The sequence below is a fragment of the Marinobacter sp. 2_MG-2023 genome, from assembly GCF_030546935.1.
In the GTDB taxonomy this organism is placed as follows: Bacteria; Pseudomonadota; Gammaproteobacteria; order Pseudomonadales; family Oleiphilaceae; genus Marinobacter.
Window position 1 is genome coordinate 230,687 of sequence record NZ_JAUOPH010000004.1, and the last position, 57,671, is coordinate 288,357.

Genomic DNA, 57,671 nt, shown 5'->3' on the forward strand with positions numbered 1-57,671 from the left:
CGATGCTCTTCATCACATGCCAGCTACTGCCACCAAGATCATAACCGGCTTCGATCAGGCTCTTATCCAGACTGTCGAGCGTTGTGACAAGAGGCACTACCATGAACAGCATGGAGGTGTATATCAGCCCCACCATAATGGCGACATCGTTGTAGAGCATTTCAACAGGCTGGTCGACCAGCCCCAACCACTGCAGCGCCCCGCTAACCAACCCGGTCTCTCGGAGCAGAATCATCCAGCCGTAAGTACGCACCAACTCGCTGACCCAGAACGGAATCAGGCACAGAATAAACAGCGCCATTTTCGGCTTGCCACTGAGAACTTTCGCAATATAAAACGAGACAGGAAAGGCAATAATTAACGTAAGTGCCGTGGCCACAATGGACATTACTGCGGTGCGAACAAAGGTATTCCAGTATAGCGGCTCAGTAAAAAATTCGGTGTAATTGCTGAAGCTGAACTCATACTGCCGGGATGCGACGCGTTCCCGCAGAGACACCAGCACCATATCGATATGTGGCAGAATAATCAGCAAACTGAGCCAGAGCACAATAGGCGCAAGTAACAGCCAAAAGCCAAGGCGATACTGCGTACGCTTTAAACTGCCAGGCTCTGCGCTCATCACACAGCCTCTGGCCGGGTTACCGGTGCGACCGGAAAGCAAAGGCACTGGTTGGCTTGCCAACTCACATACACAGAGCGGCCCGGCTCAAGGGCATGAAAGTCCGCGGTTTGGGGAAGCGCCACAGTAAGCACGGCACCTTCAGCCGTTTCCACTTGTAGCTGGCTGCGAGCGCCATCAAACAGCGTGCGCAGAACAGTTACCTGCAGGCAGTTATCCTGCTCAGCCTCCGGTTGACCCAGACTGATTTGCATCACTTCCGGCCGGATGAACACTGTGATGCGTGAGCCGGGCGGCGTCTCCTCGCTGCTTTGACTCAGCAACCGCACGCCGTGCTCGGTAACAACAGTGATGGTTTTACCCGACTGACCTTGCACCTTGCCTACATATTGATTGCTATCGCCGATAAAACTCGCCACAAAGGGTGTCTTTGGGTGATAGTAGAGTTCCTGTGGCGTGCCCACCTGCTCAAACCGCCCCTTATTCATCACTGCCACCTGGTCAGACATCACCAGTGCTTCTGATTGATCGTGGGTGATGTACACAAACGTGGTATTGAACTCACGCTGCAGGCGTTTGAGCTCAATTTTCATTTGTTCTCGCAGTTTCAGGTCCAGCGCACCCAAAGGCTCATCCAGTAATAACACTGCAGGGTTCAACACCAGACAGCGGGCGATCGCTACGCGCTGTTTCTGTCCGCCAGAGAGTTGATCAATCCGCTTTTTTCCATAATCGGGCAACTGAACCTTGGCCAGCACCGCGTCGATAAGGGTGGCGTGTTCACGCTTTGGAACACCTTTGCGCTTCAGTCCGTAGGCAATATTCTCTGCAACCGACATAGTGGGAAACAACGCCAGGTGCTGAAACACCATATTTACCGGGCGCTTGTTCGGGGGCGTATTCAGTACGGACTGGCCTTTAATAAGTATGTCGCCGGAATCGGGCTGCTGGAACCCGGCCAGCATACGCAACAGTGTTGTTTTACCGCAGCCGGAGGGCCCAAGGATGGAAAAAAAGGCCCCGCGAGGGATGCTGAATGACACTTCATCAACCGCGGCGAATTCACCAAAATGTTTGCTCAGCAGGGTGCAGGCAAGATCCTCCTGCACCCCAGCACCTGCATCCAAAGCGAATGCTTGATCCGACATAGACAACAACCTTAGTTAGCGGCTTTCACCCTATCAAGCACCTTGCCCTCCATCTCTTCCAGACCGGCTGGAACGGGCGGGTACCAGTTGATGTTGTCAAGATCTGCTTGCGGAAAGCTCTCTTTGAACTGAGCCTTCAGAGTGTCATTAACGAAATCATCACTGCCTTTGGAAGCCGTAAAGTTACCGGCAGACTCAGTAATACGTGCGGCGACGTCTGGCTGCATAACAAAGTTGATCCACTGGTATGCGGCATCTTCTGCTTTCGTTTTACGGGGAAGAACAAAGGTGTCGATCCAGCCCAAAGCGCCAGATTCAGGCGCCACAAAGGTAATATCCGGACTCTCCGCGTTAAGCTTCCAGCCACCGGCATCCCACGCCATTGCCGCAGACACCTCGCCGGAGCGCATCAGATTCAACAAGGCATCGCCACCTGACCAATAGGCTTTAACGTTACTTTTACAATCGATCAGTTTTTCTTCGACCTTATCCAGAATGGCCTGATATTTTTCCATATCGCCATAAGCTGCGAACGGGTCTTCACCCATAGCAAAAGCGAAACCAATCAATGTGGGACGTTTAAGGCGATACGATACAGAGCCGCTCAATGAATCATCACAAAGGTCGGTGTAGTCCTTTACTGTGGCTGCAGTCTTGCGGTTTACAATCAGCCCGCTGGTGCCCCAAACGTGAGGAACTCCGTATACCTCGCCGTCAAATTCAGTATTCTTTTTGGTCGCTTCCAGCATGGAGGGAATGATCTTTGCCGTCTCGATTTTGCTCAAATCCATCGGCTTATATATATCGAAATCGGCCTGGGCGCTCACGATCCGATCCTGGCTGGGCTGAGCGAGATCGAAGCCGGCACCGCGGGTAGCGCGCAATTTCGAGATCATATCTTCGTTATTGGAGAGGGTGACTTTGACTTCAATGCCGGTCTCTTTCTCAAACTGCTCAACTACATCCTGTGGTGCGTAGCCGCCCCAGGTCAGTAGCCGAAGTGTTTCAGCCTGAGCTGAAACCGAAAAGGCCGCAGTAGCGGCAGCAAACATTGTCACGTACTTGAATTGACGGAAAGATCTCATGATGGGGCCTGTCCTTGTGAGCAACGAGAAGCAATCTCGGGGGATTCATGACCTTAAATGTAGCGTGTTACAGATTTTTGACAAGCTACCAGCTAAACCACTACGAAGGTTCCCCGCCCTCGTTCTTTCGCAAGGTACAGCGCCTGATCAGCGGCTTGAATCATGCCTTCCAGAGACCCGAAATCCTCAGGCTGCCCATGACATACTCCGATTGAACAACTAAGAAGCTTTTCGCCCGGGCTCTCTTCGTTCGGCATTGCCGCATTCTTCCATTCAGCCAGAATCCGTGCCGCCTGCTGTTCGAGTTCAAGCTCCCCCTGGTTCTGGTTTGCAGTCACGACAATAAACTCTTCGCCACCATAACGGCCGATAATATCTGTTCCGCGTTTGAATACTTTTTTCAGGATATCGGCTTGATAGCGGATAGCACGATCACCTTCCTGATGACCATAACAGTCATTGAATTGCTTGAAGTGATCCAGATCGATCATGAACACCGCCAACGACTGGCCTGAACGCCGTTGCCAGGCGAACAAACGCTCCGATTCACTCATAAACGCCCTGCGATTCAGCAACTCTGTAAGTCCATCCGTGGTGCTTAGAGTAACTAACCGCTCATTCACTTTGTTAATTTCACCAACCAACTGATCAACCCTGTACCTGCCAATAGCACCAATAAACAGCGAGCCAACCACAAATCCAGCGCTCATGGCGGTGCGGTCGCCGTAAACAGGCTCCAGAAACATCAGCCAGACAAATCCAAACGAGCTCAAAAACATCAGCCATAACGCAAAACGGAACTTCATACCGAATACAAAGAAGCCGAAGAACGCGTACAACAATGTTCCCTCATAGGGAAAGCTGAACGCGACCCGCTCCCAGAGAGTATGAATCAGGTAGTAGTTGGCATAGGTGAGGCCAAGAATAGTCAGTAAAAAAGCTGACTGGGAAAATCGAAAGAAATGCCGATAAAAACTCAAAGCAAACAGAGCCAGCAGAATTGGAAGCTGAACAAAAACCCGGTTATTAAAATAAACACCCGCCACTTCTTCGGGTACGAGTTTAAGGTCGCCAATCATAAACAAAACGATCAACACGCCGCCCATCAAGATAGACAACCTGAGCATAAGTAGGTCGCGAGGGGACGTGTAATTGAGATCAACCGAAGCTTGCGGCATAAAAATGGTTCTCTTGGCCAACTATTAGCTCGGGGGTTAACTACCTTGTAATCCTGAACAGGGTAACTAAAAAGGCAAACTTGCGATACGCTCTACACTTAACCTAAAGGGCAAATGCGGCCGAGTAGCGATCCACAACCTGCCCTTGGAACCCATTCAAGATGCAAAAGGTGTAGCAATGGCGGATGCCAGTCCCAGGCAGAAGCTCCAGGAACTCAGAGGCAAGTACGTTGCCGGACTGCCCGACCGTTTGGCAGAGCTCAACGACTCCTGGAGTCACCTTCAGCATGTCAGCTGGAATCAAAAATCACTCACCTTCATGAGCCAATGCGCGCATAAGTTGAGCGGCAGCGGGGCCACCTTCGAATTTCCGGACATTACCAATACGGCGCGAGTGCTCGAAGAGCAGCTACAAACGGTCCTGACCAAACCTGACGCGGCACCAGCAGAACGCCAGGAAATAGATAGTGCACTCAAAGCACTTGAGCGCGCCATTGTGCGAGCTACTAACACCGATCTAAGGCATGAGCCGGACGGCTCGGAACTGCACGACACCCGGAAGAATAACAACCCGCACCGCATCGCCGTCATCGAAGATGATGCAAATCAAGCCGACCATCTCAAGAACTGGCTGGAGCTACGAGGCTATTACGCAGAAACTTTTGAGGACCCTGACACCTACAACCAACGGGCAGACAAACGCTTTCATGACCTGATTCTGCTGGATATCAGTTTTCCCCAAGGCGCTATGGAAGGTATTGCCTGGTTGGAGCGCCTGAAAACCCAGATGGGGACCAATGCTCCCGTGATCATGATGTCCGCGAGGAGCGATATGGTCGCCCGCATGCGGGCACTCCGGGCGGGCGCAGATATCTATCTGACCAAACCACTCAATATGGGCGTACTTGAGAAGCGCATCCACCAGTTACTTGAAAGCAACGCAACAAGCAGGCCAAAGGTGCTTTGGGTAGACGACGACGTTGAACTTCTCGCCCACTATGAAACCATGCTGGCCGCAGAAGGCTACGAGGTAGAAGGGCTGAGCCAGCCCGTTCGCGTTCTGGAGCGCATCGCCCAGTTCCAGCCGGATGCCATTGTACTGGACCATGACATGCCCGGCTGCCGGGGCATCGAACTGGCGAAGGTGCTCAGGCAGGATGCCAACTACATGACCATCCCTATCCTTTTTGTATCAGCCTCGTCAGAAGCCCTGGAACAGGTCGAACAACACAGCATTGCCGGCAACGAGTTTTTCCAGAAACCGCTGAATAACGAACAGTTCCTCACCTCCCTGCAGCGCCACTTGATGAACGCCCAGCTTATTGCGGCCCGCATCAACCTGATCAGCCAGCGCAAAGAACCCGAGGGACTGCAGAACCTGGACTACTTCCTGACTGAGCTAGGAGGTCTCCTCGCCACTATCGGTGGCAACCCGGAAGGTGAGTCGCATTATCTGGTTCAGGCCAGCATTGACCACCAGGAATATTTGCGAGCCCAGCATGGTGCTCGTGCCATGGCAAGCCTTGGCGCCCGAATGGAAAAACACTTCGCCAAACAGCTCAGGCCCGGGGATTCCGGTTGCGCCCTGGGGGGCGGTAGCTTTCTATTCCAATTGCATGAGTCCACCGCCAGTGACGACGGCGTATCAATCCTTCAGCGCTTCCAGCGAAACTTGAATACGCCCGCCTGGACCCTGACAGACGAACACACTCCTGTAACTCTCAGTCTGGGCGCACTGATGCTTAACGACGCTCTGGATGAAGACAAGGCTCTGATCGAAGTGGAACATGCTTGCAGCGAAGCCATGCTGAGTGGTGGCAATCGCATTCAGTGGCAACAGGCGCCGGAACGCTCTTCTGAACCCAAATTCAACGCCCGTATCAGGGAGTTGATCGCGGCTCAGCGATTTAACCTCTACTACCAACCGATCGTTAATATGGAAACCGGCGACACTTTGTTTGAGGCGTTGATACGACTGGTAGACGATGACAATGCCGTGTATTTGCCGAGCCAGTTCCTGCAGCAGCTGCCTGAGGGCATCCGGGGGCCATTCCATGAGCTGGACCGCTGGGTAATCCAGCACGCGGTAGAGGCCCTTTCCCACCTTAAAGGCAAAGATGCCGCCAGCCATTCGGTGAGCATAAAGCTTTCTTCCTCCATGGCTGTTGTAGAGAACCTTCTCCCTCTGCTGAGTTCAGCAATCAGGAACGCACGCCTCAAGGGCAAACGCAGAATCTATCTGGCATTATCCAGCCAGAATGTAATGAAAGATGTACCCGGCGCGATAAAGATAGCGCGACTGGTTCAGAACATGGACTGCGGGCTGATCATTGAACATATAGATACCTCAGCCGCCTCTGTCGACCTGATCAAAGAACTGAATTCGGTGGATGTTGTGAAACTGGCCCCCGCACTCGGCGCAGTTGCTCAACAAACCCCAGCTCTGGAACAGCTGTTGGATCAACTGAAAGCCACACTCAACTTCAACCGGAAGATAGTGGTCACCGGTGTCGAAGACGCCAAAGCGCTTTCCTGGTTCTGGGAGCGCGGCATTCGTAACTTCCAGGGGTACTTTATCCAGGAACCGAAAGGGGCCATGAGTTACGAGCTATAGCCTTTAGCCGGCAAGATTCATTATTCCAGGAGCAACGATGACAAATGGAAGTGCGCGCGCGCCAGGGGGACTGGCTCGCATAAAACAACTGACGATACGGCTCATATACTCCCGTCATGCTTTCTGGGGCCTGGGCCTCGCATCTTTTCTTGAATCCATCCTCATACCAATTCCGCTGGAGGCGCTGCTCATTCCCTTGATGCAGGCCCGGCGCAGCCAGATATTCATTCTCAGCACCATCGCTCTGCTCGGTTGTCTGGTGGGAGCCAGTGTTGGCTACTTTGTCGGCTACTTCGTGTTTGATGCGATTGGTCAGCAGCTCGTGGAAATGGTCTCCACACCCGAACAATTCGAAAGTGTGCGCGGGCGCATGGAGGAAGACGGCTTCTGGTTTATCCTGAGCGTGGGCGTTATCCCGGTTCCCTTTCAGATCGCCATGTTGGCTGCAGGTGCCACCAGCTATTCGTTCTTCCTGTTCATGCTCGCATCAGCCTTATCCCGGGCGCTGAGGTACTATGGCCTGGGGTTACTGGTTCTGATTGCAGGCAATCGGGCCCAGGCTATTTTCGAACGTCACAAAGTGTCTGCAGCTATAGTGATTACAGTAATGGTTCTGGTGATCTGGGGCGGATCTTTACTGGGCGGTTGATCGTCCAGTGCAACTGAACCTCTTTGTACGAAAGCGGAAGAATTCTGCGCGAGCGGGAGAAACACCATGAACAACCCTGCATATGAGCACAAAATGAAATGGTTTGCCCGCTTGGGGTACGGGGCTCGCGGGTTGATTTACACCATCGTCGGCGGGCTTTCTTTGCTGTCGGCGATCGGTGCGGGTGGCGACACAGTGGACAGCCGGGGCGCCATCCAGAAGGTGCTGCAACAACCGCTGGGCAACACAATGTTAGTCATCCTTGTGGCAGGTCTCTTGGGCTATGTCGGATGGCGTTTGATACAAGCAATTAAGGACACAGATAAGCACGGTACCTCCATAAAAGGACTCGCTGTCCGTGGGGGACTTTTTATCAGTGCCGCGACGCACGCAGTATTAGCGTATTACGCCACCACACTCCTGTTTGCCAGCGGCTCCTCAGGCGGAGGATCGGAGGCAGGGAAAAGCTTTATCGCCTCAACGCCAGGCCAGATATTCCTGATGCTGGCGGGCCTGGCAGTCATCGGTGCCGGGGCGGCCCATATCATCAAAGGCTTTAAAGCCAGGTTTGAAAAATATATGGAGATCCCCGCCAAACAAACGAGCTGGGTTCGACCTTTGTGCCAATTCGGTCTTATAGCTCGCGGAGCCGTCTGGTTACTGATCGGCTGGTTTATGATCCGGTCCGCCCTTTGGGCTCAGAGCGGAGACATTGCCGGCATGGGCGAAGCGCTCGATACGCTAGCGACCAGCCCCTATGGCACCTGGCTCCTCGGAATCGCGGCTGCAGGTCTGTTTGCTTTTGGGCTCTACAGTTTTCTGGAAGCCGCCTATAGAAGGATTAACGCTTAGTCCGGACTTCAAAAACAAGAACCTCTGCCACTGTCACCTAACCATAACAATCCATGGTTAGTATCAGGTCGATGATCATTTCATGACCAAGGATACGAACATGAAGAAGTTGGTGACACTAACGTGCGCAGCGCTGATGACCCCGATGCTGGCGCAAGCCGCATTCAAGCTCGACTCCAGATACACCGACCAGGATGGCGACCTGATTGCAGACATTCCGGCCAAATCCGAACAAGTCGATCCCTCTACGCTTATATTTGCCTACACGCCGGTAGAAGATCCTTCCGTGTATTCCGAAGCCTGGTCTGACTTTCTCGATCACCTGGCCAGGGAGACGGGCAAAAAAGTTCAGTTTTTCCCGGTGCAGTCCAACGCAGCTCAAATTGAGGCCATGCGTGCCGGCCGCCTCCATATTGCAGGTTTCAATACAGGCTCCAACCCGATAGCGGTAGCCTGTGGCGGCTTTCGGCCATTCACGATCATGGCATCGGCTGACGGCTCGTTCGGCTACGAGATGGAAATCATTACCCATCCTGACTCAGGCATTATCGACGTTGAGGAGCTGAGAGGCCGCGAACTGGCCTTCACCTCTGAAACCTCGAATTCAGGCTTCAAGGCACCGTCTGCCATCCTGAAAGCAGATTACGACCTGGTACCAAACAGGGACTTCACCCCGGCGTTTTCTGGTAAACACGACAATTCCATCCTTGGCGTTGCCAACAAAGACTACGACGCTGCCGCCGTAGCCAATTCCGTCATGTCGAGAATGCTGGAGCGGGACGTAGTCAGCGAGGACCAGATTGTATCGCTATACAAATCCCAGACTTTCCCGACTACTGGCTATGGCATTGCTCACAACCTGACGCCCGAGCTACAGGAAAAAATCCAGCAGGCATTCTTCTCATTCGAGTGGGAAGGCACCTCTCTGGAAGAAGAGTTCTCCAAATCAGGCGAAGCACAGTTCATCCCGATTACCTTCCAGGAACACTGGGAAGTCATTCGTAAAATCGATGATGCCAACGGTGTTGTTTATAACTGTCGGTAAAGACTCATAAGCAATCCTTTGTCAGCGAGCTGACCATCTCGTGAGATGTGGTCGGCGCCGCTGATTTTTATTATCAGCCATGGCAACACATTGTGCTTGAACTCAAAGCCTTATCGAAAATCTACAAAACCGGCGACCGGGCACTGACAGACATCAGCTTCTCCGTACCTGCTGGCCAGGTCGTGGGGCTGATCGGCCCTTCCGGTGCTGGCAAATCGACCTTGATCCGTTGCGTCAATCGTCTGGTTGAGCCTACCTCTGGCAGCATTCAACTCGGCCCAACAGAACTGACCAGGCTCAATGGCCGGGCCTTGCGCCAGGCTCGCCGGCGTATTGGAATGATCTTCCAGGAATATGCGCTGGTTGAACGCCTCACGGTAATGGAGAACGTGCTGTCGGGCCGTTTGGGTTATGTCACCGCCTGGCGCTCGTTCCTGCGCAGATACCCCCAGGCTGACATTGACCAGGCCTTCGGCTTGCTGGACCGGGTGGGCCTGGGTGAGCACTGCAATAAGCGGGCAGATGAACTGTCTGGCGGTCAGCGCCAGCGTGTGGGGATTGCCCGGGCACTGGAACAGAACCCCGAATTGTTGCTGGCCGACGAGCCAACCGCATCACTGGACCCGAAAACCTCCCGTCAGATCATGCGATTGATTCAGAGTGTTTGCCGGGAAATGAACCTGCCCGCCATCATCAACATACACGATGTTGTGCTGGCGCAGAATTTTGCAGACCGGATCATTGGTTTACAAGCCGGCCAGGTGGTTTTTGACGGCCCTCCATCCGCGTTAACCCACGATGTCTTGACCCGAATTTACGGTGCAGAGGACTGGGACCAGGTGCAACAGAACGCTGAGACCCAGGACGACGATGTTCTCAGCGAGGCCCAAGCCCTGGAGCAATCATGAGCCGTGAAGTCACCTCTTTGCGGGCCTGGAAACGGCCTCCGATATTGCTGAAGGACCCTCGTTGGCGCTGGACTATTCTCTTGGGCAGCGCAATCTACCTGGTTTTGGCGATCAGCTCTGTGGACGTGGACTGGTCTCGGGTTTACGAGGGGCTTGAGCGTGGCTGGCGATTCATCCAGGGATTTCTGACGCCGGATTTCAGCTCCCGCTGGAGGGACATTCAGATCGGGTTGATAGAGAGTCTGACCATGACACTCACCTCTACCGTGGCCGGCGTTCTGATCTCGGTACCCATAGGAATAGGTGCAGCCAGAAACCTGGCCCCTACGCCTGTGTATATGATCTGCAGAGGCATCATTACAGTATCGCGCTCGTTCCAGGAAATCATCATTGCGATCCTGTTGGTCGCCATGTTCGGGTTCGGTCCCTTTGCCGGCTTCCTTACATTGACATTTGCTTCCATCGGCTTCCTTTCCAAGCTGCTTGCAGAAGAAATAGAAGACTGCGACAGCGCACAGATCGAAGCCATTCGTGCAACCGGGGCAGGATGGTGGCAAGTGGTCAACTATGCAGTTCAACCCCAGGTCATGCCCCGACTTATCGGCCTTTCCCTGTACCGGTTGGACATCAACTTCAGGGAATCGTCCGTCATCGGTATCGTCGGTGCCGGCGGTGTCGGGGCCACGCTGAATACAGCCATTGATCGCTACGAGTACGATTCGGCCGGCGCCATTCTGATCATCATCATCGCAATTGTATTAGTGGTGGAATACTCCTCATCCTACATCCGGCGGTGGGTCCAATGATGCCGGTAACACCTACTCAAACCTGGCAGTTCCGATCACCGAAACAGCATCTGTTGAGGTGGGTCGGCTGGTTCTGGCTCATTGCACTCACCGTGTTCTGCTGGAACCTGATGACTGAAAACACCATATGGGCATTTGTAGCGGATGCACCGCGACAGGCGTCGGATATCGGTGGCAGAATGCTGCCCCCACGCTGGGGCTACCTGAACCAGCTCTGGAAGCCACTCTGGGACACCCTGAATATCGCCACTCTTGGTACCTTGATTGGTGTGATCATCGCCATACCTGTGGCATTTCTGGCTGCGGGTAACACAACTCCGAGTCGACATTTCGTGCGCCCGCTGGCACTACTGATCATCGTAACTTCGCGCTCGATCAACTCCCTGATCTGGGCCCTACTGCTGGTCGCTATTATAGGCCCCGGCCTGCTTGCTGGCATTATTGCTATCGGGTTGCGCTCTGTCGGGTTTATCGCCAAGCTGCTGTACGAAGCTATTGAAGAGATCGATGAAAGTCAGGTGGAAGCCATACGGGCCACAGGTGCCTCGAACGTCCAAGTGATCGATTATGCGATTATCCCGCAGATCCTTCCGGCATTCTGCGGGATTTCAGTCTTCCGCTGGGACATTAACATCCGTGAGTCGACGATTCTCGGGCTGGTAGGCGCCGGTGGTCTCGGGCTGCAACTGCAGTCCTCTTTGAGCACGCTGGCGTGGAACCAGGTAACCGTGATATTTCTTGTCATTCTGGCAACGGTCATCGTTTCCGAGTGGGTGTCAGCCAGAGTTCGACAAGCGGTGCTTTGATGTCAGCTTTAACACCACCATTGCAAACGCCTTCGACACGCTGGGCATTTGAAGCCTATCAGCGCGTTCGCCCGCGGCTTCCAATATCAGCTTCGACAAATGTTACACCGGAGTTTGTACCATCACTTGGCGCCATTGCCGACCAGTTCGATGGTTTTATATTCGATGCGTTCGGTGTACTCAATGCCGGCAATACTGCCTTGCCCACGGCCGTCGCGCGCTTCCATGAGTTGCAGGCAATGGGCAAGCATTGCCTGATACTCTCCAATGCCGCCACCGCTCCTCAACAGCAACTGGTGAAGAAGTACCGCCACCTCGGTTTTCCCATTACACAGGAACAGTTAATTTCCAGCCGTATGCTGGTCAGCGACGCATTGGCGCGCGAAAAAGAACAAACCTGGGCCGTTATGGCACCTGCATCGGCACATGCCGACCAACTGCCCTGCCATAGCTTTGTTATCGCCAACCAGACTGTAAAAGCTAACCGTGAGAAGCTGGATAACGCCGACGCGGTATTGATGTTAAGCGCTCAGGGCTGGACCGAAGAGCTGCAACAAAGCCTTACCGAGAGCCTGCATCGCAGGTCACGACCGGTCTGGGTGGCAAATCCTGACCTGGTAGCCCCCCGAGAGAACGGTCTGTCTCTCGAACCCGGGCACTATGCGCACCGACTGATCGACGCCACTGGCCGGGATACTGTATTTTTCGGCAAACCTTTCCGCAACGCTTTCGATGCAGCCAAAAACCGCCTGTCCCACATACCGGCGTCCAGATTGCTGATGGTAGGGGATACCCTGCACACGGACATCCTTGGTGGCCGCAGCTCTGGTATCAGCACAATGCTGGTAACAGCCCATGGTGCGCTCAAAGGTCTCGATGTGACTTCCTGCATAGAGCTGTCGGGCATAGTTCCGGATTTTATTGCTCCGGAAATATGAAGCTGCAGGCCAGCGGATAAAGACCATTCAGGGGCATCACCCCTGGCTAACAACAACTCAGGCTTTTCGTAACGACGGTCGAGCACCTTTAACCTGCCACCGCCAAAGCCATTCCAGGGGCCCGTAATTAAACAATTTCAACCAGACAGCACTGAAGACCACCTGCACCAGGAAGAGCGCCAGTGAAAATAGCATCAATGCGGCAAGGGACATAGTGGCGAACCGACCACCACCGAACCCATAGAACAGACTGATGCACACCGCAGACTGCAGAACATAGTTGGTCATGGCCATGCGCCCCACAGGCGCAAACATTGCACGAACGCCTCGGGTAAGCAGGCCGTTTCCACGCCACCACCACAGCAGCACAGCCCCATAGCCCATGGCGAGAAGTGGCGGGCTGGCGACATTTCCCATAATCGTTATAAGCCGCCCGGCAGCAGTTTCAGCCTGAGGGCTCACTTCACCAATCGCCAGAGCCACCCCTGCCCCGAGGCCGAAAATGGCCACGATTGCCAATAACTTGATGTGCCCGGTATTACTCTCAGCCAGGTTCAGCCTAGCGGCCGCCGCCCCCAGCAGAAACATGGCAAGCACACGCAGTGGCCTCAAGCCTTCAAGCCGGTCCATCAGCACGCTGACACTCAGGTAAGCATTGGCTTCAACAACCTCAGGATAACTGCCGCCACTAAGAGCGGGAACATTATCCTGCAGCAGTCGCAAAGCCAGTTCGCCACGGCCGGCCGGCAACCCCAGTTGAGGCCCGAACCACAGGGTAACCCCCACAACCAGCAAAAGCCCCAGGGCCCAGATGGCTAGCGCCCCTGCCCTAACACTCAGAAAAGCACCCAGACACAACCCCATCACCGCATAGAGCATGAGAATGTCCCAGGGCGATAGAAGCAGCGAGTGCGCTATGCCAATCACCAGTAACCCGAACATGCGCTTTATATGGTAGCGAAGGGGCCCATGCTCAATCTTCTGCGCCAACATCATAAAGCTGTAGCCAAAAAGCAGGGAGAACAGGCTGAAAAACTTGGTACGCACAAGAACATCCAGCCAGGTGCCGATGGTCCCGTCCCACTCAGACCAGGTCAGTGCTTGCCTTGTTTCAGTGGCAACAAAGCCCCACCCCGAGAACACCTGGATGTTGATCAGAAGAATGCCGAGGATCGCAAAGCCCCTCAAAGCATCCAGACTATCAATGCGACCGCTTTTATTAGCCAACTACTGCCCCCTTCCGCGTGTTGTTCCGGTTCTGACACTAGTGTTTTCCTGCCTCAACATCCATAGAAAGTAAAATATGGTAATCAACGCCTGATTGACAGCGAGGAAAGCTGAGGCTCAGCATGGGCGGACTTTTTTGGCAGCAATAGCGGGACAGGAGAATCGATGCACCTGGAAAAACCTCGGACGTCTTTAAGTGCAGCTCTGCTTTTTCTTTGCACTTTAAGTTTCCCGGTTCTTGCTCTGGGCGGTGACTGGACGGCCTCACTGGCGCGGGATATAGAGCAAATTGACCAATCATTCTCTGGGGATTTAGGTGTCTATATCAGGCACATGGGCAGCCATCAATCTGTCTCCCACAACGTAGAGCAGGACTGGTATCTCGCCTCGACAACCAAAATCCCACTTGCGATCGCGCTGATGCAGCGTGCTGAAAGCGATGGGCTGGACCTGGAACAAAAGCTCACACTGCGCGACTCAGACTACGTGGACGGCAGTGGTGATCTTATGTGGGTGGAGCCCGGAGCTCGCTATAGCCTGGAGGAGCTCAACAAAAGATCAATTGAAGACAGTGACAGCACAGCCACCGACATGCTGATCCGCTTCCTCGGTGAAGAGTCGTTTAATGAACAGGTAAAAAGGATGGTTCCAGAGGGCCTTGGCCCCATCACGACCATTCTGCAGGTGCGCTACGATGCCTACAGTGAAGTCCACCCCAAGGTATCGGTGCTTACCAATCGTGATTTCATTGATCTGAAAACCGTAAGCACGTACGACGCCCGATTCGACATGCTCATTGAGAAGCTCGCCGTCTCGGCTGACGACATTGGAGCCAGCAGTGTCCGGGAAGCGTTTGAGCGCTATTACGAGCGCGGGTTGAACTCGGGAAACCTGGTGACATTTGGTCGATTACTGGAACAGTTGGTGGATGGCGAACTACTGAATGAAGCCCACACTGAGCGTCTACTTGGTTACCTCTCAGAGATCACCACGGGCGACAACCGGATTGCGGGCGGGCTTTCATCAGAGATACGCTTCGCCCATAAAACCGGCACCCAGGTGGCCCGTTCCTGCGACATCGGCGTACTGAATCCACAAACGCCTGACGACGCAGTGATCGTGGCCGCCTGTGCCAAAAATTACGGTGCTCTCAAAGAAGCCGAAAAAGCCTATCAGGCTGTAGGCCACGCTCTGCAAAAAGCGGGTTTTTAGTTTCGGCACAGAAGGCTGGCTTCCGCCAGCCTTCTCTCATTCAGGACAGGTGGTGCACGCTTTCCATGCCATAAACCGGTGTATCCAGGCCCTCTTTTCGAGCTTTCAGCTGAAGGGCCAGATACAGGGAATAGTGGCGTGACTGGTGCAAGTTACCACCGTGGAACCAGAGCGCCTCCTGTTGAGTGGGCTTCCACATGTTCCGCAACTCCCCTTCCCAGGGGCCCGGATCTTTAGTGGTGTCGGACCCCATGCCCCAACATTTACCAACCTTGTCAGCGACCTCCTGAGAGATAATTCGAGCCGCCCAACCATTCATCGAGCCGAAGCCGGTGGCATAGACGATCAGATCTGCTGGCAGCTCCGTGCCATCCGTCAGCGTCACAGAGCGAGGGTTAATACGCTCAATACTGACGCCACTCTTGAGCTTGATTTCCCCTTGAGCGACCAGCTCTGATGCCCCCACATCAATGTAATAGCCAGAACCACGGCGCAGGTATTTCATGAACAGCCCAGAACCGTCATCACCGAAGTCAAGCAGGAAACCAGCACGCTCTAGGCGGTTGTAGAAGTCTGCATCCTGCTCCGCGACCTGCTCGTAAACCGGAATGTGCATGTCCGGCATCACCTTGAAGGGCACCGACGCAAACGTGAGGTCGGCTTTTTCTGTGGTCATGCCATTTTGTATTGCCTCTTCAGAATACAAAGGGCCCAGCACCAGATCCATCAGGGTGTCGGATTTGATGATGTGGGTCGAGGAACGCTGGATCATGGTGACATCGGCGTCGTTCTCCCAAAGTGCGGCGCAGATGTCGTGAGAAGAATTGTTGCCGCCCAGCACCACACATTTCTTGCCTTTGTAAGCCTCTCCACCAGGGTGTTTACTGGAATGATGCTGTTCGCCTTCAAAGCTATCCATGCCCGGAATCTGAGGAATATTGGGAATGCCAGACATGCCCGTCGCAAGAACGAGTTGCTGGGGGCGAAGGGTGACTTTCTCACCGTCCCGAACCACATCCACAACCCATTCCTTACTGGCTTCATCGAAACGGGCACCGGTGCATTCTGTCGAGCTCCAGTAATTCAGCTCCATGATTTTTGTGTACATTTCCAGCCAGTCACCGACCTTATCTTTTGGTGCAAACACCGGCCAGTGATCGGGGAACGGCAGGTATGGCATGTGGTCATACCAGACCGGGTCGTGCAGGCATAGCGACTTGTAGCGGTTACGCCAGGAGTCACCCGCCTTGGGGTTGCGTTCGATAACAATGGTTGGCACATCCAATTGTCTGAGACGGGCCGCCAGGCCAATACCACCCTGTCCACCACCGATAATCACGCAATAGGGTTGGCGGCTGTAGCCCAGCTCTCGTTCTTCATCCTGTTTTGCCTCAAGCCAGGTTTTCCGGGATTTTGTCGCGCCATGCTGAGCACCCTTTGGCCGCAGGAGCTTTTTCTTCTCCGGGAACTCTTTCAGTTCCTGCATGGTCGTCAGCAGGGTCCATGCAGCGCCATCGCGCAGTCGAATATGGCCTTTTCCCAAGGCATCTTTTGTTTCGAAGGTGATCCAGGCTTCGGTGACACCATCCTGCTCAGTGGCGTCTTCTGCCACTTTCCACTTACCCGGGCGGGCGCGCTCTGAGGTCTGCTCCAGCATGTCACGAATGCTGTCCTGCCCTTCCATCGTCTTTATGTTCCAGGTCATGGCTACAAGATCACGCCAGAAGCCGCCTTTTTCAAAAAGCTGGGCCGCCCGACCTGGGTCATCCGATTGCAGAACTTCACTGAATCCGTCGAGCCATTGCTGAACTCGCTGGGTGGGGGTGATCTGTGTTCCAGTCATCATGATTCTCCAGATTTGCATTGTTTTTGTTTGCTGGGGGCCATAGGCGCCCAGTGCAGGAATGAATCTTCCATTTGCTACAGAGCAGGTGGCGTGCCACCTCTGCCCAGAAGCGCAACCAAAAATTTAACGCAATGAAATAGCTGGAATTTCAGATCTCATCTCGCGGAGTCATGTTGCGGTTAACAGGCTTTGACGCGGTTTTTTACTTTACGGCTGTAATGCCCTGGTCTCTCGCCGCGTTACAGGTGTAACGGTAAATCAGGCACTAAAGAAGGGTGTTGGTAACGGCCTACCCGGTATAGGGTGTGAAGACGACGATGCAGTATCTCTCGTGGATGACAAAAACAATATCAGAGCGATGCAGGAGCTTGGCATGATGATGCAGCAGGCGCAGCGGCGCCATATAGACGCGATTCTCAGTTACGCTGACAACCACCCTGCTTCGGTTTTTTCACCGGAGTCGGAACTGATCGGGCGCTCCTGGAAACGATGTATCAACGAGTACGGCCTGGATCCGAGCCAACCACGTAGCGCTCGCATCGTGACTCAGCAAACCCTGAGGGAGCACCAGGATTCGGTCGACGAGTTTCTTAACGTGGCCAGGGCCGGTGTGGATCAGCTTTATACGCACATAGCCAACCTGGGTTATGTGCTGCTGCTGACAGACCATCGCGGCATTACCGTTCAGTTTCTGGGTGAACACCGTTACGATCAACGCTTGCAAAAAGCCGGACTGTACCTGGGCGCCGATTGGAGCGAGCAGTACGCAGGCACCTGCGCCGTGGGCACCTGCATTGAGGAAAAGCAGGCTCTTACGTGTCACCGGGTTGATCATTTCGATGCGACTCACATCAGTCTTACCTGCACCTCAGCACCCATTCTTGATCCGCTGGGCAATCTCCTGGCGGTGCTGGACATATCGGCTCTGGACTCCCCCGACCCTCACAGCAGCCAGACATTCGCGTTGCACCTCACCCAGCTCTATGCCCGTATGATCGAGGATGCCTACTTCCTCCGCCGCTATCGCAATCAGATGATTTTTCGTTGCGACGCGTCTCGCGAGTTTGTTCAGGTCAACGGCCAGTATCTATTTGCCATTGATGATGACGGATGCGTGGAAGCCGCTAATACGGCTGGCCGTTCACTCATGCAGAGCCCGGGGCTCAACACCGGCACCGAGCCTTGTATGAGCGATCGACCCAGCCTTACCAGTCTGTTCGAGTGTGAGTTGAGGGATATCTGGAGCATTCCTTACGATCATGATGACCAGGTAAAAGCCTTTCGCCATTGCGCCAGCGGTAATACCTTTTTTGCAGCGTTGGTGCAGCCCAGAACCAGACCTCCGGTATCGCCTCCTACCGAGCTATCCGCCCCCGAGGAATCCGTGGTTCAACTGGATGCTCTGGCCGCGGACGACCCGATCATGCGGCGCACCCTTGGCCTGGCCAAACGTTTGAGGAACAGGGACGTCGGCCTGCTGATTCTGGGTGAAACCGGCACCGGGAAGGAAGTGCTCGCCAAGGCCATACATGCATCCAGCCATCGTTCCCGACATGCCTTTGTGGCGGTGAACTGTGCAGCGATTCCCGAATCCCTGATCGAGAGCGAGCTCTTTGGTTATGTGGCAGGGGCATTTACCGGTGCGCGCTCAAAGGGTGTACGAGGCATGATCCAACAGGCGGATGGTGGCACCTTGTTTCTCGATGAGATTGGCGATATGCCGTTGCAACTTCAAACCCGGCTTTTGCGGGTTCTGGCGGAAGGCGAAATTCTTCCCGTTGGCGCTGACAGTCCAGTTAAGGTGAATTGTCGCGTGATTGCAGCCACGCATCAGGACCTGACCCAACTCATTGAAAACGGCCATTTCCGGGCCGACCTGTACTACCGGTTGAACGGTGCTACCTTGCGCTTGCCATCCCTGGGCGAGCGGGCCGACCGCCAGCATGTCATTAACCGCGTACTCACGAACCTGGTTCAGCAAAACAACCTTCCCGATGTCCGAATCCGGGCAGATGCTATGAGCGCTCTCCTTGCCTACAGCTGGCCGGGCAATATTCGCCAGCTCGTCAACGCACTGGCATTTGCCGAAGCCACCTGTGACAACGGCCAGATCACGGTCAACGATCTGCCGGAAGAATGCCTGAGTAGTCACGAGGTTGCAGAGCCCGGCTCAGACCCGGAACGGGACAATAAAAACGCCGAGAACAACCGATTGCTGGAATGCCTGAAAGAATACCGCTGGAACGTATCCGAGGTCGCACGATGCTACGGCGTGTCACGGCCGACCATCTATCGCTGGATGCAACACCAAGCGATAGAGCCGCCCAGATTTCTGGGTAAGCGATGACTTGTCGCCTCTACATGGGTTCAGGAACCTAAAACTCCAGGCAGATCTTGCCAAAGTGCGCGCCTGACTCTTCATAGCGGAAGGCATCTGCAATCCCGTCCAAAGCGAACGAACGGTCAATGACCGGGCGCATGTCGTTGGCCTCGATGGCGCGAATCATTTCCTGCTGCTGCACCCTGCTGCCCACGATTAGCCCTTGCAGGCGCGCCTGCTTGGATAACAGTTTCAGTGTGGGCACGTCCCCCGCAACACCCGTAAGAATCCCAATCAATGATATGTGGCCGCCGATACTCACGGCGTCGATGGATTCCGGCAAGGTGCCGGGGCCGCCCACTTCAATCACATGATCCGCTCCTCGGCCACCAGTCAGATCAAGTACCCTTTGCCCCCATGCAGGTGTGGTTTTGTAGTTGATGGTCTCGTCAGCACCTAACGCCTTCAGGCGCTCAAGCTTTGCATCGGATGATGAGGTTGCGATCACCCTGGCCCCCATCATCTTCGCAAATTGCACCGCAAAAATGGAGACGCCACCAGTGCCCAGGGTGAGTACCGTATCGCCCGCTTTCAGGTTGCCGTTGACCACCAGTGCCCGCCATGCCGTAAGCCCGGCGGTTGTAAGGGTAGCGGCCTCTGCGTGGCTATAACCCTTCGGCGCTTGGGTAAAGCCCTGGGCCAGCCCAATCACCTGTTCCCGGGCGTAGCCGTCGACGCCGTCGCCCGGCGTGGTGCTGAAGTTATCTATTGGTGCCGGACCGTCCACCCAATGAGGGAAGAAGGTTGAGACCACATGGTCACCCACTGAAAACTCGCTCACGCCTTCGCCAATGGCCTCTACCACGCCTGCACCGTCGGACATTGGAATACGGTTATTTTCGGTTGGCAGAGCGCCCACGACCACCGCGTAGTCGTGGAAGTTCAGGGAGTTGGCGTGAATCCGCACCCGGATTTCACCTGGTCCGGGTTCGCCGGGTGCGTTGCCTGCGATTACCCTGAGTTGGTCCAGTCCGAATGGATGAGAGACTGTTGCAAGCTTCATGAGCCGGCTCCTATTCGTCAGTCGCGTGAAAAGTGAGATCGCTTGGCTCCAAAATGGAACCGTTACTATCGTCGACTCAGTTTTGGCTAACGGGCGCCGGCGGACAATGCTACTTGAGTGCCATTATTGCTGTCACGAAGAGCTATTCAAAGGGGCTGTTTCGCACCCGGTTCAGGGTGATAGGGTAAGGCTCAAGGGGAAAGATCAAACGTTACCAATAGCGAATGCTCCTGCGGCAGTTCGCTAGTGGGGTTTGCGATTTATGTATCACAGCAACGCCCTTGTAGTAAAAAGTTCGGCGTTTGTCGCACTGGCTGCTCTTTGTTGGGGCCTGTCTGGCGGTATTGGAAGCATCCTGCTGGCTGAAGGGTGGAGCGCCTTTGTGGTGGCACTTTGCAGAGGTGCTATCGGCTTCCTGTTTGTGCTCGTCTGGTTGTTGCTACGACCGCATAACAGCGGCTTGGCAAATCCTCGGCTATGGTTCTGGTCTGCCATTGCCGGGCTTGGCGTGACAGGCAACTTTACCTTCTATTTCATGAGCATCGGCGAGGGTAGCGTCGCAGTTGCGGCAACGTTAATGTACTGCGCCCCAGTGTTCGTCTATCTGGTGTCCTTCGGGCTGAAACTTGAACGTCCGACACCGCTCAAGTTAACGGCCATCTGCGTTGTCATTCTCGGAATCGTATTGCTTACCGGCGTTTATGATACCGGAGGTAATAAGATTACACTTATTGGGGTCGTTGCCGGCCTTCTTGCGGGATTGTCCTATAGTATTTTCATTTTCGGTTTCAAGTACGCCGCGCCTTATGGCAGCCCCCAGGCCATTCTCGTGATAGCGCTCGCGCTGCTCTCCAGCATTCTTAGCTGGCCGGGCGAAACAGGCCAAACCATCGCCGTACTGACTTCCCCCGACTGGCCGCTGTTTGCAGCTCTGGGTGTGCTGGGTGCCGGCCTCTCTTTCATCCTTTATATTGTTGGGCTCAACCAAACAGCACCGACCACTGCCTCGATTATGGCGATGATCGAACCTGTTACTGCGTCACTGTTCGGTGTTTTATTGCTGAATGAGAGTATCGGAGGATTACAGTATGTTGGTATGGCGCTAATTCTGATTACAGTCACCATTTTGAGTTTCAATTCAAGCAGAGAGGCGAGGTGACATCCTCACGCATCAATCCTTGAGGACCTGGTTCACTGAACTGAAAAGACGTCCATGATTTTTCCAAAGGAAGCCTTTGTTGGGCTAACATATCCAGCGTTTATCAGTAATTCACCTTCAGATTGAACAGGTTCACATGTCCGAAGATCCCCTCAAAGCCCTTTCCGACATGGCTAGCGATGCGCATACTCGCATTCAGGCAGCCCACCAGCACATCAACCCGGTGATAGAAGTGCGCCGTGGTATGCGTGATGCCGGCATTCCCGCAGATGTGATGACCATAGACTGCCTGCGCACCCGCCGCCGCATCACACTCATATTGCATGATGAACAGCCAGGTGTGTTGCTCTATCAGTTTGTAACCATCGAGGATGAAGTGGGAAACGACTTTAAACAGATAGCGTTGCCGGAGGTAAGCACCGGCACGCTATTTGACTGGATGCAGGATTATTTCGACAGCCCCTTGAACAGCGCCTCATAAAAGCGCTCTGATTCCCGAATGTGGGGCGAGTGGCCCAGATCGGAGAACAGGAGGCTCTCACAAAGCCGGGCTCGCATTATTGTTCGGTGGCGATTTCCTGGAAGGCTTCTACCAGAGTAGCGGGCTCCTGAGCGCCTGCAATGAGGTACTTGTTGTTGATAATAAACGCGGGGACAGCCGTGACGCCGGCCTTCTGATAATTCTCTTCGTCTTCTCGCACGGTCTGCGCGTATTGGTCCGACTCAAGGACAACCTTGGCCTGTGCCGGATCCAATCCCAGACCTTTAACGCACTGGACAAGAATATCGTGGTCTGAGACGTTCTCCCCCCTGCCAAAATAGGCCTCAAACAGTGCCTGCTTCATACCAGTCTGAAGCCCTTGCTCGCCGGCCCACTTGACCAATCGGTGGGCATCAAAGGTATTGCAGGTTAGCCGCTCCTGCAATTTATCGAAGTTGATGCCAAGATCTCTCGCAATCGTCATCATCTGATTCTGGGTTGCACGCGCCTCTTCCTCGCTCTTCCCGTATTTCCGAGCCAGAGCCGGCAAAATCGGTTCGCCCTCCCCGCTATGCTCAGGGTTCAGTTCAAACGCATGCCACTCGATAGTGAATTCATACTCGGGCGCCAACTGCGCCATTGCACGTTCCAGCCGAGCATAGCCAATGGCGCACCAGGGGCAAGCGATGTCAGAAACGATATCAATGTGCATCTTGATCATAATGAGTCCTCGAATTTGAACAGGCAATTACGGCTTCTTCCAGATACTCGAGTGCGTGCTTGTCAGAGCTAATACATTCGAGACGGCTATCCGGACTCATTTCCAGCCTGGTTTCAGACAGTACGTTATCCGCCTTGTCGTAAGCAATGACTCCTTGATCAGTTTTAAATACGCCTTTGATTCGTTCAGCTTCCGCACCTGAAAGCAGCGTGTGCAGCCGGCTTGCATCAAACACCCAGTCGGCGTCAAACACCCAGCCCTGGCTGTAAAACCCCTCACTTTCTTTCCCAACACCAAGATAGCCTTCAGTCGGAGTATCGACTGCCTTTGCAAAGGAGAAGAATTGTTGGGGGGCAGCATGATGATCGGGCAAGCGGTCGTCACCGGCGTAGGTATCCAGCCAGCCAAGCTCCAGCGCCCCCCGGCTTACTGGAAAAACGGATTCCGACCGGGCGTTCAATGTCTTATGGAGATAGTCCAGCAGCGCCGGCAAATCTCCGGGCTGATACTGTTCTGCTTTGTTGGCAACTATCACGTCGGCGACACGTAACTGCTGGTTGAAGGTTGCGTGGTTCAGGTACCGGGCGTCGTGAATTTTTCGTGCATCAACGAGGGTAATCGTCGCGCGAAGATCCAGTATTTCCCTGTAGTGCTCTGAGCCCAGAACCTCGAGCACCTCTTTGGGGTGGCCAAGGCCGGTAGGCTCAATCAGCAACCGGTCCGGTTTGGCGCGAGCGATGAGCATATTAAGCGCCACCTGCATAGGCAAACCGGCAGCGCAACACATGCAGCCACCCGGCACCTCGCGAATGAAGACACCCTGTTGCCCGCTTTCGTGCCCCTCGAGCACACTGCCGTCGATACCCACCTCGCCAAACTCGTTGACAAGCACGGCCCAGCGTTCGGTTTCAGGCTTATGCTTAAGCAGGTGCAGAATAGCTGTGGTTTTCCCAACACCCAGAAAGCCGGTGATGACGTTGGTCGGAATTGGTTTAGAGATTGGCATTTAAAGAAACGTTCTCTTGTGCGGCTTTGACTGCTTCGCCACGTTATAACATATCACTCCATGCATACGAAATCGGAGTGGGCAGCATAAAATATGCGGTAACAGTGAACCAAAAAGCCAATTGCGGACTACTGTACTAGTCTACTCATTTTTTCGCGAACGGAGCTCCCGCATGATCACAGTTCACCACCTCAATAACTCCCGCTCACAGCGGATTCTCTGGATGCTGGAAGAGTTGGGAGTCCCCTACGAAATACAGCGTTACGAACGTGATCCCAAAACCATGCTGGCACCCGCAAGCCTTAAAAAAGTACACCCGCTGGGCAAATCGCCGGTGATCACCGATGGCGATCTGGTTGTCGCCGAATCAGGCGCGATAATCGAATACCTCGCCCACACCTACGGCAAAGACACTCTACTGCCAGAGAGCGGCGGGCAGAAGTGGCTCGATTACACTTACTGGCTGCATTATGCCGAAGGTTCCCTGATGCCGCCTCTGCTTATGCGCCTGGTATTTGAAAAGGTGAAAACCAGCCCGATGCCGTTTTTTATCAAGCCCGTCGCAAAAGGTATTGCAGACAAGACCAATAAGGTTTTCATCGGCCCCATGATCAAAACACACCTTGATTTTGTCGAATCCCATCTGGCGAAAAACACCTGGTTTCTTGGCGACAACCTGAGCGCTGCGGATATTCAGATGAGCTTTCCGCTGGAAGCCTCAGTAGCCCGGGGTATTGTCGGTAAAAGCCGGCCAAATATCACAGCCTGGGTTAAACGAGTTCATGCGAGAACTGCTTATCAGAAAGGCCTGGAGAAAGGTGGAGATTACGATTTTGCCTAAGTGGGCAGCATAGAGCTCAAGTGCCCTGTAAAGTGTAGTACCCCGGATGACTCACGAGGTGCTATCAACATGAGCGATTTTCGCAGCGACACAGTTACTCGGCCAACCGACCGCATGCGCAAGGCTATGGCCAGCGCCGAGGTTGGAGACGACGTGTATGGCGACGACCCAACCGTAAACAGCCTGCAGGCATACGCAGCCGAGCGGTTGGGCTTTGAGTCCGCCTTGTTCACCTCCACAGGCACCCAGGCCAACCTGTTGGCAATCATGAGCCACTGCGAGCGGGGGGATGAGTACCTCTGCGGCCAGTCGGCACACAACTATCGCTACGAAGGTGGCGGCGCCGCCGTGCTGGGCAGTGTGCAGCCACAACCCATTGAAAATGAGCCAGACGGAAGCATCCACCTTCAAAAAGCCAAAGCTGCTATTAAAGCTGACGACTTCCACTTCGCCGTCACCCGCATGCTCTCGCTGGAAAACACCATTGGCGGCAAGGTGTTGTCACTGGACTACCAGCGCCAGGCTCGCGAATTTTGCGACGACCACGGGCTGCAACTGCACCTCGATGGCGCCCGGATATTCAATGCCGCAGTCAAATCGGGCTGCGATGTAACCGAGATAACCAAGCACTACGACTCGGTCAGCGTCTGTCTCTCAAAAGGGCTGGGTGCACCGGTAGGGTCGCTGCTGCTGGGTACAAAAGCCTTTATCGACCGCGCGACACGGCTGCGCAAAATGGTAGGTGGTGGCATGCGCCAGGCCGGGATACTGGCAGCCGCCGGGCGCATCGCCCTGGAACAGGGCCCACACCGGCTTTACGAGGACCATGAAAACGCCGAATATCTGAGCGCCGGCCTTGCCGCCATTCCACAGTTGGAAATTAACCCCGCCAGCACCCAGACCAACATTGTCTACGCCCGCTGCCGAACCGGCCGCGCTTCGCAACTGCGCGACTATCTCGCGGATCTGGGCATACAGGTCACCGCAGGCGACCCCATTCGATTCGTAACGCACCTGGATGTGGACCGGCAAGATGTAGACCGGTTGCTAGGCGCCATCCAGGGGTTCTACCAATCGTGATAGAGGTAGAAAAACCGGAGACGGGGGCTGAGCCAGACCAGAGCATCCCGGAAGCTGAAATAGCACAGGCTTTACGCTTGGGAATAACGCGATACTTTGCCGACTGTCGGGCAAGGGTGCCTGCGTTTATCGACCGTCATTTTAATTACCCGGGCGCTGTTGCAACCAACCGGATGGCACTGGGGTGGGACATGGTTCGAGCCCCGGTCAACCTGCTTTGGGCGCCGTTTTACGCACTGGCGTGTCTGGTGAAAATCATGCCTCGCAACCGGGCCGGCCTCAAGTGGCTGCACGCCGTAGCCGACTCTGTGCCGGCAGGTTTTACTACTCGGGTGCAGCAGCACATCTCGAACCTGATTCAGACAGACCTGCTCAACAAGCAGGAAGCCATTCATCTTGCTGACAGTGCCCTGCCTGAAGCGCACCTGCTAGAGAGCTACCTGGTTGAAGCCTTGGAGGAAGTTTATGCACGCAATACCCATAAACCGGTAGATCACCAGCGTTTCACCAAACTGATCGAGCCCCTGATCGGAGACGCTCTCCGCCAATATCGGGTAACCCGAACCGCTTCCGCCGATATCACCAACAGCATTTCATGCACCGTGTTGGGCGCCTTTGCCTTTCAGAAATTTACCCCCGGGGGCATAGGCCTGGGCGTGGTACTCGCATCCATGGTCGCAAAGAACCTGGCTGCGAGAGACTTTATTCTGGGCGAAACCATCGGCGGCTGGTATTACAGCGTATTTCCACCTGAGCCGTCGCTGGCGACGACGGCCAGCGTGATGCTTGCTGTTATGGCGACACTGGCGGCGTTTGCGGCTTTGTCCGGGGTTATTTCCGACCCATTGCAGGCTGCACTCGGCCTGCACCGACGACGCCTGAACAAACTGCTGGATCATCTGGAGCAGGACGTAACACTGAGCACCCAAAACAGCTTCCGCCCCAAAGACCAATATGTCGCACGGGTTCTGGACGCCTTCGACATGATCAGGTCTGGTTTAATCTAAGGACCCCAGTCGGCGCAAGGCATTACCAACATTAGCCGAGAACCTCTTGTATCTGGTTCAGCAGCTGCAGAGCGTCCTCATAAAAACGCGCCTGGCTGCCCTGCTCACGCAGATACTTACCAGTGGCTTCAAGGGCTTCTTCCTGCCGCCCCGTTTCATGAAGTGCTTCGCCATAGAAATAATAAAAATCCGGATCCAGCGGCACTTCAAGCTCTTCCAGGCGCTCGAAAGCCGGTAAAGCTTTCTCGTAATTTCTGGCTGCCAGAGCATCTCGCAAGGCAATCATATACTTATCCACCAGCACTTCTTTAGGCAGCGAGGCTTCTAGCACCCTTCTCCTCTCATCTGCAGCAACGGCCCGCCGATCAGATTCCACAACGGTGACCATCGTCTGACGTTCCGCGGGGGCAATCAGCACATGGGGAATGGTGTCGTAGACGGGTGCGCAGGTCTCCAGTGAAGGCTGATCAAGGCACGCCTTGACCAATTGCCGCTCTGCTTGAGGAAGGTAATCGTGGCGCGGCCTGGAGGGTTCAATTACAACACGACTGTACCAATGCAGATTGTCAAACCACTCCTGGAATTCATGTCTGGGGATCTCACCATAGGGACTCCAGATCCAGGGACCTACATTCTTAAAATAAAGCTCCTGGCCCTGGCGGATGGTAAACATCAGCTCATTCGACTCATGCCCTTCGAGCTGGGTTTTCAAGCGATAGCTACCCGGCAACAATGGCAGCCGAACGAGGCCTCGGTGTTGGGTTCCAACGGCAACGTCGTTGAGCCAGATAGTCACCGGCTCGGATTCGTACCCACCGAAAGGCACAGATATGGCTGCCACCTCGCTTAAATCTTCCGCCAACAACACGTCCCGCTGCTCTGTCGAAACCGGCTCATTTAACACTGCGTTACTGGCACACCCGCTCGCAATAACAGACAACGTAAATACCAGCATAAGCTGCAGGCATCGCGTAATCACACAGCCAGGAACTACTGGAAAGAATCTCCACATAATCGCTTCATCCGCGGTTTCTGATTTTGAAGTAATGCCAACTAAAAACCAGACGGCAGTGATCAATGGAAGCTGAAAGTGCCCCCACTCGCCGCACACAAATCTCTGACAGTAGCTGGATCCGTGCCTGGTGTGATGGTCACGGAAGTCCGGTTTTCAGATTCTATTCGGCAGGCAGGCCCTGAAACAGGACACTGTGAGTGTATCTCGGCCCCCGCCTGGCGACACTGCGCCAGAAACTGATCATAGGTACTTTGGCTACCCAATGTGTATTCCACACACATAGACTGACTCACCAGATTACAGGCCAAAGCATGGGCGCCAGGCACAGTTCGAGTACTGGATGAATGCCCGGTGCCTGAATGGCCGGTGCTCGCAGTATTTGAAGCAACCGCATTCCCCGCCTGTGCACGCATATTCCCCATGCCGTCGGTTCCAGCCGTACTGTCCTGAACCATAGCCCCGACAAAGGCCACCTGGTCTTCAACATCCAGTTCCGTCAGGCCGCCGGCAAGAGCACCCGCACCAAGTGCTGCCAACTTACCCCACTGAAACGAACTGCTGTCATTGTCTGGCTGTCGCGCCTGGGCAACGCGCCTTTGATGCTCCTTTTCTGCATCAGCGATAAGCGTGTCAGCCTGTGCGTCATAAAGCCTGAGGGTTTCACGCCGCCGATCGAGAGCTGTGATCGCAACCCGGGCCTCTTCGATAGTCGGTGGTGTCATATCCAACAATGAGACTTGCTTCTGCAACTTATTGCATTGATCTAGCCGCTGGTCTTCAAGCCGGAGGATGTCGCTCTTGATTGCGCCGTAGGAATTATCGTAGCAACCGGCTCGCTCCGAGGAGCAACTGCAAAGAAGGTCGAGCGATTGTTTCTTGCGCTCAAGCTCAACATGGGCGTTCTCTAGCGCAATGCGATCCCGTTGGAGCGGAATATCGCTCAGGCGAATGCCTGTTTCGCTGGAGCGTTCACGTTCATCGTCGTCGGGAGTAGCAGCGGATAGCGGGGCTGGCTGTGCTGTTGTCGAATCATCACGCAGGTCGGCAAGGCTGAATTTACTGCTACCAGTTGGCGGCGTAGCCGCTGAAGATTGAAGCGAGTCCGTTTGTGCACGAGCCAAACCAGCCAGGGCAAAAAACAACGTCAGAAGCAAAACAATAGGCTTCATGAACTCATCTGTACCTGTATTAAACTCACACACATCAAAATCAGTTTAAATACTTCTCACGAATTTTCCAGACTGGCTAGAGCATTTTTTCATCAAATCCGTGAAAAGTGACACGTCTGGATGTGGGCGTCTCGGTTTCCCGCACTTTTATTTTGACCAAAGCGCCCCATATATTAGTTAACTTCAGAACCTTCATACCCTAGGACACCACAATGAACGCTATTCTCAAAAAGTTTCTCTTTGTTTCGAGCATTTATCTGCTAGCACCCTCTGCTGGTGCTTTCAGCTTGGATAGCGCTCTGTCCAGCGGAACAGCAGCACTCACCTCAGCAACAGAAGTCAACGGCGAAGCCCAACAACTGATGGGTCAGCTTGAAGAACAGCTCGGTGTTACCGAAGCTCAAGCCGCAGGTGGCACAGGTGCACTACTGCAACTGGCCCAAAGTGAGCTAGGCGCCAACACTATGAGCTCTCTCACCAGCCAGGCCTCAGGCCTGTCCAGCCTTCTAGGCGGCGGCAATAGCCTGACGGAAAGCATGCTCTCCAACATTTCATCCATGAGCGGGGTCGAGTCGGCCTTTTCTGCACTGGGCATGGACAGTTCCATGATTCAGCAGTTCGTGCCAATCGTGATGAGTTTCCTGGGAGACCAGGGCGTTGGTTCTTCTCTGCTAGGCCAGTTACAGGGCCTGTGGACACCTGCCAGTTAAGAGCAAGGCTTACAGAAGCTACAATGCTGCGCCACGTTCAACATTGACGGATCGCCCTGCGGCATGCATGAATGTAAAGCATACCAATGGGCGGAGGAACAAGCATGAAGTGGATCATCCTGATCATTATTGGCGCAGCACTAGCTTTCTGGCTATATCAGGGCCGTCGCAAGAACAACGTTGAAGACCCTGACATGAAAACCTTCGAAGAAAAGGACTACTACCTCCGGCCAGGTGACGACTCATCCGGTGAGCGTTTATCCGATGACAATTCCTCCGACGACAAAAACCCGCGTCACTGAATTGCTACCTGCCAGCTCCATACAGATATCAAGCGGGCATTAGCCCGCCAATGCGGCTCGCACCTTCTTACCCAGATGGCCCATTTCCACCCGGCCAAGCACCTGTGGACGTAGCTCATTCATCACGCGCCCCATGTCCTGCATTCCCTGGGCGTCGGTTGAGCTGATTGCCGCACTAATCAGGTTGTCCAGTTCATCCTCCGTAAGAGCTGCAGGCATGAACTCTTCAATAATCACCATTTCCGCCCGCTCAGTATCACCCAGCTCCTGACGACCAGCATCGTCATATTGGCGGGCAGAATCGCGGCGTTGCTTGAGCATTTTATCCAGCACTTTCAGAACGTCTTCGTCACCCAGCTCGCGGCGCTCATCAATTTCAATCTGCTTGATCGCGGCCTGCGCCGTACGAAGAGTGACAAGCCGAAGTTTCTCCCGGTTCCGCATCGCAGTTTTAACCGCACTGCTCAATTGTTCCTTGAGTGATAATTCCGCCATTGTTGAGCTCCTGTTCCAATAGTTAAGAGAATGAACTTCGCAATAATCAAAGAGACGAGTGTAGCGAAAGGATACTACACACCGAACGCTGCTGAACGGGACATGCTGAAGAAAGAGACAGTTAAAAAACGAAGGCTACGCCCGTGGTAATAACACCAAACAGAATGGACAATCCGATCAGGGTTTTCCAGGGAAAAGGTGGCGGGGGCGGCTCCACCGTTAGCTGCTCTTCCAGATAGTTTCTCAGCAACCGGGTATTACGAGTATTGGCCTTATAAATCGCATCAAAGGCATCCCCGACTAAAGGCAACAGACCACCAACAAAATCGATACCCATATTGCGCAGCATGCGCAGCTTTACATCCTTACTGGCTCCGGCACGCTGGGCCTCCACCAACACATAACTTGCCAGCACCAGGCCTGCAGCATCGCCTACCACCGGCAACAATCCAATAACAGCCTCTGCCCCGATCTGGACTCGAGTGAAAGGAATACCAATACTGCTGTCAGTAAAGCGGCTGAACTTGTCCAGCCTCGCAAGAATCGCCCTCTGACGGGCTTCGGTAGGTTTGGCCATAGAACATCCAGAAAGTCAGAAACCCGATATCGACTATTCTATCAGCGTGGGGTTGCTGTCGTCCTCACCAATACGGGTGATGGCTTGCCAATATGGTAGCCTTGCGCGAAATCAACGCCCAGCTCCCGTAACTTAAGCAGCGTCACTTCATCTTCGACAAATTCCGCAATCGTCTGCATCCCGAATGCATTAACCATGTTGGTGAGACTTTCAACAAACACCTGATTATCCGGATTCTTGTCCAAATCCAGAATGTAAGAGCCATCGAGCTTAACGTAACTCAAGGGCAGCTTCTTGAGATAGCTGAATGATGAGAAACCCACGCCGAAATCGTCCAGGGCAATCATGACACCCGTAGCGTTGATTTCCTCCAGGTTCGACAGAACCATCTGGAAGTTTTCTATATAGGCGGTTTCTGTCAGCTCCAGAATCAGCTGCCCGGGGCTTATTTGATATTTTCGAATCAGGTCAGTCAATATCCTGGGTAGATCCGCCGTCTGAAGCGTTGGCGCCGACACATTGACAGCAAAACACGTGGCACCCCCTTCAGCATTCTCAGCAGCCAATCTCCGGATGGCGCTTTCCAGCACCCAGGTATCAACCAATCGGATCAGTCCCATACGCTCTGCTGCGGGGATGAATTCGCTGGGAAAAACCGGAGCGCCATAGCTGTCCTTCAATCGCAGCAGGACCTCGTGGTGACTGATCCTGTTCTCCTCAAGAAACAGAATCGGCTGAAAATGCAGCTCGAACAGACCGTCTTCGGCCAAGGCGCGCTTCAACAACGCCGTCAGAGCGTGGTCGCGGCGCAGCCCCTCCAGATTATTGTCTGCGGGGTCAAAGATTTGCCATTGGTTGACGCCTTTTTTCTTGGCCTGGTACATCGCCATGTCTGCATGCACCACCAGTTCCTGCTCGGTGGTACCGTGATCTGGAATCAAGGCGGCACCAATACTGACACTGTACTCGGCGGTCCGCCCCTCGGCCGGGATCAGAACTTCGCCGTTGAGCTGAGTCGAGAGTTTAACGAGCACAGCCTGAAGCTGAGCCGGGGTAACTCCTGGCAGGATAACGGTAAATTCATCCCCTGCCAGCCGGCTGATGGAGTCGCTGGCTCGTACACTCGCGGTCAGTGAATTCGCGATCTGAATCAGAACGCTGTCACCGACCGCATGGCCATAAAGATCATTAATCTGCTTGAACCGATTAATGTCGATGAAGACGATGGCACCCGCGGTCCCGGCTTCGAGAGCGCTGGCCAAATCATGCTGAAAGGCCCGACGGTTTCCTATACATGTTAAAGGGTCGTTATTTGCCAGCCATTCCAGTGCTTGTTCATCACGTTTCCGCTGGGTCAGATCTACGCCCGTAGCAAGGACGACGGATTGCCCGTTTTCATTTTCGACCAGAGAGCAGGTCCAGTCTGCGAAGACGGTGTGTCCCTGATCGTTCGTGAACTTTGCATCGAACTGAATGGCGTCAAGCTTACCGTTTTGCAGGAGGGCGATTTTGCTTGTGTAGTCCGCATAGACAGCGTCTGATTTAAAGATCTCCCTAAAGCTTGTCAGCGGTTTGTTGAACTCCCTCTCAAATCTCGTATTCGTAGTCAGAATATCGCCATTCATGGTGTGGGTCGCAATAAACAGGTGCGAACTGTCAATCAGGCGCTCAAGGAAAGCTCGGGAACGGGAAATGATGGCGATCTGGCTTTTGAGCGAATGGTTTTTCTGCTCAACTTCGGTATGCAAGGTGTTCAGTTCCTGGGTGACAAAACGGGTACTTTTCTCAAGCAGGGTGAGCTCGTCACTGAGGTAGCCCCGATGCCCCTGTATTTTCTTCTGTGCTTGCTCATATTCATGCTTTGGCAATAAGTTTAGCGCCTCGACAACTGCGATCAGGCGTCGCAGAGGGCTTAGTATCAGCATGACAAGAAGGACTTCAGCAATGACCAGCGCCAGCACCCCTATCAACAGACTGGTTTTTACGGAATTGACGAGATTGTTGTATTGCCAGGTGTCGTCAATGATTGCTACGAAGTGCGGCGCAGTGCCCATAGTTTTGAAGCGGGTCAGATCAAGCGTGTTGAAAAGCACTCGTCGTGATTCATGAACAAAGGCCTGGCCACTGCGAAGGATGCTGAATGGTGCTATTGCTTCAACGGCCTTGAGCTGAGCAAAGGTTTGTGAAAAATTACTGGCCGCCCATACTCTTTTGTTCCAATTGCCAAGCGAGCGTTCATTCCCTGTATCGGCATTGTCTGCGGCCAGGCCGTCAAGAATAATGGCCAAATCGTCTGTGGATATCTGCTGAAAATGCTGGATTACGTCGGCAATATTCTGACCCACTACCATCACAGCTTCGGAGCCATCTTGCAGCACAAAGGGCTCGATGACGAACTGGGAGCAGCCAAAACCACAGTACAGGAAAGATTGAGGCGTTCCTGGCTCTCTCGCCTGCACAAGCTGATCAATTGCCTGGCCCAAGCCGGCCGGATCACGAAAAAAAACCAGATTCATTGCAGAGCCCAGTCGATTTCCCTGTGCCGAATAGACCGCAAGGTAATCAAGTCCGGTATTAAGGTTGAGCTTAAACCACTCGCGCTGGAGGAATTGGTTCATTTCCGCCTGCGGATTACTCTCATCCGCAGCTTGAATCTGCGGTGTTTCAGCGATCAGCTGGGCTAGTTGGGACAGGCGAAGGGCACTCTCCTCCAGCTGGCGATCAATTACGCGCTCCTGCTGCAGGTGTATATCTGTCACCCGGTTTTCATAGTAATCGAACGTTTTGAAAACGTGCTGCGCGACCCAGGCAGCAGTAATCACAACCAATACCAGGCTGAGAAATACAACCGCCTTCCACTTGATGCTGACAAACATCGCTGTGCGCCCGCGCCGCTAAAACTGAAAGGTCAGCGAGATGACATAATAATTCCAGTATTTACTGACGTTATAATCTTCTATGCCACTGTAGCTGGGCAGCCATGCTGTGCCCTCATTGAAGCTGGCCTGTCCGGTGACTGTCCATCGAGGGTAGAACATCCACTTGCCACCCAAGCTCCAGCCCTTGCCAAATCCCCGGTATGGATCGTTCGGCGACAACAGGTTGCCGCCCGAACGGTCGTCCTTATTGAGGTACAGCTCTTCATAACGGACAAACCAAGAGGTGGCAAGCGTCGGCAGCCACTCAACCTGAAGATAATAAGCTTCGGTGGTGTTGCTCCTGTCGCTTTCCACTCCTGCGATCTGAAGTTCGAGGTCGCTGAACAGGTTCATATACTCCGCCGTGATCACCCAGTCGCGGTAGCTGTACTGAGCCGAGAGGATGGCAAACAAGACATCAACTCTCGTGCCCGTGACATAGTTTTGTGCGTTCATGGCAATATCTGCCGGTCCTGCCGCAAACAACGCCATTTGAGCATTGGAAACACTCTGGGGGTTGTCCAGATCCACACCCGAGTCCAGCAAACTGAAGCCGAGCTTGAGGCTCCTCTGGGCTGCCGGCACGAAATTCAGATTCAGCCCATAAAGAGACATATCGTTAAACTCACCCTCACTTACCGGGCGGCCGAAGATATAATACTCAAGGCGCTCACTTTCAACGCTTTTTCGACCGGCGAAGACCTCCCAGTTCAGCTGGTTACCCTGAAACAACCGAGAACCATAAAGATTAATGCCATCGGTAGACAGAATGCTGTCTCGTAAAGAGTCGAAATAGATTGAGTCTGGCACATTAAAACCGGGCCGGGCAGAAGGTATATCCCGAGTGGCATTATAAAAGCCTACGTTGTTCTTTACCCGGCCGAGACGAACACCGGCGGTCGTACCCATATCACTGTAGAAAAGGTAATCCGCCAGCAGAAAGTCAATCCGCAAATCACCATCATCGCTTTCGTCTCGTTGCCGGCTGATCACTTGCCCCGCCAATCGAAACTCCGGAGATACTTCAGTAAAACCGGTTATGCCGATTTCACGGAACTTGAAAGAACCGTCAAGGGAATCGGTACCTGCATATGGATTATCCGGACTGTACAGGTACGCCTGACTCACGAACCCATGGAGCTCTGATGAGCTTCCCAGCTCAAGTGCGGTTGCCGGTGCCATCATTACTGCAGCAATAATGCCCAGAATCACCGAGGAGAACTTGCTCATCATTCCTTATCTCCCAGGGTCACAATACTTCCCGTCGGGTAGTCTGCGGAGGTATACCCAATTGCACCGGGTGTGCTTCGAATCATTTCAACCATCTCAGCCTGAGAATTGACAACGGCTGGTGCTTTGCCTGTTCCGGTGAAAAGCATCCGGTTCCAGATGCGGTCGAGTTGGTGGGTTTGAATATGCAGCCGATTAATGACGAACTCGCGGTGAAGTTCATTCTCGCTAGGTAACGTGAAGACTTCGATCGCGAGGCCGTTTGGCCACTTTCGGATTTGCATGGCAAAGATCTGGCTCAGGTGGGAGGAGTCCAGCGAGGTGATGCCTGCATCGTCGTTGACTATGACTTTCGGGGCCGAAAGTAGCGGTTGGGTAAGAGAAAACAGCGCGATGAACACTAGCGCGCTGAATCCTTTTCTCAAGTAACCGCAGTTAGCTCTATCCATAAGACCCATTTATTTTTTGTGCACTTGAGAAGGCAACTTCAAGCAACAGCTTTAGCAAAAACTCCTTTGTAGTGAATGCTAACCGAATTCATGACCAAAAGTTAATCCTTAATGTAGTAAAGTGTTAACCTTTGATACCTGGCGCAGGCATGCCGAAGTATTCTCCTTGGGAGAAATCGATACCAAGCTCCACAACACGCTCCTGCACTGCTTCGCTGTGTACAAATTCTGCTACTGTCTTGATCCCCATACTCCGGGCGAACTGCACAATACCTTTGGTCACCAGAAACGCCGTATGATCCTGCGCCAGATAGCGAATGAGGCTACCGTCTATCTTGATGAAATCCACGTTCAGCTTGCGCAGGTGGGAAAAATTGGAATAGCCGGTACCGAAGTCATCTATTGCAATCCGGCACCCGAAAGATTTAACTTTTTCAATAAACTGCAAAACATCGCCATAACTGCCGATGCCATCAGACTCCAGAATCTCAAAGATCACACGCTCGCCAATATTGCTAGCTCGCAGATGCTCCAGAATCAGGGCCAGGGTTTCGGGATCTACAATATCAACATAGGACAAGTTGATGGAAAACGCATAGGGCTGTGTGGCAAACGCAGTGAACGCTTTTTCCACCATGATTCTGGTGATCTGTCGATTAAGGCGTAGCTTGTTGGCCACCTCAATGAACTGCCCGGCAGCAATCACACCATGCTCGGGGTCATCCATTCGCACCAGGCACTCATACTTGGTAAACCTGCCCTGCACGTTGTCGTGAATTGGCTGAAAGTATGGACGTAAGGTGCCGGCCTCGATCGCTTCTTTCAAACGACGGGCCCAGTAAAGATTCTTCTCGTACCCTTTTTCTACTTCCTGGCTTTGATCATAAAACAGGTACTGACGCATCTGGTCCCGTGCTTGCAAAACAGCGATGGTCGCCTGGTTGAGCAAACGGTCAGCTGCGGCGTCATCTTTACGCTCTCTCTGGAAGGCAATGCCTGCGCTGGTGTCCAGGGTTAACACCTGCTGCCGCCAGATAACCTTTTGCGAACAAAGAAAGTCGATCAATTCACTGGCGAAAGTGCGCACCCGAGACTCAGCAACACCAGGGCCCAAGAGCGCAAATTCATCACTGGACAAACGATAAAGCTCTGGAGAAAGCCCAAAGGGGTGAGAGTGAGTGCGGACAAACGTTCGTACCTGCTTGCGCATGGCCAGCAAAACGGCGTCGCCACAGTCATTGCCAAACAAGCTATTGATTTCCTTGAACCGATCCAGGTTCAGGAGAATGAGACAGGCATCTTGTCTATCCTGCAAATCTCGCAGCAAACGCACACGATTAGGCAGACCGGTCAGGGCATCTGTATAGGACGCTTGCAACTCATGCATGAGCTGCGCGATCCGATATAGCAGGTAAAGGCTCAGTATCAGCAGAATCGAACCCGTGATCAGCAGAATCCGGTAATTGGTATCACGCATGGGTACCAGCACGCGGTCGATCTCGTCCTTTGGAACCCCGGCACCGTAGACCATGCCTGCCGGCGTAGTGGCGTAATACAGCTCATAGAGTCGGCCGTCCACCTCAAGCTGACGTGTGCGCAGGCGCTCTTCAGGTGTTTGGCTATCACCTGATGCTTTCGGCACACCCAGATCCTTTTCCGAAAGGTTCGCCGCGAGAATGGCATCAATCAACATCTGCTCCTGAATCGGGTCCTGGTTTTGACTGAGGCTGGACAGATTCCGATTGTTGCGATCGTTGAGAAAAGAAAAACTGTTTTGCGTAACCTCCATTCGGCTGACCAGATCCACCACCTGATCCGATGCCCAATCAATGGTCGCGACACCGATCAACTCACCCTCGGCACTGACCATCGGCAAAGCGAGAGTTAAAATGGCGCGCTCGGTTGCCATATCAAAGTACACAGGTGACCAGTAGACAGGAGCGTCAACTTTAGGGCTGAGGGCGTCGGCACGGCCCAGAGTAAGCCCATACCAGTGGGTCTGCAGGAAGTCAGTTGATCGTGATTGCACTCGGGAGCCACCAACTTCGCCCTTGACCAGATAAGGCGCATAACGTTCGCCGGCTGGTGCGACGATGCCCGGCTGATACCAAAGGCCGGCACCAGAAACACCGCCTTCACTCTCAAGTCGGCTCTGCAAAGCTTTTTCAAGCTGGCCCTGAAGTTGGCGCTGGGACTGTGGCGAACCCTGCCGTTCCCTCGATAACCGGTAGAACGTCTCCCCAATTGTCGCGAGAGTCGCTACCTGGCTCTCCAACGCAATTTGACGGGCATCAATCCGAACCAGCCCGGTGAAAAACACATCGCGGATCTGGTCCCGGCGCAACTCGTACATTGCCTGCTGGGAGTAGCTAAGGTTGAGATGAGATAACAGGAACATGCCGACCGCAAAAAGCGCAACCAACAGAACAAGAAGCCCCATGATGGTATGCATGGCGTAGCTGCTGCGCCAGAAGCCCAGATGTGGCCTTAGCCACCTGGAAACGACTGACCGCGACAGCTGATTAACCGGCATTGGTACCCGCAGCGGCTGAAGCCAGATCATCCAGAGCCTTTTGAGCCTCTGCCTGGCCAAGCTCTGCAGCCACTTTGAACCACTTTATTGCCGCCGCCTTATCTTGTGCGACGCCATGCCCATGAGCATACATTTCGCCAAGAAGATAGGCTGCCTGGCCAGACTCTGTCGCGGCCTGTATTGCCCATTGATAGGCTTGCTCATGGTGTCCCAGAGCGCTATGAATTTGCGCCATACTTGCCTGCGCACCTGCAACGCCGGCTTCGGCGGGGCCACGACAGGCCTCCAATGCACCACTGAAATTTCGAATGCGGGTGAGCAGGTAGCAATCATTCAACTCACGGGATTCTGTAACAGTTTCGGCTTTGAGTTCTGGCTCAGCAGTTGCATCGTCGTGAGCCCCGCTCCCAACACCCTCTAAATCCGACGCCCCTGGATTTGCGCTGACAGCCTTCTGCACGGATTTTGGCGGGTGCTGCATGGCTTCAAGCCGCGCCTCATAGGCTGCCACATCCTGCGGACATGAAAAGCCATAGCCTCGACGATAAAGTGCCAAGCCGGTTTCGGAAATCTCATCTTTGTTATAACGAAGAGCAACTGCAGCACAGCGGCGTTCGCGCTCCTGCCTTACCTGATCGAGCTGCGCCGTTTTGGTGGAATCGCCCTCATGACGCCGCAAATACTCCGTTAACGGATCAATATACGGTTGCTCGAAAAGCGGCCTGACTTCTTGATCAAGACCGGAAGCAGGCGTCTTCTGCCCGATTTTAACAAGCGCGTCACCGGTGCGACTCAGAACCTCAGCCGTCTTTAAGTTGCCGCAGCCTCCAAGAAGCACTGCGCTCATCATGATGACAAACAATCGATACATCAGCTTCACCAGAAGATCTAAAAGCCTACGGCCATGCGTCGGGAAAACACCCCGGTTTAATGAACTCTAATTCACCTATTCCCTGATGTCCTCGACGACATTGTAACGTATTGAAAACAGCCTGGTTGGCTGGGCTACCTTTTTGCATGAACCAGGCAAATAAGCCAGGCCTGCTTTACCGCAACGGGCTTTGTACGCCTATCAGGTCAGTGATAAGGTCTTCGCAAGGTTAGAACACAAACAAGCCACCGCACCAGAGAGGTTGTTTTCAACTTGAACTGGCTCCTTATACTTCACATTGTGGCACTGCTCTTCTGGACTGCCCTGCTTGTCTACCTTCCAGCGCTGGTGTCCGGCACTGTTTATACCTCTTCAGAGACCGAAAACAGCCTGGTGCTCCGTCAACGTCTTCCGCGGCTACTCTTTACTCATGTCGCGACACCAATTGCTCTGTCTTCCATTATTGCAGGCACACTCGTATTCGTTGTTTATCACAATATCGGTATCTGGCTGATCATCAAGTTGACCCTTGTGGTGTTGCTGGTCATTAATCACGCGCTGCTTGGGTTGTTGATTCTGCGGGCGGAGAGCGGCAGTGGTAAGCCGGTGCGGCGGTGGTGCCTTGCTTCGGCTCTGGTGACCGGCACGCTGATTATCGCTGTGCTGTGGGTTGTTCTCGCCAAGCCCCCTTTCGAGAGCATTCCATGAGGTACAGCAAACTCGCCAGACTTACTGACTCATCAGGGGTCCTGCCGACGTTCTGCCATCTTTTCAGGGGAAACACCAACGGCATGATCGTAGACCAACTCGCCGCCGAGCAAACTGGTGATGGTTATCAGCACACCGGTAAGCAGAGAAAGATAAAGCCCCCAGGGCACAATAAGTTGATCAGGCTCGCCCACCCTGAGAAACCAGTTAAGGGTGGCAATGGAAAGCAGCATCACTGCCAGCAACGCGTGGCACCACGCGGTAATGAGCTGACGTATCTGCTTGACGATGACAAGATCCAGCAACCCGACCGAGCCAGACAACCAGCCACCAGCCATTCCTATAGCCGCAAGCCAGACGCCGGCGCGAGCCCAGAAAAAGTCTCCGGTCATGACGTAACCAATATCCGTTGCGATAAGCAGCAGCAGAGCGGCCACCGGGAAATGGATCAGCATGGGGTGGATCGGGTGACCCATAATCGACATACGACTGACGATGTGTTCCTTGGCCATGGCTACCCTCAAAGCGTGCAGTTGCGAAGCAGGAGTTGTTCTCCGTCAGAAATAAAAAGAGTAGCAGCCCTGGGTGTAATTGGCACAGGTGGATTGTTGGCCGGATGTCAGGGCGAGTTCTCCACGCTTTCTCCCGCCGGCCCTAACGCTCTCTCGGCAGCATGGTTGTGGTGGGGAATGTTTGGCTGGTTCACATTCGTTCTTGTGGTCGTGGTCGGGCTCTGGCTATACGCCATCAGGCGTGCCCCGGAGCCCGTGTCGAAAGCTCGAGCCAGGCAGGTCCAGAACCGGTGGATTCTCTGGGGTGGCCTGGTACTGCCGATCACCAGTATGGCAGTGATTCTGGCGTTTGGTGTCCCCGCCGGCCATCAAATGCTACCTCTGCCACCTGCAGAAGGGAAAGCGCTCCGGATCAACGTCACGGCACACCAATGGTGGTGGGAAGTGCAATATCCGGACTCAGGTATTCAGCTGAAGGACGAACTGCACGTTCCAGCCGGAGTCCCCCTTGACCTTCACCTTACCAGTGCTGATGTTATTCATTCGTTCTGGGTTCCCCGCCTGGGAGGCAAACTGGATATGCTACCTGGCCGCACGAATGTACTGCGCCTGCAAGCAGATGAACCCGGCACCTATCGTGGCCAGTGTGCCGAATTCTGCGGCACCCATCATGCTCATATGAAATTTACGGTAACCGCATACAGCCCGGAAGATTACCAGGCATGGCTCCGCGAGGAGACCGTTAATGACTAACCTGTCAGAAGAGGCAAACTGCAAACGGGAAGCGCAACTGGAACATGTGTGGGGCAATTTACCCGGATGGGGCGCTCTGGCAGCAGTGAACCATACCTCCATAGGGTTCAGGTTCATGGCCACCGGGATGATATTTTTTCTGATCGGTGGCGTGTTAGCGATGTTAATCCGCACACAACTCGCGATGCCCGAGCAGGAGATTATTGAGGCCAGCCTCTACAACCAGATTTTCACCATGCACGGCACGGTGATGATGTTCCTGTTTGCGATCCCGGTGCTCGAAGGGGTAGCGATGTATCTGGTGCCAAAGATGATCGGCACTCGGGACCTTGTATTCCCTCGCTTGAGCGCCCTGGGCTACTACTGTTACCTGTTTGGTGGTGTGATTATTCTCTCCAGTCTGGTGCTTGAGGTAGCGCCGGACGCCGGCTGGTTTATGTACACGCCTCTGAGCAGCAACACTTATTCGCCTGGCCCGGGCTCGGACTTCTGGTTATTGGGCATCACCTTTGTGGAAATATCCGCGATTTCCGCCGGCGTAGAGCTGGTCGTGTCCATTTTGCGAACTCGTGCCAACGGCATGGCCCTCAACAAAATGCCAATCTTCTGCTGGTACATCCTCGCGATGGCGCTGATGATCGTATTTGGCTTTCCACCCCTGATCCTCGGCAGTGTGCTGCTTGAACTCGAGCGTGCAGTCGGGTTCGTATTCTTTGAAACCTCTGGCGGTGGTGACCCTCTGCTATGGCAGCACCTGTTCTGGATGTTTGGACACCCGGAGGTCTACATCATCTTCCTGCCTGCAGCAGGGATTGTATCTACCCTAATTCCGGTGTTCGCACGGCAACCGCTGGTGGGTTATCGCTGGGTGGTGCTGGGCATTATTACCATGGGGTTTGTCAGCTTTGGGCTGTGGGTACACCACATGTTTACGGTGGGCATCCCGCAGCTGGCCCAGGCTTTCTTCTCTATAGCCAGCATGTTGGTAGCGGTTCCCACAGGTATCCAGATTTTTGCATGGCTGGCAACACTCTGGCAGGGCAAAGTGGTGTTTCACCTGCCAATGCTCTGGATCGTCGGGTTTCTGGTGGTCTTCGTTTGCGGCGGATTGACGGGCGTGATGCTGGCACTGGTGCCCTTCAACTGGCAGGTTCACGACACACACTTTGTGGTCGCTCACCTGCATTACGTGCTGGTCGGTGGCATGCTCTTTCCGCTGATCGCCGGTTTTTACTATTGGTTGCCCCATGTTTCCGGCCGTATGCCCTCGGACAAAATGGGCCGCTGGGGGTTCTGGCTGTTTTTCGGTGGATTCAATACCACCTTCCTGCTGATGCATCTTACCGGGCTGCTGGGCATGCCCCGGCGAGTCTACACCTATGAAGCGGGGCTAGGCTGGGATTGGCTCAACCTCATTTCCTCCATCGGTGGATTCATAATGGCGATCGGTGTCGCAGTGATCATTGTCGACATCGTATTGCATTTCCGTTTTGGTCGCCGAGCTGAGCAGAATCCCTGGGGCGCAGATACTCTGGAATGGGCCATCCCAATGCCAGTGAATGCCTATAATTTTTCGAGTATGCCCGATATCACCACCCGGCATCCGATGTGGGAAAACCCCGAGCTCGTAGAAAGCATCGCCGCTGGCGAACATGGTCTGGCGGAAGTCCAGAGCCTGAGGCGGGATATATATGGATCAGATGCTGTCACCGGCAAAGTCAGAGAAGTGGTTCACCTGCCCACCAACTCCTGGCTACCCCTGATGACTGCCACAGTCCTGGCGGTGGTATGCGTCAGCTTGCTGATCAAAGCCTACCTGATAGCTCTGGCAGCCGCTGCGGTAGCGCTTGTATTGGTGCTGCGTTGGAGCTGGGAGAACGGCGCCCACCCCAGAGCCGCGCCAGTAGGCACCAACGATCCTGTGGACCCACCACTGCACTCCCGTACCTGTGATGGCCCCGGGCTATGGGGCATGGTGGTCAGCCTGATGGCCAATGGAACCCTCTATGTTTCGCTGTTGTTTGGCTGGTTCTATCTCTGGACGGCTGCGCCACAATGGTCAACGCCCGAAACAAGCCCCTTGGCACTGATTCCTCTGGCAGCAAGCGGGATACTGCTAACCCTTGCGGTAATGATCTACCATGGTGCTGTCTCCCGACTGCGCAAACGCAATGCAGGCAGCCTTGGCCTGCGTCTGTGGCTTGCTTCGGCCATCGGATTCACCCATTGGTGCTTGCTGGCCTGGGTGCTGCAAACATCGTCATTACAACCGACGGAGTTGGCTCATGACGCGGTTCTGACGGTAGCACTTTATTACCTTCTGCTACACAGCGGGCTTGCGATGATCTTCACAGTACTTCAGGCGTTGCGGGTACAGCGGGGATATGTTGGCTCCAGTCTGCCTTACGAACCCATCGTGATTCAGCCGTTCTGGGTCTATACCCTGGGCGTTTTCTGGCTCAGTTTTGCCATGTTTTTGCTGTTGCCGATGGCATGGGGAGCGCCATGACCCCCTCTCCGTTTCATCCAATAAACCTGGTTCTTGGGCTGATCATCTGGGCGCTGTGGTTTGTCCTGCTCTATGGAGGCTTATCCATCGGCTGTGCCTTCGCACCACCGGATGCGGGGGATGGAGCCTGGACCTGGATAAATGCAGCGTCCCTGGTGGTGGCGCTCATGGTCACCGGCTATCTATTGACTTGCGCCTACGCTTGCTGGAAGGCTTCTTCGCCGTCATCTGCCGCCAAAGCCCAGCCTCTCAATACATTCATCAGCAAAACGTCCGCTGCAGTCTATCTGGTATCAGCGGTAGCATCATTGATGCTGGTTCTGCCGGGCGTAAGGTTGCCGCCATGTGTATGAAAACGCGCACTGGGCCGTGGATCATTTTAGCTCTGCTTGGCCTGAGCTCGCCGGCCTTTGGCCATAGTCCTATAACCAGCGATGGCGCAGATCAGATAACCGCCTTGATCGGTCTGGTCATTTTTATTCTGGTCTGGCTTGCTTACATCCTAGGCGCACGGCGGGTAGCGCCGCACTGGTCGCAAGCACTGGGCTTTCATAGCACCATGATCATCAGCTTTTTTGCGCTTTGGGGGCCTCTTGACCACTGGGCGGAAAGCAGTGCCGCGGCCCACATGGTCCAGCACATGGTATTTATGGTGATCATTGCGCCATTTTGGGTACTGACCACTCCCCTACCGCAACTCTCTGCAGGGAGCGGGCGACTGCTGGCTCGCCTGTGGATGCCCATGCTTAACCTGGTACAGCATCCGGTTTATATGGCGTACCTCCATGGCGCGATGATCTGGTTCTGGCACATTCCCCGGTTTTACGTCCTGGCCCTGGAGAACCCCTGGTGGCACCTCGTTGAACACGCGTGTTTCCTGATCACCGCAGGCCTATTCTGGTGGTCCGTGCTGAAAAGCCCTCAGCGCACCGTTGGTTGGGCATTGTTTGCCTTGCTCTTTACACTGATACATACCGGTTTTCTGGGGGCCATACTCACCTTCGCTCAAAACCCTTTATATGGAGCCGGGCGCAGCCTGCAAGACCAACAGTTGGCAGGTTTGATTATGTGGGTCTTGGGCGCTATTCCTTATTTGATTGCTTCTGGCTGGATCGGCTGGCGAATGTATCAGAGGTTGCAGCACCGGGTATAAAAACTGTGTCGGCCGGGAAGACGGAGCCCCCTGTTTTCATTTCAAGCGCTACTGGCACTCAACTAGCGAATTGAAACACCCTAAAAAATAACAACGCACTCTGCGCTGCAACGCAGGCTCACCTTACAAAGTTCATCCTTGCAGGAATTCCGGGCTTGGGTAGGAGACCACTTCCAACACCCCCCAATCAGTGCTCAGCAAGCCTTGAGATAGCGGCCGCCAGCTCCGCTTGCCACCAACCCGGATCACAGGAGAGAGCACATGCAGTGCGGTAGCCAAACCCATAAACCGCCTCCCGTATTAAAATGCGTGTGATAAAATACCCGTGAGCAACTAAAGCCGCTCAATAGACTTGAGAAGTGAGTTGAAAGCCTTCGTAAAACTGCGCTCAGCGAGCTTATCCAGAATCGGACCGACCAGGGGAGCTTTTATGTGGCCCTCTGATACCCAAGTTACTCTGGTGCGCTCACCTGCAGGCTGTAACATGATTTCACCTTTAGTGTGCATAATAGAGAAAGGTCTCGATTTCTCGATGTGGTAGTGCATTCTGGCCGGCCTCTCAAACCGCGTAATACGCTCGGTCAGTTCAAGTGGCCCAGCGCCAATGATTCGCAGTGCCCCGGTACCATTTTTTTCTTGCTCTCCCAACTCAACCAGGATGGACTTATCAACACCAGGAAACCTGTGGTAGCGGGTATGATCAGAAATGGCCTCAAAAACGATATCAATGTCTTTGGCAAGCGTGCGCTCTACACAAATACGAAACATGTTGCCCCCTTGAGTTCAAATGTTAGAACAATAGTTTGATGTGCCAAAGTCTACCCCCCGCAACTTACTTGAACTTCATCCCAAAAGAACTAACACTCTAATGATAGACAAGGGTAAATCCCGGGCCACAGCGAGCTGCACATTGACCAAATCTTCTGATAGCGAGGCCGACCGAGAAAAAGTGCACCCGGACACACGTACCGGGGCATTGCGTTCGTCGGAAAGTGCACGCATTCACAGATTAACCCAAATGTACCGTGCACTTAGCGAAATCAACCAGGCCATTGTCCGCATGAGTGACGAGGAAGAACTGTTTCCTCTTGTCTGCCGGATTGCAGTTGATTTCGGCGGTGTCAGCATGGCCTGGGTCGGGGTTGCCGACCTCGAATCCGAACAAATTATCCCGGTAGAAAGTTATGGCGCTAATGCGGATTATCTGAAAAACATACAAATTTCTACACGCGAGGACAGACCGGAAGGCCTCGGGCCATCGGCAACGACTTACCGAAATAACGTTGCCATGATCACAAATGACTGGGCAAGCAACCCTCTAACGGCGCCCTGGTATAAAAAGGCCAGCCATTTTCACTGGGGTAGCAGCGGCAGTTTTCCCATCCAGCGGAGCGGTCAACCCTTTGCAGTCTTGTCGGTTTATCACAATGACGAAGACTTTTTCGACAGCGAAACGACAGCCCTTCTCGACGAACTGGCCCGCGACATTACGTTCGCCCTCGACAACTTTGACCGGGGAACAGCACATCATCATGCCCTGGAAGCCCTTCGAGCCAGTGAACAACGTTTTCGTGCCTATTTCGAGCGCTCAATGTTTGGCATGGCCGCTACAGATGCAGATAAAGGCTGGATAGAGGTCAACCAGGCGCTTTGCGACATGCTTGGTTACACAGCCGAAGAGATTATGGCAACGAAATGGCCTGATCTGACCCATCCTGATGACCTGGAGCCCAACGCGACGCTCTACGAGCAGTTGATTGATGGCTACATTGATGAGCTGTCTGTTGAAAAACGATTTATCCAAAAATCTGGCAATGCAATTGATACACACCTGGCCGTGCGCGCTGTTCGAAACGAGGATGGCAGCCTCGCATACACAGTAGCGCTGATTGAAGACATTTCACTTCGAAAGCTGTCTGAGCGACGCGAGCAAATGCGACAAAAGACTCTTGAAAGAGTTGCCAAAGGCGGCTCTCTCATGGAAATCATGTCGCTGGTCATCGAATCGGCAGAATCGATTTACCCCGAATCCATGTGCTCAATTCTACTTATGGATAGCGAAGGGGAGCACTTGTTGAGCGGGGCAGCGCCAGGTTTGCCTGACTTTTATAACGACGCTATTAATGGCGTAAAGATTGGTATGAATGTCGGCTCTTGCGGAACCGCTGCCTTCACAGGAAAGCGCACAATTGTCGAAGACATCGCCTCTCACCGTTACTGGGAAAACTACAAGGAGCTAGCTGCCAGGGCAGGTCTTGGCTCATGCTGGTCAGAACCCATACGTTCAGCATCAGGGGGTGTATTGGGCACGTTTGCTATTTACCGCAAAGAGCCCGGGTTACCTGACGAACAGGAAGTCGCTTTGATAGAGAGCGCGACAAGCCTGGTGGGTATTGCTATTGAAAGAGTCCGTGCAGAAGAGGAGCTGCACCTTGCATCGTCAATCTACATCAATAGCGCGGAAGCCGTGCTGGTAACAGACGCCGACAACAAAATCGTTGCACTCAATCCAGCGTTTACCAAAATAACCGGTTACACACTTGGCGACCTGGAGGGCAAAGACCCTGTACTTCTCTACTCGGGCCGTCAAACCGCCGATTTCTTCAAAGGTATATGGGATGAAGTCGCTCAGCGAGGTTTTTGGCAGGGCGAGGTCTGGAGCCGCCGCAATACGGGCGAAGCCTTTCCTGCATGGCTCACCATCAATGTTATTCGCAATGATAAAGGGCACATCCAACGTCATGTAGTGATGGGGTCTGATATCACAAACAAAGTTCGGTCAGACGAACTGATATGGCGCCAGGCAAACTACGACTTCCTGACTGACCTGCCAAATCGTTACATGTTCCAGGATCGACTGGAACAGGAGATCCGAAAATCATTACGCCATGATTCATTGCTCGCTCTTTTATTCATTGACCTTGACCATTTCAAAGATGTTAACGACACCCTCGGGCACCCTGTGGGGGACCAGTTACTGATAAAAGCCGCAGCGCGCATTAACAGTTGTGTCAGGGACTCAGATACCGTAGCCCGCATGAGCGGTGACGAGTTCACCGTTATCTTGCCCAGGCTTGCAAATACAGCTGCTGGAGAAAAGGTGAGCGAACAAATCATCAGTGCGCTGGCAGAACCATACTTCATCAATGGCGAAATCATCTATATCCAGGCCAGCATCGGCATAACCTTTTGCCCGGACGACGCGTCAGAGGTTGATCAGTTAGTAAGCAACGCCGACCAGGCCATGTATGCGTCAAAAGCAGCAGGGCGGAACCGTCTCAGTTATTTCACCCAATCTTTGCACGATAAAGCCCGAAATCGCCTGAAACTGTTAAATGATATGCGCTCGGCCATTGAGAACCGGCAGTTCGAGCTTCATTTCCAGCCCATAATCGATCTCACCACCGGGCGCGTCGGCAAAGCAGAGGCACTGATACGCTGGAACCACCCGGAGCGTGGAATGATCAGCCCGGCTGAATTTATCCCTCTGGCTGAAGAGACCGGCTTGATTGTTGGTATCGGCGACTGGGTGTTTCGGGAGGCTGCGGCCAAGGTAAAACGGTGGAGCGAATTGTCTGATACCGAGTTACAGGTATCGCTGAACATGTCACCAATACAGTTTCAGAGTGAAGCTTTGAGTATTATGGACTGGCTGGCTTACCTGCGAACTCTCGGCCTGGAAACAAAACACCTGAGCGTAGAGATCACCGAAGGCTTGTTGCTAAATGCAAGCAAAGACGTAACAGACAAGCTTCTCCAGTTCCGTGATGCCGGAATCCAAGTCGCCATTGATGATTTTGGAGTGGGTTATTCAGCGCTGTCTTACCTCAGGCGCTTTGATATCGACTACCTCAAGATTGACCAGTCTTTTATCCGAAACCTCGAAACGGAACAAAACGACCTGGTGCTCTCCGAGGCCATTGTCATCATGGCGCACAAGCTCGGGCTGAAAGTCATTGCAGAGGGGGTTGAAACAAGCGAACAACACCGCCTATTGCGGGAAATCGGCTGTGATCATGGCCAGGGCTACCTTTTCTCCCGCCCTCTGCCCGCCTCGGAATTTGAGGAGTTTCTCTTGAAAAATACGATGCCGGGAAGCAGCTGAAAAGGGAGGCAAATGCCTCCCTTTGTCTTTGCTACTTGGCAGACCTAAGCGGATTTGCGCCGCGCAAATCCAAGTCCAGCCAAGCCGAGACCTAATAGTGCCAATGTACCCGGCTCGGGAACAGCTGTATTGCCTTTCCAGATCACACCTGTCGCAAAATTTTCGTCGTTAGTGACCCAAAAGTTGAGTCGACCATCGCCAGCTATCAGAAAGGGTGCAGACACATAGTCAAAAACATTTATAACCTGTGTCCAGGGCTGGTCGATTTCGTAATCTTCTGAATCAAACAGGGTTACGCCCTGGCTCTTGATCTGCAAGGTGTCATCATAAGAGACAAACAAAGAGTCAATGATCGCGTCAGTGCCGGTCAGGTTCAGATCCTCCTCCCAGATTCGGTATCCCGAATTATCTACGAACCAACCTGCAGTATCCTGTATCCAGGCAGCTCCATCGAGAGCTGTCCCGGTTGGGTCTACGTAGTTGTTACCCACTTGGTCGGACAGCGTACAACCAACGCATTCATCGCCAAGGCTGGACATGAAGGGTACTGCCTGCGCCGCTGCCGATGCCAGACTGAACACAACCACACCTAACGCTAAACTTAATGTTTTCATTTGCTTGTTCCTTATACGAAGGACTTCATGTTTCGACACAGAGCTGGCTCTTGGTCATTGTTAAAACATTAACAAGCAAAAAACCCACCAAAAAACATAAATACTTTAAAAACAATACCCTATAAATATCTCACAACCCGTCGAAAAGTGTCAGCCAGAAATATGTATAAAATCTCGACACCTAAGGCTTGCCCCCAAGCCGGGCAACAAAAAAACGGCGGTCAAAGGGTCAGGCTACGTACACCTCACCCTGTTCAAAGCGAGTCCGCACCCAGGCGATCTGGGTGTAGGCCGTTGCCAGTTGGTAGTGCGGCGAATCCTTGAACGAGCGCCAACTACCACCCCACACCAGAGGCCCGACGGCGTATTCAGCAACTGCGTCGTAATCACTTTCGCTCATTGAGTAAGAGCCGTCCTCCCTGAAAATGCCAATATCCCAGGCAATGCCAAAGTTATGATTGCTCTGCCCTCCCCTTGCTCGCGTTATGACCGGGCCTGGATTACCGTAGCGCCCCTGGCGAAACAGTTGGTTCTGCTCGTAATACGTTCGGGTTCCGGAAATAATTTTCACATTCACACCCCGGCTCAGTGCCCGAATCATGAACTTGCGGGCCTCCCGCTGAGCCCGGATAGAGAGGGAGGCGATATTCTGCTCTGTACGCCGGTCAAAGGTTCCATACTCGCGCTTCAGCTTTTCGTATTCACTATCAAAGGCAATTGAAGCCGCTTCGGAGAGGCGCCCCCATAAGCCGTCCAGCGCGCCGCGATAAAAACCTTCTGATTTCAGAAGCCGCTGAAAAAAGAGCACGTCTTCGCCAAACAATCTGTCGCTCATCCTGAACCTCCCGGGTAACCAGTGGTGGTAGCAATGCCCGACCACGAATACCACTTCCTCTGGGCTCTACAGCTTCAGAATAGATCATTTTTCATGCCCGGTTGTTACACTCGCTGGATGACGAGCCCACGAATACGAGCCCGATCTTCTCAGCCAATTTGTCAAAAAAGGACAAGGCTCTGTGACACCCAAACGCTGGAAGCTCAACATACGCCCCCGTGAGCTGCCTTTCCGACGACATCTTGCCCGGGCATCCGTGGCTTTAATCTACCGCCAGTCTGAAGACGCCGGAGTGGAGTTGCTGTTTATCCAGCGGGCCCGTAAGGAAGGAGACCCATGGTCCGGGCACATGGCGTTTCCCGGAGGCCGCATGCAGCCGGAAGACGCCAACCCCCGGGCCACAGCCGAACGGGAAACCCTGGAAGAAACCGGTGTCGATCTGGCAAGGAATGGATACTTTCAGGCCAGGCTGTCTGACCTGCTCACTCGCCAACACAGCCGCTGGCGCCCGATGGTGGTCACTCCTTATGTATATGAGTGGCGGGGGCCGCAAACGGTATCGCCGAACCACGAAGTCGAGAAGTTGCTATGGATCTCGCTCGACTACCTCGCAGCCAAAGAGAATCAGGGCAAGATACTCTGGCGAACCCGTCTCGGCACATTGAAACTTCCCTGTTGCCGATATCAAGACCACTGCATATGGGGGTTGAGCTATAGCATGCTGCAGGACCTTCTGGCGCAGATATTCAGTGATAAGGTGCAGTCGTGACACCTGCAAGGCACTAGTCTCCATAGATTGCGGTGCCCTCGGCCTAGGATACGGGTGCGCGGGTCGGCTCACCACAGACCCAGGTGCCGTTGTAGCCGATGGCATCACCGGGCAGCTCATATCATTCGCCGAAGTAAAGTGGCTTAGCATGGTAATGCTGTATGAGCGCCATTATGCCGCGCCACCAGCTGAACCCCGTCCCTAAACCCGGAACCCCTGAGCCAGAGCCTGGAGCTCATTGGCCAGCTCTGCCTGACTGACCGTAACCTGAGAAATCTCCTGGGAGCCTGAGAGTGTCTGTAGTGACGTGTCGCGTACCGTGGCCATATTGCGGGAAATACCCCGGGTGACAGACACCTGCTCTTCCGCCGCTGCTGCAATCTGGGTAGCCATGCCAGAGATGCGATCAACATCCCGGAGAACATCTGCAAGGGTCCCCTCCAGAGTCGCGGCCTCATCGGCACTGCGGTTAGCCAGCTCATGGCTTTCAGTTACCGCCCCGTGGACATCATCAGTGATCGTCTGCAGGCCGGCAATAATGGATTCGATTTCGACCGTAGACTGGTGCGTCTGCCGCGCAAGTGCGCGCACCTCCTCCGCCACCACCGCAAAACCACGGCCATGCTCTCCGGCGCGGGCAGCTTCAATGGCGGCATTCAGAGCCAGCAGATTGGTCTGATCGGCAACACTGCGAATCACATCAGTCACCTGCGTAATAGACGCGCTGCTTTTCTGCAGACGCGCGACCTGTCCACTGACCTGTTCAATCGAGCCTGCCAGGCTGCGGATATGGCGCACACTGGTCTGTACTACCTTACGCCCGTTTTCGCTCTTGCCAGAAGCACTGGTTGCTGCTTCCGCCACATCCTGGGTATTGCGGGAAATGTCCTCGGAGGTATTGGTCATTTCCTCAGCAGCCGTGGCAACCTGTTCCACCAGTTGCTGTTGCTGGCTCACCTGCTCGGCATTTTCTCCAGCGGTCGCTCGAGTCTGTTCAGAGGCTGACGCCAGTTGCACACTGGTCTGATCGATTTGCTTCAGCGCACTGGCGAAGCTCTCCATCAGACTGTTCAAGGCGGCACCTATCATCCCCATTTCATCTTTCGAGCTGACTCGGGTACGGATACCCAGGTTCCTCTCATCCATGATCTGGCGGAAATCCCCCAGCAACAGGTTAACTTGTCCGCTCACCCCGCGAATGATCATCATCGCCAGCAGAAGCACCGCCAGTATGACCACCACGCCTACAATAGCCGCTTCTCTCAGGTCAGCGGTAGCGTCATCAAGCACTGCCTGCGTTCCGGCGGCCATGTCCATGCTAAGGGTATTCTTGACCTGACTGATCGCTTCAACGGCCTGGCTGGCACTGTCGAACCATTCAATGTTGGCCATGCCCAGATAACCGTATTGACTGCCAATCAACCGGTCTCGCAATGACTTGAAGTCAGCAACCGGTGCGGATTCCCGCATCGCCTGGAACGCATCTTCAAAGCCCGCACCCAAAGTGTCACCGGCCAGGGTAAGTAACGCATCCTGGCGTCCCGACGCCCGGCTGATTTCTGAAGCCAGGCCCAGCGTGGTAGCGCTTTCCTTCAGCACACGGGCACCCGCTTCCATTTCTCGGCCACCCCACTCTGTGGCTTCGGTCATCGCCAAAAAGGCGCTCAACTGACGTGTCAAATCCGGCTCACCGGAACGCTGCAGAATCAATGGAAGCAAGTCAATCAAACCCGTGATGCTATCGGTGTAGCGCGCCCGAACCGTTTCAAGGAGCGGATCACTGCCGTCCATTAAGTTTCCGCGCAGGCCCGCGAGCGCACTCAGCGCGTCATCTACAGTGTTCAGTCGAACCGCCACGATCTGTCGGTCTTCCACGGACATGGTGTCGATGAACGACTGCACATTGGTAAGGCTTGAATCTGTGGCCTCTAGTTGCAGCTCCAGGCGTTCCAAAACCCGGCTATCACTGCCGCCGGTCGTCAGATAGAGTTCCGCCAGCCCGCGCTCCCTTTGCAGATTTTCCAGCAGTGGATCCGCCACCAGCACCAGATTGAACAGAGTCTGCAGGGATTGGGTATGCTGCAGATTGCTGTAGCGTTCACTGACTGTGGATATCGAAAAATAAAGGATGCCCAGGAGCGCGGGCAGAATAAGCAGCAACAGTTTGCCGCGCATTGAAAGGTTTCGAAGCAAGAACAGCATAATTCTCCAGCCCTGAATAAAATCTGACTCATTGGACAAGATTCAAGGCAAGAACGGTGCCATCAGAGACGTAATAAACAACAGGCTTTTACAGCGCAAACCGCACCAGATCAGTGCCGGAGAAGACAAGACACCCTGTAAACGCCCCAAAAAGACTTAACTTCTGTTGAGACTCTTCACCCAGTATCCAGGAGACCTGCTTAGGATTATTCGTGATCGCCCCGGAGTCCCCGGGCTGATAATGACCGCCATCACACCAACCTGGCATCCATACTATTCTGGGCCAGCCGGCGGGCCTGGTCTTCGGTCATCCCCAGCCCATCGCGCAGCGCCATAAAGTTCTCCAGTACATAACCGCCGAAATAGGACGGGTCATCTGAGTTCACGGTGACCTTCAGGCCGCGCTCCAGCAGTTCCAGAATGTTGTGATGAGCCATGTCCGGGAACACGCACAACTTGGTATTCGACAGCGGACAAACCGTAAGCGGGATCTGCTGTTCCGCCAGCCTGTCGAGCAGCCTCGGGTCTTCTGCGGCACGAACTCCGTGGTCAATCCGGCTCACCTTGAGCAGGTCCAGAGCCTGCCAGATATACTCGGGCGGGCCTTCCTCACCGGCATGGGCAACCGCCAGAAAGCCCTCGGACCGCGCCTTGGCGAACACCCGCTCGAACTTACTGGGAGGATTGTCTTGTTCGGAGCTGTCCAGGCCCACCGCAAAAAACTGGTCACGGAACGGCATGGCCTGTTCAAGCGTCCGGAAAGCATCGTCTTCAGACAGATGTCTCAGGAAGCTGAGAATCAGTCCGCCGGAAATCCCCAGCTGCTCGCGGCCATCACGCATGGCCGCACGGATGCCGTTGAGAGCCACTTCAAAGGGAATGCCACGCTCGGTATGGGTCTGGGGATCGTAGAAGGGTTCAACGTGCACCACGCCCTGAGCCTGGCACTTCTGCAGGTAAGCCCAGGTGAGATCATAAAAATCCTGCTCAGTGCGCAGCACGTCGGCGCCCTTGTAATACAGGTCCAGAAATTCCTGCAGATTATTGAAGGCATAGGCCTGTCGCAATGCCTCCACATCATTCCACGGCAATTCAATGCCATTACGCCGGGCCAGCGCAAACATCAGTTCGGGCTCGAGCGCACCTTCAAGATGAAGGTGCAGCTCCGCTTTGGGCAAGGCTTTCAGCCAGGCTTCGTTCATCGCAGTCTCCGGGACAGTTCTATCGTAAATAAACATATCAAGACAGCAAGGCAGGCTTTACGCTTCATCCGCCTTGCGATAGCTACCCTGATAATCAAAAATCCGTTCCTGTACTTGCCAGTAATGCTTCTGTTTCCTGGCAATGACAAAATCCGGTGCGGTTAAAAAGGCTTGTATCTCAAGCACCTCTTCAACTTTGCTGAACGCATGCGGGGCCTGGCTACCCGACAGACGCCGCCCAAACAGTTTGTTGAAGACGTTGCGCTGAGCCAGCTTGCTGAAATCAAAAGACTCCCTGAGTTCTTCCCCATCTTCACTGTGGTAAGTGATCCTCAGCTTGCTGCCCTCTCCGCTAAGGGTAATCCCGGCGCAACGGATCACCATCGCATCTTTGAGTTTCAAGGCGTCTCTTAGTTGATCATCCGGGTCGATAATGGCCTTTTTGCACTGATGACAGTTACGGGCCGCAATATCATTCTCGCCGCCACAATGGGGGCACTCCTTGAACCGGAAACGGTAATCGCACTGCTCAGGGCGTAGGTCCCGCGCCTCCGGCTCACCCTCTTCAGCGGGTTCCAGCAGGCCCTGACAGCGGCGGCCGTAGTGCTCGATCACACGCCCGTTGTCGTCTGTCTTGCCCCAGAAGATATTGGCGAAACCACAGCCCGGGCAGAAGACCTGCACCGGCTCACTGTCGGGATTCGGTTTCGGCTCTCCCACCTCCGGGTGGTGCAGGTTCACATGGTTGCCCGCGTAATCGATCACCAGGCAATCCTGCTTCCCCTCATCCAGGCGAAGACCGCGGCCGACAATCTGTTGATACAGGCTGACCGACTGAGTGGGCCGGAGGATGGCGATAAAGTCGACATGGGGCGCATCAAAGCCCGTGGTGAGTACGGACACGTTCACCAGATACTTCAACTGCCGTTGTTTGAAGCGCTGGATCAGCAGGTCCCGATCCTTCAGATCGGTAGCGCCGGTCACCAGGGCGGTTTGCATCTCCGGCAGATAGCCGGTGATCTCGCGCGCATGGTCCACCGTTGCCGCAAAGATCATCACGGCCCGGCGCTCTGCGGCGAGCTCCATCACCTGCTCGATAATGGCCCGAGTTACACGCTTGTGTTTACTCAGCAGCTGATTGACGTCCTTCTCGGCGTATTCGCCAAAGCGGTCCTGGGCAACTGCGGAGAAATCGTATTGCGCCACCGCTGCGTTCACCAACTCAGGCTTGGTAAGATAGCCCCGATTGATCATGTAGCTCAACGGCAGTTCGTAAATGCAATGCTGAAAAGGTTTGGCCTGCTCATCGCCAGAGCCGCGAACAAAGCCACGGTAGTGATAGCGATAGATCCAACCCATGGCCAGGCGATAGGGGGTTGCGGTAAGCCCAAGCACCTTGAGGGAGTGATTCTGTTGTCGCAGAAGATCGATGATCCTCTGATACTGGCTGGTATCCTCACCGCTAACCCGATGGCACTCATCAATGATGACCAACGAGTATTCATCCGAGAACCGGTCCAGATTTGCCGATACCGACTGCACACTGGCGAAGGTCACCTGATGCCGGTTTTCCTTGCGCTTCAGGCCAGCGGAGAAGATGCCACCGCTTAGCCCATAGCTCTCGTATTTGGCATGGTTCTGCTCTACCAACTCCTTCACATGGGTCAGTACCAGAATTTTGCGCCTGGCGAGACGGGCCAACTCGGCAATAACCAGACTTTTACCCGCACCGGTCGGCAGCACAATAACTGCAGAATCGTCAGATTTGCGAAAGTGCTGCAACGTGGCATCAACCGCTTCCTGCTGATAGGGCCGCAACTTGAAAGGAGCATTCACTTTGAGTTGCCCCAATTCTCTATGCGCGACCGTGGGCCTGTGAACTGAGCTGCCCGGTGTCTACCCGAACGAAGATCGAATCAGCGGTCACCGTGAGCACATCACCGGCCCAGACTTCGCAGATCACACGGCTCTTGCGACCTACTTCGCCCTCTACCCTGGCTTTGAGGGTCAGTTCCACGCCCATTGGCGTCGGCTTGATAAAGGTGAGGTTAAGCTTGCCTGTAACGCAATCCACGCGCGGCAGGCTGCCCGGCTCACGACCCTCGGCACGATAGTGGTAGGCCATGGCAGTCCAGTTGGAGTGGCAGTCCACAAGCATGGCCAGCAAGCCGCCGTAAACCAGCTCGGGCCAACCGAGAAACTTCGGGTCAGGTGTATGAGAACACACCACGTGAACGCCATCCTCGTGCCAATAGCTTTTCAGCTGCAGGCCCTCTGGGTGGGCACTTCCGCACCCGTAGCAAACTCCATCCGGAGCGGCCATATCCTGCAAAGCGGCAGAAACGTTGGTCATAATCAGACTTTCCTTCACAAAACCACATACAAAAAGCGGCAAGAAAGCCGCAACGGGATCAGCATAATACCGAAAAACCAGTAGCAGCAGTAAAAGGCTAAAGCCCGATCATTCCTTTACCCTGACCATCCGACCATCGCACCCGGCTCAATCGCATGACAAATTTATTTTCCATCAGGTTAGTCATTTTGTTCACGACCACCTATAGTGATGAACATTCGTTCACTGTTTAATTTTCGGGTCCCCCTGACCATGCCCGCCGTGAAAAGCCCCGATCAGCTCATAACGACGTCCAGTAGTCTGCTTCCATTTATTGATGCTTTACCTGATGCCGTTGTTATCGTTAACAATGACCACAGGATCGCTTTGGTAAACTCTCGCGCCGGGGAAATGTTTGGACACCCTGTAGATACCCTGAAAGGTTCAGATCTGTCGATGCTTATCCCCAAGCTTCACCGGGATATGCACAGACACAGGGTCGGTGACTATTTTCAGAACCCCACTCCCCGCTCCATGGGTTTGAATAAAAGATTTTGCGGCGTTCATGCTGATGGCACGGAGATTCCCGTCGATATTACGATTAACACGATCATGTTGGACGGGTGTGTGGTTGCCATGGCACTTGTCAGAGATGTGTCCTACCAAAGAGAGCTGGAAGAGCGCTTGATTCGTGAATCCCTGACGGACGAAATGACAGGTTTTTTCAATCGAAAACATTTCAACAATCAGCTGAGCGCACTGCACTCCGGCTTCACCCGGTCGGGTTTGCCTTCCTCTGTCATCATGTTCGATTTCGACCACTTCAAGAACATCAATGATCAATACGGCCACGCCGCCGGTGACATTGTACTTATTGATACCGCAAAGATGATCAAGGAAGAGCTCCGCCCGTTAGACGTGGCCTGCCGTATCGGTGGAGAGGAGTTTGCCATCATCATGCCGAACACCCGGATAGAAAGTGCAGCGACACTCGCAGAGCGTATTCGCAAACAAATTGAGGCAACGGACTTCAGGCTCGAAAACACAGTTTTTCATGCCACTGTCACTATGAGCGTGGCCTCGTTTCTACCCTC

52 protein-coding genes (2 of these 52 running past the window's edge) are annotated in these 57,671 nt (G+C 54.0%); 25 read left to right on the forward strand and 27 right to left on the reverse strand.

Features of this window, described 5'->3' with window-relative positions:
• From Q4501_RS11615 to Q4501_RS11630, 4 genes are all read right to left on the reverse strand, one after another.
• On the reverse strand, positions 1-622 hold the 5' portion of the coding sequence (locus tag Q4501_RS11615; protein ID WP_303596401.1) for an ABC transporter permease. 260 nt of this gene lie to the left of the window's left edge; 622 of the gene's 882 nt are visible here — the first part of the coding sequence; it begins with the start codon at positions 620-622; its stop codon lies beyond the left edge, outside the window.
• Positions 622-1,770: an ABC transporter ATP-binding protein gene (locus Q4501_RS11620; protein ID WP_303596402.1), complete on the reverse strand. Its 1,149-nt coding sequence runs from the start codon at positions 1,768-1,770 to the stop codon at positions 622-624. Before Q4501_RS11620 ends, Q4501_RS11615 begins: the two co-directional genes overlap by 1 nt.
• Before the next feature lie 11 nt (positions 1,771-1,781).
• On the reverse strand, positions 1,782-2,855 hold the full coding sequence (locus Q4501_RS11625; RefSeq protein ID WP_303596403.1) for an extracellular solute-binding protein: 1,074 nt from the start codon (positions 2,853-2,855) through the stop codon (positions 1,782-1,784).
• A 92-nt stretch (positions 2,856-2,947) separates the two neighbouring features.
• Positions 2,948-4,033 (reverse strand): GGDEF domain-containing protein, encoded by a 1,086-nt coding sequence (locus tag Q4501_RS11630; protein ID WP_303596404.1) that lies wholly within the window; start codon positions 4,031-4,033, stop codon positions 2,948-2,950.
• 178 nt (positions 4,034-4,211) lie between these two features.
• Between Q4501_RS11630 and Q4501_RS11635 the strand changes: the two genes are divergently transcribed.
• The 8 genes from Q4501_RS11635 to Q4501_RS11670 all read left to right on the forward strand — a co-directional run bounded on the left by Q4501_RS11635 (position 4,212) and on the right by Q4501_RS11670 (position 12,651).
• Positions 4,212-6,647, forward strand: a complete 2,436-nt coding sequence (locus Q4501_RS11635; protein WP_303596405.1) for a response regulator — start codon at positions 4,212-4,214, stop codon at positions 6,645-6,647.
• A gap of 37 nt (positions 6,648-6,684) precedes the next feature.
• Positions 6,685-7,296 (forward strand): YqaA family protein, encoded by a 612-nt coding sequence (locus Q4501_RS11640; protein WP_303596406.1) that lies wholly within the window; start codon positions 6,685-6,687, stop codon positions 7,294-7,296.
• 66 nt (positions 7,297-7,362) lie between these two features.
• The gene (locus Q4501_RS11645; RefSeq protein ID WP_303596407.1) at positions 7,363-8,148 is read left to right on the forward strand and encodes a DUF1206 domain-containing protein; all 786 of its coding nucleotides are present in this window, start codon (positions 7,363-7,365) and stop codon (positions 8,146-8,148) included.
• Between the two features lie 100 nt (positions 8,149-8,248).
• A complete protein-coding gene (phnD, locus tag Q4501_RS11650; protein WP_303596408.1) occupies positions 8,249-9,193 on the forward strand; it encodes a phosphate/phosphite/phosphonate ABC transporter substrate-binding protein in 945 nt (314 codons plus the stop codon).
• A gap of 92 nt (positions 9,194-9,285) precedes the next feature.
• Positions 9,286-10,101, forward strand: coding sequence for a phosphonate ABC transporter ATP-binding protein (gene phnC, locus Q4501_RS11655; RefSeq protein WP_303596409.1), 816 nt, complete (start codon positions 9,286-9,288; stop codon positions 10,099-10,101).
• Positions 10,098-10,907 (forward strand): phosphonate ABC transporter, permease protein PhnE, encoded by an 810-nt coding sequence (gene phnE, locus Q4501_RS11660; RefSeq protein WP_303596410.1) that lies wholly within the window; start codon positions 10,098-10,100, stop codon positions 10,905-10,907. The genes phnC and phnE (Q4501_RS11660) overlap by 4 nt, the downstream gene beginning before the upstream one ends.
• Positions 10,907-11,713, forward strand: a complete 807-nt coding sequence (gene phnE, locus Q4501_RS11665; protein ID WP_303596826.1) for a phosphonate ABC transporter, permease protein PhnE — start codon at positions 10,907-10,909, stop codon at positions 11,711-11,713. The genes phnE (Q4501_RS11660) and phnE (Q4501_RS11665) overlap by 1 nt, the downstream gene beginning before the upstream one ends.
• A complete protein-coding gene (locus tag Q4501_RS11670; RefSeq protein WP_303596411.1) occupies positions 11,713-12,651 on the forward strand; it encodes a TIGR01459 family HAD-type hydrolase in 939 nt (312 codons plus the stop codon). Before phnE (Q4501_RS11665) ends, Q4501_RS11670 begins: the two co-directional genes overlap by 1 nt.
• Positions 12,652-12,708: 57 nt before the next feature.
• On the opposite strand, the gene Q4501_RS11675 is transcribed toward Q4501_RS11670, so the two are convergent.
• On the reverse strand, positions 12,709-13,878 hold the full coding sequence (locus Q4501_RS11675) for a DUF418 domain-containing protein (RefSeq protein WP_303596412.1): 1,170 nt from the start codon (positions 13,876-13,878) through the stop codon (positions 12,709-12,711).
• Between the two features lie 165 nt (positions 13,879-14,043).
• Here Q4501_RS11675 and Q4501_RS11680 point away from each other — a divergent pair, with 165 nt between their 5' ends.
• Positions 14,044-15,090, forward strand: a complete 1,047-nt coding sequence (locus tag Q4501_RS11680; protein ID WP_303596413.1) for a serine hydrolase — start codon at positions 14,044-14,046, stop codon at positions 15,088-15,090.
• A 40-nt stretch (positions 15,091-15,130) separates the two neighbouring features.
• On the opposite strand, the gene Q4501_RS11685 is transcribed toward Q4501_RS11680, so the two are convergent.
• Positions 15,131-16,933 carry an NAD(P)/FAD-dependent oxidoreductase gene (locus tag Q4501_RS11685; RefSeq protein ID WP_303596827.1) on the reverse strand — a complete coding sequence of 601 codons (1,803 nt, stop codon included), beginning with the start codon at positions 16,931-16,933 and terminating at the stop codon, positions 15,131-15,133.
• Positions 16,934-17,309: 376 nt separating this feature from the next.
• On the opposite strand from Q4501_RS11685, the gene Q4501_RS11690 reads away from it, so the two are divergent.
• Positions 17,310-19,283: a sigma-54-dependent Fis family transcriptional regulator gene (locus tag Q4501_RS11690; protein WP_303596414.1), complete on the forward strand. Its 1,974-nt coding sequence runs from the start codon at positions 17,310-17,312 to the stop codon at positions 19,281-19,283.
• Positions 19,284-19,311: 28 nt separating this feature from the next.
• Here Q4501_RS11690 and Q4501_RS11695 read toward each other — a convergent pair whose 3' ends face one another.
• Positions 19,312-20,319 (reverse strand): NAD(P)-dependent alcohol dehydrogenase, encoded by a 1,008-nt coding sequence (locus Q4501_RS11695; RefSeq protein ID WP_303596415.1) that lies wholly within the window; start codon positions 20,317-20,319, stop codon positions 19,312-19,314.
• A gap of 262 nt (positions 20,320-20,581) precedes the next feature.
• Between Q4501_RS11695 and Q4501_RS11700 the strand changes: the two genes are divergently transcribed.
• On the forward strand, positions 20,582-21,478 hold the full coding sequence (locus Q4501_RS11700; RefSeq protein WP_303596416.1) for a DMT family transporter: 897 nt from the start codon (positions 20,582-20,584) through the stop codon (positions 21,476-21,478).
• Between the two features lie 136 nt (positions 21,479-21,614).
• On the forward strand, positions 21,615-21,959 hold the full coding sequence (locus Q4501_RS11705; protein WP_303596417.1) for a hypothetical protein: 345 nt from the start codon (positions 21,615-21,617) through the stop codon (positions 21,957-21,959).
• Positions 21,960-22,035: 76 nt separating this feature from the next.
• Here the strand turns inward: Q4501_RS11705 and Q4501_RS11710 are convergent, their stop codons facing one another.
• Together Q4501_RS11710 and Q4501_RS11715 are read right to left on the reverse strand one after the other, a co-directional pair.
• Positions 22,036-22,680: a DsbA family oxidoreductase gene (locus Q4501_RS11710; protein ID WP_303596418.1), complete on the reverse strand. Its 645-nt coding sequence runs from the start codon at positions 22,678-22,680 to the stop codon at positions 22,036-22,038.
• A complete protein-coding gene (locus Q4501_RS11715; protein WP_303596419.1) occupies positions 22,661-23,686 on the reverse strand; it encodes a GTP-binding protein in 1,026 nt (341 codons plus the stop codon). The genes Q4501_RS11710 and Q4501_RS11715 overlap by 20 nt, the downstream gene beginning before the upstream one ends.
• Before the next feature lie 172 nt (positions 23,687-23,858).
• On the opposite strand from Q4501_RS11715, the gene Q4501_RS11720 reads away from it, so the two are divergent.
• The 3 genes from Q4501_RS11720 to Q4501_RS11730 all read left to right on the forward strand — a co-directional run bounded on the left by Q4501_RS11720 (position 23,859) and on the right by Q4501_RS11730 (position 26,614).
• A complete protein-coding gene (locus Q4501_RS11720; protein WP_303596420.1) occupies positions 23,859-24,527 on the forward strand; it encodes a glutathione S-transferase family protein in 669 nt (222 codons plus the stop codon).
• A 69-nt stretch (positions 24,528-24,596) separates the two neighbouring features.
• The gene (gene ltaE / locus Q4501_RS11725; RefSeq protein WP_303596421.1) at positions 24,597-25,607 is read left to right on the forward strand and encodes a low-specificity L-threonine aldolase; all 1,011 of its coding nucleotides are present in this window, start codon (positions 24,597-24,599) and stop codon (positions 25,605-25,607) included.
• Entirely contained in the window at positions 25,604-26,614 is a 1,011-nt protein-coding gene (locus tag Q4501_RS11730) for a DUF6635 family protein (protein ID WP_303596422.1), read from the forward strand. Before ltaE ends, Q4501_RS11730 begins: the two co-directional genes overlap by 4 nt.
• A gap of 31 nt (positions 26,615-26,645) precedes the next feature.
• On the opposite strand, the gene Q4501_RS11735 is transcribed toward Q4501_RS11730, so the two are convergent.
• Both Q4501_RS11735 and Q4501_RS11740 read right to left on the reverse strand, forming a co-directional pair.
• Positions 26,646-27,626: a tetratricopeptide repeat protein gene (locus Q4501_RS11735; RefSeq protein WP_303596423.1), complete on the reverse strand. Its 981-nt coding sequence runs from the start codon at positions 27,624-27,626 to the stop codon at positions 26,646-26,648.
• Positions 27,627-27,688: 62 nt separating this feature from the next.
• On the reverse strand, positions 27,689-28,798 hold the full coding sequence (locus tag Q4501_RS11740; protein ID WP_303596424.1) for a hypothetical protein: 1,110 nt from the start codon (positions 28,796-28,798) through the stop codon (positions 27,689-27,691).
• Positions 28,799-29,010: 212 nt separating this feature from the next.
• Between Q4501_RS11740 and Q4501_RS11745 the strand changes: the two genes are divergently transcribed.
• Positions 29,011-29,508, forward strand: a complete 498-nt coding sequence (locus Q4501_RS11745) for a DUF2780 domain-containing protein (RefSeq protein ID WP_303596425.1) — start codon at positions 29,011-29,013, stop codon at positions 29,506-29,508.
• Positions 29,509-29,612: 104 nt separating this feature from the next.
• Positions 29,613-29,810, forward strand: coding sequence for a hypothetical protein (locus Q4501_RS11750; RefSeq protein WP_303596426.1), 198 nt, complete (start codon positions 29,613-29,615; stop codon positions 29,808-29,810).
• A 39-nt stretch (positions 29,811-29,849) separates the two neighbouring features.
• On the opposite strand, the gene Q4501_RS11755 is transcribed toward Q4501_RS11750, so the two are convergent.
• From Q4501_RS11755 to Q4501_RS11785, 7 genes are all read right to left on the reverse strand, one after another.
• Entirely contained in the window at positions 29,850-30,305 is a 456-nt protein-coding gene (locus tag Q4501_RS11755; protein ID WP_303596427.1) for a GatB/YqeY domain-containing protein, read from the reverse strand.
• Between the two features lie 121 nt (positions 30,306-30,426).
• Positions 30,427-30,882, reverse strand: a complete 456-nt coding sequence (locus Q4501_RS11760; RefSeq protein WP_303596428.1) for a DUF4112 domain-containing protein — start codon at positions 30,880-30,882, stop codon at positions 30,427-30,429.
• Positions 30,883-30,923: 41 nt separating this feature from the next.
• On the reverse strand, positions 30,924-33,758 hold the full coding sequence (locus Q4501_RS11765) for an EAL domain-containing protein (protein WP_303596429.1): 2,835 nt from the start codon (positions 33,756-33,758) through the stop codon (positions 30,924-30,926).
• Between the two features lie 18 nt (positions 33,759-33,776).
• Positions 33,777-35,033: a hypothetical protein gene (locus tag Q4501_RS11770; protein WP_303596430.1), complete on the reverse strand. Its 1,257-nt coding sequence runs from the start codon at positions 35,031-35,033 to the stop codon at positions 33,777-33,779.
• Complete coding sequence (locus Q4501_RS11775) at positions 35,030-35,431, reverse strand: substrate-binding domain-containing protein (protein WP_303596431.1); 402 nt, start codon at positions 35,429-35,431, stop codon at positions 35,030-35,032. The genes Q4501_RS11770 and Q4501_RS11775 overlap by 4 nt, the downstream gene beginning before the upstream one ends.
• A 172-nt stretch (positions 35,432-35,603) precedes the next feature.
• Complete coding sequence (locus Q4501_RS11780) at positions 35,604-38,012, reverse strand: EAL domain-containing protein (protein WP_303596432.1); 2,409 nt, start codon at positions 38,010-38,012, stop codon at positions 35,604-35,606.
• Complete coding sequence (locus Q4501_RS11785; protein ID WP_303596433.1) at positions 38,002-38,883, reverse strand: tetratricopeptide repeat protein; 882 nt, start codon at positions 38,881-38,883, stop codon at positions 38,002-38,004. Before Q4501_RS11785 ends, Q4501_RS11780 begins: the two co-directional genes overlap by 11 nt.
• A gap of 273 nt (positions 38,884-39,156) precedes the next feature.
• On the opposite strand from Q4501_RS11785, the gene Q4501_RS11790 reads away from it, so the two are divergent.
• On the forward strand, positions 39,157-39,591 hold the full coding sequence (locus tag Q4501_RS11790; protein WP_303596434.1) for a CopD family protein: 435 nt from the start codon (positions 39,157-39,159) through the stop codon (positions 39,589-39,591).
• Positions 39,592-39,623: 32 nt separating this feature from the next.
• Here Q4501_RS11790 and Q4501_RS11795 read toward each other — a convergent pair whose 3' ends face one another.
• Positions 39,624-40,103 carry a DUF2231 domain-containing protein gene (locus tag Q4501_RS11795; protein ID WP_303596435.1) on the reverse strand — a complete coding sequence of 160 codons (480 nt, stop codon included), beginning with the start codon at positions 40,101-40,103 and terminating at the stop codon, positions 39,624-39,626.
• Between the two features lie 96 nt (positions 40,104-40,199).
• Between Q4501_RS11795 and coxB the strand changes: the two genes are divergently transcribed.
• Genes coxB through Q4501_RS11815 form a run of 4 tightly spaced genes read left to right on the forward strand, consistent with a single transcriptional unit; the run spans position 40,200 to position 44,518 of the window.
• Positions 40,200-40,856 carry a cytochrome c oxidase subunit II gene (coxB, locus tag Q4501_RS11800; RefSeq protein ID WP_303596436.1) on the forward strand — a complete coding sequence of 219 codons (657 nt, stop codon included), beginning with the start codon at positions 40,200-40,202 and terminating at the stop codon, positions 40,854-40,856.
• Complete coding sequence (gene ctaD / locus Q4501_RS11805) at positions 40,849-43,365, forward strand: cytochrome c oxidase subunit I (protein WP_303596437.1); 2,517 nt, start codon at positions 40,849-40,851, stop codon at positions 43,363-43,365. The genes coxB and ctaD overlap by 8 nt, the downstream gene beginning before the upstream one ends.
• Positions 43,362-43,718 carry a hypothetical protein gene (locus Q4501_RS11810; protein ID WP_303596438.1) on the forward strand — a complete coding sequence of 119 codons (357 nt, stop codon included), beginning with the start codon at positions 43,362-43,364 and terminating at the stop codon, positions 43,716-43,718. Before ctaD ends, Q4501_RS11810 begins: the two co-directional genes overlap by 4 nt.
• Positions 43,709-44,518 carry a cytochrome c oxidase assembly protein gene (locus Q4501_RS11815; RefSeq protein WP_303596439.1) on the forward strand — a complete coding sequence of 270 codons (810 nt, stop codon included), beginning with the start codon at positions 43,709-43,711 and terminating at the stop codon, positions 44,516-44,518. Before Q4501_RS11810 ends, Q4501_RS11815 begins: the two co-directional genes overlap by 10 nt.
• Positions 44,519-44,650: 132 nt before the next feature.
• Here Q4501_RS11815 and Q4501_RS11820 read toward each other — a convergent pair whose 3' ends face one another.
• On the reverse strand, positions 44,651-44,803 hold the full coding sequence (locus Q4501_RS11820) for a hypothetical protein (protein ID WP_303596440.1): 153 nt from the start codon (positions 44,801-44,803) through the stop codon (positions 44,651-44,653).
• Positions 44,804-44,851: 48 nt separating this feature from the next.
• A complete protein-coding gene (locus Q4501_RS11825; RefSeq protein ID WP_303596441.1) occupies positions 44,852-45,286 on the reverse strand; it encodes an SRPBCC family protein in 435 nt (144 codons plus the stop codon).
• Between the two features lie 142 nt (positions 45,287-45,428).
• Here Q4501_RS11825 and Q4501_RS11830 point away from each other — a divergent pair, with 142 nt between their 5' ends.
• The gene (locus Q4501_RS11830; protein WP_303596442.1) at positions 45,429-48,623 is read left to right on the forward strand and encodes an EAL domain-containing protein; all 3,195 of its coding nucleotides are present in this window, start codon (positions 45,429-45,431) and stop codon (positions 48,621-48,623) included.
• A 44-nt stretch (positions 48,624-48,667) separates the two neighbouring features.
• On the opposite strand, the gene Q4501_RS11835 is transcribed toward Q4501_RS11830, so the two are convergent.
• Positions 48,668-49,237, reverse strand: coding sequence for a PEP-CTERM sorting domain-containing protein (locus Q4501_RS11835; protein ID WP_303596443.1), 570 nt, complete (start codon positions 49,235-49,237; stop codon positions 48,668-48,670).
• Positions 49,238-49,466: 229 nt separating this feature from the next.
• Positions 49,467-50,072 carry a M15 family metallopeptidase gene (locus tag Q4501_RS11840; protein WP_303596444.1) on the reverse strand — a complete coding sequence of 202 codons (606 nt, stop codon included), beginning with the start codon at positions 50,070-50,072 and terminating at the stop codon, positions 49,467-49,469.
• A gap of 181 nt (positions 50,073-50,253) precedes the next feature.
• Here Q4501_RS11840 and Q4501_RS11845 point away from each other — a divergent pair, with 181 nt between their 5' ends.
• Entirely contained in the window at positions 50,254-50,841 is a 588-nt protein-coding gene (locus tag Q4501_RS11845) for a CoA pyrophosphatase (protein WP_303596445.1), read from the forward strand.
• Between the two features lie 201 nt (positions 50,842-51,042).
• On the opposite strand, the gene Q4501_RS11850 is transcribed toward Q4501_RS11845, so the two are convergent.
• From Q4501_RS11850 to Q4501_RS11865, 4 genes are all read right to left on the reverse strand, one after another.
• Positions 51,043-53,043 (reverse strand): methyl-accepting chemotaxis protein, encoded by a 2,001-nt coding sequence (locus Q4501_RS11850; protein ID WP_303596446.1) that lies wholly within the window; start codon positions 53,041-53,043, stop codon positions 51,043-51,045.
• A gap of 251 nt (positions 53,044-53,294) precedes the next feature.
• Positions 53,295-54,245 (reverse strand): adenosine deaminase, encoded by a 951-nt coding sequence (locus Q4501_RS11855; protein WP_303596447.1) that lies wholly within the window; start codon positions 54,243-54,245, stop codon positions 53,295-53,297.
• Positions 54,246-54,302: 57 nt separating this feature from the next.
• A complete protein-coding gene (locus Q4501_RS11860) occupies positions 54,303-56,081 on the reverse strand; it encodes a DEAD/DEAH box helicase (protein WP_303596448.1) in 1,779 nt (592 codons plus the stop codon).
• Positions 56,082-56,100: 19 nt separating this feature from the next.
• Entirely contained in the window at positions 56,101-56,598 is a 498-nt protein-coding gene (locus tag Q4501_RS11865; protein ID WP_303596449.1) for a PaaI family thioesterase, read from the reverse strand.
• Between the two features lie 252 nt (positions 56,599-56,850).
• On the opposite strand from Q4501_RS11865, the gene Q4501_RS11870 reads away from it, so the two are divergent.
• Positions 56,851-57,671, forward strand: the 5' portion of a protein-coding gene (locus tag Q4501_RS11870; RefSeq protein ID WP_303596450.1) for a sensor domain-containing diguanylate cyclase. The gene runs 109 nt beyond the window's last position; the window shows 821 of its 930 coding nt (coding positions 1-821); the start codon lies at positions 56,851-56,853; the stop codon falls past the right edge of the window.

Coding starts and splice junctions, on each gene's coding strand:
- Q4501_RS11620 (WP_303596402.1), bottom strand. CDS start 1,770: ATGTCGGATCAAGCATTCGCTTTGGATGCAGGTGCTGGGGTGCAGGAG.
- Q4501_RS11625 (WP_303596403.1), bottom strand. CDS start 2,855: ATGAGATCTTTCCGTCAATTCAAGTACGTGACAATGTTTGCTGCCGCT.
- Q4501_RS11630 (WP_303596404.1), bottom strand. CDS start 4,033: ATGCCGCAAGCTTCGGTTGATCTCAATTACACGTCCCCTCGCGACCTA.
- Q4501_RS11635 (WP_303596405.1), top strand. CDS start 4,212: ATGGCGGATGCCAGTCCCAGGCAGAAGCTCCAGGAACTCAGAGGCAAG.
- Q4501_RS11640 (WP_303596406.1), top strand. CDS start 6,685: ATGACAAATGGAAGTGCGCGCGCGCCAGGGGGACTGGCTCGCATAAAA.
- Q4501_RS11645 (WP_303596407.1), top strand. CDS start 7,363: ATGAACAACCCTGCATATGAGCACAAAATGAAATGGTTTGCCCGCTTG.
- phnD (WP_303596408.1), top strand. CDS start 8,249: ATGAAGAAGTTGGTGACACTAACGTGCGCAGCGCTGATGACCCCGATG.
- phnE (WP_303596410.1), top strand. CDS start 10,098: ATGAGCCGTGAAGTCACCTCTTTGCGGGCCTGGAAACGGCCTCCGATA.
- phnE (WP_303596826.1), top strand. CDS start 10,907: ATGCCGGTAACACCTACTCAAACCTGGCAGTTCCGATCACCGAAACAG.
- Q4501_RS11670 (WP_303596411.1), top strand. CDS start 11,713: ATGTCAGCTTTAACACCACCATTGCAAACGCCTTCGACACGCTGGGCA.
- Q4501_RS11680 (WP_303596413.1), top strand. CDS start 14,044: ATGCACCTGGAAAAACCTCGGACGTCTTTAAGTGCAGCTCTGCTTTTT.
- Q4501_RS11685 (WP_303596827.1), bottom strand. CDS start 16,933: ATGACTGGAACACAGATCACCCCCACCCAGCGAGTTCAGCAATGGCTC.
- Q4501_RS11690 (WP_303596414.1), top strand. CDS start 17,310: ATGATGATGCAGCAGGCGCAGCGGCGCCATATAGACGCGATTCTCAGT.
- Q4501_RS11695 (WP_303596415.1), bottom strand. CDS start 20,319: ATGAAGCTTGCAACAGTCTCTCATCCATTCGGACTGGACCAACTCAGG.
- Q4501_RS11700 (WP_303596416.1), top strand. CDS start 20,582: ATGTATCACAGCAACGCCCTTGTAGTAAAAAGTTCGGCGTTTGTCGCA.
- Q4501_RS11705 (WP_303596417.1), top strand. CDS start 21,615: ATGTCCGAAGATCCCCTCAAAGCCCTTTCCGACATGGCTAGCGATGCG.
- Q4501_RS11710 (WP_303596418.1), bottom strand. CDS start 22,680: ATGATCAAGATGCACATTGATATCGTTTCTGACATCGCTTGCCCCTGG.
- Q4501_RS11715 (WP_303596419.1), bottom strand. CDS start 23,686: ATGCCAATCTCTAAACCAATTCCGACCAACGTCATCACCGGCTTTCTG.
- Q4501_RS11720 (WP_303596420.1), top strand. CDS start 23,859: ATGATCACAGTTCACCACCTCAATAACTCCCGCTCACAGCGGATTCTC.
- ltaE (WP_303596421.1), top strand. CDS start 24,597: ATGAGCGATTTTCGCAGCGACACAGTTACTCGGCCAACCGACCGCATG.
- Q4501_RS11735 (WP_303596423.1), bottom strand. CDS start 27,626: ATGTGGAGATTCTTTCCAGTAGTTCCTGGCTGTGTGATTACGCGATGC.
- Q4501_RS11740 (WP_303596424.1), bottom strand. CDS start 28,798: ATGAAGCCTATTGTTTTGCTTCTGACGTTGTTTTTTGCCCTGGCTGGT.
- Q4501_RS11745 (WP_303596425.1), top strand. CDS start 29,011: ATGAACGCTATTCTCAAAAAGTTTCTCTTTGTTTCGAGCATTTATCTG.
- Q4501_RS11750 (WP_303596426.1), top strand. CDS start 29,613: ATGAAGTGGATCATCCTGATCATTATTGGCGCAGCACTAGCTTTCTGG.
- Q4501_RS11755 (WP_303596427.1), bottom strand. CDS start 30,305: ATGGCGGAATTATCACTCAAGGAACAATTGAGCAGTGCGGTTAAAACT.
- Q4501_RS11760 (WP_303596428.1), bottom strand. CDS start 30,882: ATGGCCAAACCTACCGAAGCCCGTCAGAGGGCGATTCTTGCGAGGCTG.
- Q4501_RS11765 (WP_303596429.1), bottom strand. CDS start 33,758: ATGTTTGTCAGCATCAAGTGGAAGGCGGTTGTATTTCTCAGCCTGGTA.
- Q4501_RS11770 (WP_303596430.1), bottom strand. CDS start 35,033: ATGATGAGCAAGTTCTCCTCGGTGATTCTGGGCATTATTGCTGCAGTA.
- Q4501_RS11780 (WP_303596432.1), bottom strand. CDS start 38,012: ATGCCGGTTAATCAGCTGTCGCGGTCAGTCGTTTCCAGGTGGCTAAGG.
- Q4501_RS11785 (WP_303596433.1), bottom strand. CDS start 38,883: ATGTATCGATTGTTTGTCATCATGATGAGCGCAGTGCTTCTTGGAGGC.
- Q4501_RS11795 (WP_303596435.1), bottom strand. CDS start 40,103: ATGGCCAAGGAACACATCGTCAGTCGTATGTCGATTATGGGTCACCCG.
- ctaD (WP_303596437.1), top strand. CDS start 40,849: ATGACTAACCTGTCAGAAGAGGCAAACTGCAAACGGGAAGCGCAACTG.
- Q4501_RS11810 (WP_303596438.1), top strand. CDS start 43,362: ATGACCCCCTCTCCGTTTCATCCAATAAACCTGGTTCTTGGGCTGATC.
- Q4501_RS11815 (WP_303596439.1), top strand. CDS start 43,709: ATGTGTATGAAAACGCGCACTGGGCCGTGGATCATTTTAGCTCTGCTT.
- Q4501_RS11820 (WP_303596440.1), bottom strand. CDS start 44,803: ATGGGTTTGGCTACCGCACTGCATGTGCTCTCTCCTGTGATCCGGGTT.
- Q4501_RS11825 (WP_303596441.1), bottom strand. CDS start 45,286: ATGTTTCGTATTTGTGTAGAGCGCACGCTTGCCAAAGACATTGATATC.
- Q4501_RS11835 (WP_303596443.1), bottom strand. CDS start 49,237: ATGAAAACATTAAGTTTAGCGTTAGGTGTGGTTGTGTTCAGTCTGGCA.
- Q4501_RS11840 (WP_303596444.1), bottom strand. CDS start 50,072: ATGAGCGACAGATTGTTTGGCGAAGACGTGCTCTTTTTTCAGCGGCTT.
- Q4501_RS11850 (WP_303596446.1), bottom strand. CDS start 53,043: ATGCTGTTCTTGCTTCGAAACCTTTCAATGCGCGGCAAACTGTTGCTG.
- Q4501_RS11855 (WP_303596447.1), bottom strand. CDS start 54,245: ATGAACGAAGCCTGGCTGAAAGCCTTGCCCAAAGCGGAGCTGCACCTT.
- Q4501_RS11865 (WP_303596449.1), bottom strand. CDS start 56,598: ATGACCAACGTTTCTGCCGCTTTGCAGGATATGGCCGCTCCGGATGGA.